We start from the raw sequence: 57,671 nt of genomic DNA on the forward strand, positions 1-57,671 counted from the left end.
CCAAGTAATGTACCCTGGGCTTTTCGGTTCAATACTTTTAGCCTGAATCCTGACGGTTCATTAAAAATGACTCCCGAGGCATTTGCCCGCCATCCTGCACAGTTATATGAAGCACTTTCATGCCTTGTTCTGTGTGGCTTGTTGTTTTATTTATGGAACCGTTTTAAAGAAAAAACACCACATGGATTGCTGCTGGGCATATTTCTGATATGGGTATTTACATTGCGTTTCCTTTACGAATTCCTGAAAGAAAACCAGGAGGCATTTGAAGACAAAATGACCTATAACATGGGGCAGATTCTGAGTATTCCGGCGGTGCTGCTGGGTATAGGTATTCTGATTTACTCATTAACCAAAGGAAAGAAAGATGCAGAGTATTACTCAACGCATACATTTGAAGCGAAAGAGAATAAAAAATAAAAAGAATGCCCCGCAAGATAGTTTCCTGCGGGGCATTTCAATATTTAAACAAATAAAAATGGTTTAACTGGCCATTAAAAACCCTTTGATAAACTCGTCTATCTCGCCATTTAAAACAGCTTCAGTGTTAGACGTCTGAATATTTGTCCGATGGTCTTTCACCCGGCGGTCATCCAATACGTAACTTCTAATCTGCGACCCCCACTCTATCTTCATTTTTCCGGCTTCTGTTTCTGCTTTGGCAGCATTACGTTTTTCAACCTCTAACTGATACAACTTAGACTTCAACATCTGCATGGCATGTTCGCGGTTGGCATGCTGGCTACGTTCTATCTGGCAGGTTATCACAATACCGGTTGGTTTATGGGTAAGCTGTACCTTTGTTTCAACCTTGTTTACGTTCTGCCCTCCGGCACCACCCGAGCGGGAAGTCTGGATTTCAATATCTGCATCTTTTATCTCAATATTTATTGAGTCATCCACTAAAGGATAGGCATAAACCGATGCAAATGACGTATGACGGCGCGCGTTGGAATCGAAAGGTGAAACCCGGACAAGCCGATGCACCCCGTTTTCTGATTTCAGGAATCCATAAGCCATAGGACCTTCAATCTGCAATGAAACTGATTTAACCCCAGCCGTATCACCATCCTGATAGTCGAGCTCCGATACTTTGTAGCCTTTTTTGTTGGCCCACATCATATACATCCGCATCAGCATGCTGGTCCAGTCCTGGCTTTCTGTTCCACCGGCACCTGCATTTATCTCCAATACAGCGCTAAACTGGTCTTCTTCATTAGAGAGCATTTTTTTGAGCTCTAATTCTTCCAGTATTTCATTAAATTTCTTGCCCTCTTCGTCTACTTCTTCTTCTGTGGCTTCGCCCATAGTGTAGAACTCAAACAGGGTTTCCAGGTCACCCAGAGCGCTTTCAGCCTTTTCATAGCCGCCTGTCCAGCCTTTCAGGGCGCGTACCTGTTTCATTACGTTTTCGGCCTTTTCGGCATCTAACCAGAACTCCGGCTGGGCGGTCTGGTTCTCGAGGTCATCTAGTTGTTCTTTCTTGCTATCGTAGTCAAAGATACCCCCTTAAAGCCGCTACTCTGGCTTTTAACTCCTTCAATTGTTCGGTAGTCATATTTGTGTTTGAGATTATTTATCGCTGGTAAAGACTGCTTACTTTAAGTTACAGCCTGCAAAACTACTTAATTTTATTCATTATCCTTAACTTGCGCTTTCAGATATTATTCTATTCTGATTTTTTTTAAACAACTTTTTTGTTTTGGTGTTATATCTTTACCTGAAAACGCATACTGACATCAGATGTACTGATTTATGGCTCATCTGAAAGGGATATTACCCGAACACACATTAACCTAAGTTAAGAAAATTTATAACATAATGAGTAACTACTCCATACGAGATTTAGAGCATTTATCCGGAATAAAAGCTCATACCCTAAGAATCTGGGAGCAACGTTATAATATTATAACCCCTAAACGTAGCGATACTAATATCAGAATTTATGATGATGAAGATCTGAAATTGGTGCTGAATATAGCGCTCCTGAAAGACCACGAGTACAAGATTTCTGAAATTGCAAAGCTCTCTGCCGATCAGCTGTCAAAAGAGGTTATTGAAATTTCTGAGAAAAAAAACAGCTATCCGGAGCAAATACATGCGCTTACCATTGCCATGATTGACCTGGACGAAGCCCAGTTTGAACGAATAATGCATATCAATAACAATAGGTTTGGTTTTGAGGATATGATGATAAACATCATTTACCCTTTCCTGAGCCGAATTGGTATTTTATGGGTAACAGGTTCTATTGGCCCGGCGCAAGAGCATTTCATATCTAACCTCATACGCCAGAAACTTATTGTGGCCATAGATAGCAAAAGCCCTTCTTTTACTGAAGAGTCGAAAAAATTTGTGTTGTTTTTACCGGAAGGCGAGCTGCACGAACTTTCTTTGCTTTTTGCCAATTTTGTACTCCGAGCCCGCAACCATAAAGTTATCTATCTGGGGCAAACCCTTCCGTTTGATGAACTCGTATATGTTTGTGAGTCTCAGAAACCCGACTATATTTTCTCTGCAATTACCACTACGCCATCTCAAAAAGACGCGCAGGCTTATGTAACGCGCCTGGAAAATAAATTTCCGGACACTCAGATTCTGCTCACCGGCTATCAGGTTATCGGGCAAGGTATAGAAACCGGCACCCATACGCGCATTATAACTCATATTAACCAGTTAATTGAAATTGCAGAGCAAAAAGCCTGACACCATATATAGCATCTGAAAGCAAAACGCCCTGACTTAACACAAGCCAGGGCGTTTGTTTTTATTTTAAAGAAGCAATTATGCTTTTTTAGATTTTTTGCTTTCTGCGGCTACAGGTGTTGCTGCGGCCAGTTTCTCAGCTTCCTTGCGCATGTCGCGTTGCATACCGTCAACAACGATAGGCGTTGCAACAAACAACGAAGAGTAAGTACCCACGATTACCCCGATAAACATAGCGAATACGAAGCCACGGATGGTTTCACCACCAAAAATCAATAATACCAATAGTACAAGCAAGGTAGAGAACCCTGTTACGGCTGTTCTACTCAAAGTACTGTTCAAGGCATTGTTGATAACGGTAGGAATATCTTCTTTCACATCGCGTTTTTCGGATAAGTACTCACGCACACGGTCAAATACGACCACGGTGTCGTTCATTGAGTAACCCATAATGGTTAGCACAGCACCTACAAAAGCCTGGTCAACATCAAGCGAGAATGGCAAGAAACCACGAAGAATAGAGAATACCCCAAGGATAATCAGGACGTCGTGCAACAATGCCACCAATGAGCCGTAACCAAAAGCCAGCTTACGGAACCGGATATAAATATAGGCGAATACCAATATGATTGAAATTAAAACGGCTTTTATTGCACCCCAGATGGCATCATTCGCAATGGTTGGCCCTACTTTTGAAGAGCTCACTACTTTTCCGGAGTTGCCATTTACATTTGCCAGAACTTTGTTTACGCTAGCCTGAATGTCTTTTTCAACTTCTGTATTGGTGTTTTCAATTTTATAAGGGGTGGTGATTTTCACCTGGTCGAAACCTCCGAAAGTTTTAACCTCAATGGCCTGGCCCTCAAATGTAGGTTTCAGCGCTTTCTCAATATCCTCGGTATTAACAGTCTGGCTGAACTTGGCAATGTAAGTACGGCCACCCAGGAAGTCTACACCAAGACCAAATCCTTTAATTGCAATTGAAATAATACCTGCAATAATAATGGCACTTGAAATAGTGTAATACAACTTGCGTTTGGATACAAAATCGAATTTCGAATCTTTAAATAGTTTCTCTGACCACTTAGTAACAAACGAAACCGATTTACCTTTACTAATGTAGTATTCAAAGAGTAATCTTGAAACAAAAATAGCTGAGAACAATGACGTGAAGATACCAATCAACAACGTAGTAGCAAAACCAAGAATAAGGCCGGAACCAAAAACAAAAAGTACAACCCCAGTGATAAGCGTGGTTACGTTGGAGTCAATGATTGACGACATTGCATTTTTGAAACCATCTCTTACGGCATCTTTAAAGGTTTTACCCAGCGCCAACTCTTCTTTGATACGCTCGTAGATAAGTACGTTAGCATCGACAGACACCCCTACTGACAATACCATACCAGCAATACCCGGCAAGGTAAGTGTAGCGCCAAAAGAGGCCATTACACCTAGCAGCAGGAACAAGTTTACAATAAGGGCAATATCGGCAATGACACCGGCTTTGTTGTAGTAAATTAACACAAAGCCCAAAACTATCAACAAACCAACTAATGAAGAGATAATACCCGCCTGAGCAGCCTCTGAACCTACCGTAGCACCTACGATGTCTTCAGAGATGATGTTGGTTGGTGCTGGCAATTTACCGGCTTTCAACACATTGGCTAAGTCTTGTGCTTCTTCTACAGTAAAGTTACCGGCAATACTTGAGCGGCCTCCGCCAATTTCGCCGTTTACGTTTGGCGCAGAATACACATAGTTATCAAGAATAATAGCTATCGGGCGGCCAATGTTTGCACCTGTTAAGGCTTTCCATTTTCTGGCGCCTTCTGCATTCATCTGCATTTCAACGGCAGGTTTTCCGCGTTCATCGTAATCCTGGCTGGCGTTGGTTACTACGTCACCTTCCAAAGGCGCCTTGCCCAGGTCTTTCACAAAATACATATCCACAATTTCTTCGCTGGTGTTGGTACCGTTCGCACGAGGCTTGATATCAAATACGTAGCTGGCGTTTGCCGGGAACAAAGCACGCACATCTGAACGATCCATTACTTCTTTTACGCGGGCAATGTCTTTGGTTCTAACAGCCAGACCATAGCCTGTTGGTATGAAAAGGTTGCTGAAAGCATTGTTCTGGCGTTGAGCCAAAGCAGTTGAGTCTCCTTTAGTTGAATCACCCTTGGCACCACCGGCCAACTGGGCACTCAGGCTGTTTTTAGAGCTGTCTTTTGGCGTGCTGGCAGTAGTGGTTTCAGCTGCTGCCGGAGCTTTCTTTCTTGCCTCAATATCCATCTGCAATAAAATACCTGCAAGACCATCAATTGCCGGGGCAATTTCCTGCATTGTATACACTTCGCAGAATTCAAGTTTTGCTGCACCAGATAACAACTTGCGCACGCGGTCAGGGTTATCAACACCCGGTAACTCTACCTGAATGCGGTTAGTACCAGACAAACGTTGAAGGTTAGGGTTTGCCACACCGAATTTATCAACACGGGTCTGGATAATTCTGAAGGCACGGTCAAAAGCGCCATCTACTTCTTTTTTAATGTAGTTTACAACCTGGCTGTCTGACGACTCAAGGCTAAGTGTACCGCGGTTTGAGCTATTAGAAAAAACCGAAGCCAGTTTTGTGTCTGGTGCCAGCTTTTTGTACTCCTGTGCAAACAGGTCTACAAAGTTTGTGCTGGTAGAAACGGCTCTTTTCTGAGCGTTTTCAATAGCGGTCGCTACTTTAGGGTCTCTTGCGCTGGCTGCAAGCGAACGAAGGATTTCGGCAGGAGAAACCTCAAGAATTACACTCATACCTCCTTGAAGGTCAAGGCCAAGGCCTAATTCCTGTTTGGTAAGGTCTTCAGTTGTTGTACCTAAAAACACTGGTTTTTTCCACAGCGAGTCCAGATATCTTTGTTTTTTGGCGTAATCAATTTTTCCTGATTTGTCGGTAGCAAAAGCCTCTGCATCTTTTCTGATGTCGTTGGCTTTCCAGGTACGCAATAAAAAGTAAGCACTGATTGACAGGAAGGCAACCAAAAGCGCTATAATTCCACCTTTGTTGTTCATTAGAGGGTATATTTAAGAAATAAAATTGAATTTGAATTGAAGCATCATGACGGACTCATGATTGAAAAGAAGGATGGCACAGACCGTGCCGGACTAAAATACTATGGGGCGTTGGGTGCAATGTGGTGTTCGTACAGTTTTTCGAAGTATGATAGTCTGTACAAAGGCTTGGTAATGGTTTTAACCGAGGTTTCAACTACCACATAAATAATCTGCGGAAGCGGAACGAGGATAGCATAATGGCCAAAATCAAAAGCATGGCTTGGTACTACTACTTCAAGCGATACCTCTCTTACAACCGTTTGTTCTTTTGAATTATCTTTTTTGTTTGCCTTCTCAGCCTTAGTCTTCTCAACGGCAACAGGTGCTTCCGGCGAATGCTTGTGGTAAATCTGTTTACCCAAAACACTCGTCAGCACAACCATGACGAACATTAAAAGCCCGAAAGAACGCGATATGTAAGAGTTTTTTGCCATTAAGGGTGACAAAGCTACAAGTTTTTCACGAAATAAGTCAAATAAGCCGCTAAAAATTTAAAACTAATAAACAAAAAGCGTGCCCTGAATACTGCACTTGCAGCATATTAAGGCACGCTTCATACAAAAAACGGTATGTTTATCTGAAAACCACTACACCTGATGCTTTTAGCTTTTCAGCCTCTTTGGCAGGGAGTGTCCAGTCATTGTTAAATCTTCCTCCGGCTATTACGTTATTAACGGTACCTTTAAAGAGTACAAAGTCCTGAAATCTGGCTATGTTATTCATAGGCATCGGGGAGTTCTGGCGAGACATGGCATTCTGGTTTTCGGTTAGAGTCCACCACGGTAAACCTGAGTTAACCAACACATAGCGCGCTCCTACCGGAAACACATAAGCCAGGCCATAATCTGTAGCAGATGCTTTCAGTTGTACCGGCAGTTTATCACTGAATTTATCAATCAGGCTATTGGTCTCTTTCGTACCGAAAAGAATCAGATTTGAACTTTCTATATCGCTCGGGCGCACTTCTTTATCGCTCAACAGGCGCGGAAACACCATTACTCTGCCAATGAAATCTCCTCTGTAAACCGACCACTCCATGGCTTTCTGTGCCTCGGTGCGTCTTCTGTTCAGTTCGTCGGCAGATGGGCTCCCACCTGTGCCATATACATATATATGGCGGTCGGCAAGGGCTTCTGCCATTGGGCCTTCGGCACCGGGTTTCTTAGCTGATGCGAAGGCACCCGAAGTATTAACTGCCCATGTGTTATTATTTTGGGTAAGTGTTACGCCAGAGCCCGTTTCTGCCTTAATTGCCTGCCCGTTAATAACTAACTCTAAAGGCAATTTTGATTTAAAAGACGGGTGCCCATCCAGCTTTAATGTAAAAGATAGCAGGCCTTTGGTGGTAATCTCAAGTTTATTTTTGGCAGTAAATTGGGCATCAATTGATGCGGTAGTACCCGGCGTAAACTCATCAAAAACTACCCAGTAAGCTTTATTGTGTTTATATTGGCTGGTGGCAAAACGAACGCGTTCGGGGAAAGGGTTTCTTTTGAATTGAGAGAACCAGCTGAAAATAAACTCGTCTTTGTAGGCGTTTTCCCAGCTGTTGTGTTTCACACCCGGATATTCGGTATATTCTACCTGCGCCCCGGCATCTTTAAACCGTTGCACCCATTTACGGGTTGAGTCAACTTTTACGGCCGGGTCCTGGTCGCCCTGAAAAAAATAAACCGGGTAATTCAATGCATTGGGTACCATTTCGAGGGTTCCGGCCGGAGGCGCCGGGCAAACCGGCGCAATGGCAGCCCAAATATCAGGGTAACTCAGGCCTATCCACATGGTTCCGCCGCCACCCATTGACAACCCCGTAAGGTAGGTACGGTTTTCATCTATTGAGAAACGCTTCTTTGCATCGGCAAGCATATCCATTACGTCTTTTTCAGCCACACCCTGATACCCCATTGTACCACGGGCATAAGCGCTGATAACAATGTAGTTTACATCTTTCCATTCAGGAAAATAACGGCTGGCTTCTACGTCAGACTCTCCCTCTGCATTGCTTTTGCCAAATACACGGCGCAAAGCCAAACGGTGATTAGACCCTGCCCCATGTAACATAACCACAAGAGGATATTTCTTTTTGGGATTATAGTTTTTAGGCAGATACAAGCCATAAGGCTGCTCGGTGTCGTCAACGTCAGAATGGAAAGTAAGCACCTGCGGCCCCGGTGCCAGTTTTTGCCCAAAGGTAAGGAGGTGAAATCCTGACAGCACAAAGGCCGTCAGGATTGTTCTTAAGATTAAAGTTTTCATAGTTTTTTATAGTTAAGTTGGTGCTTATTAATTTGCTCCGCTTTTAAAATCAATGCCCAATACCTGCATCATGATTTGCGTAGGCAGGGTTTTCTGATTTTTAAATACGAAATAAACATCATGCACACCCCCAGATGAAATTTTAACAGGAGCCATTACGGTTCCTCTTCTTACGGCCATCTGCATGTCTTGTCTTACACCAGGAATTGGCGGCGGCGCTTGCTGTGCTCCGTTATTAGCCTGCGGGCGGAAGGCCGCCGGTTCTTTCACCTCTATCATCTCGGTTTTGCCTGCCAGTGGGCCGGTTGGTGAATCTAATCGGATTTCAATAACGCCTCCGGCTGCTCCTACACGGGTAGTTGCCTGCACGTAGAAGTCAATCTGGTCTATGTTGGTTAAATCTATTTTGTTGTAGGCAATGTAAGAGTCGGTACCAACAATAAAGAACGACTTAGACGGGGTCATTACCTTTTGTGTTCCTTTGGCTTTATCGGCCAGCTCAGGGTCAAGGAATGAGTTTCTCAACACAATGGTTTCTTCCGATTGCAGCGCAGGCATCAGTTTGGTGCCTCTGTCTTTGTAAGAAGCTCTCAGCACAAATGAGCCGTTCTCTTTTTGCCCGGCTGGTATAGCAGTAGTGTAGCTGCCTTTGGCAGGATACGACTGCACCGCTTTTTTCTCGCCTATGCTCAGGATATATTCTACCATCGATGTGGCATCAGTAACCGAAAGCTGCGGGTGGGCACTCATGGCGTGGTCTCCCCAAACGCCCATACCACCGCTGATTACTTTCTTGGCCAACTGCTCTTTTATGCCGGCATTACCTCTGTATTTATTGGCAATATCGGTATAGCTTGGCCCCACCGATTTTTTGTCAATCACGTGGCAGGCTTTACAGTCGCTGGCTTCAATCAGTCTTTGGCCGGTTGAGGCAAAAGCGGCGGCATCTGCACCCCGGTGGTTTTGCGAAACCTCTATTTTATCATAGCCTATTGGCATGTAATCTATATTAACTGCTACCTGCTCTGGTTTAATTTTACCGTTGCTCAGGCTTCCGTCTTCTTTGTCTGTTACTTTTACCTCGTATTCAAGTGGTTTATTAGGGAAGTAGAACGTTCTGTTTCCTTTCAAAATATCAAATACAACGGTTGGAGGTTCGTTGCCTACTTTAATATCCAGCGATTTACTGTTTTTAGCACCTTTCGCATCTGTAACCGTTAAAGTTGCTTTATAAATGCCGGGTTTATCGAAACTTACAGCAGGATTTGCTGTTTTAAAGGTTCTTGTGCCAGCAGTTTTGTTGCTTACAGTCCATTGATACTTAAGGGCGTCGCCGTCGGCATCAGTTGTACCTGCAGAAGAGAAATTAACTTTGAGAGGAATTGCCCCACCTGACTTATCGGCTGCAATCTGAACTTCCGGTTTGCGGTTACCTGCATTATATTCAACTTTTACCAGTCGTGCGTTGTCGTTACCTCTGAACCAGGCCGTGCCGTATTCAAGCACGTACAGGTCGCCGTCAGGTGCAAAGTCAATATCTATGGCGCTGCCAAAGTCTGTATTAGGCATAAAACGCTCCATTGATTTATAATTGCCGTTTTCGTCCATCGTTACGCTCATAATCCAGCCACGCATAAACTCTACAATCAGCCATTTGCCTTCATAATAATTAGGGAAAGGGCGTTTAGCCAACGGGAAATCTGAGCGATGATACACGGGCCCTCCGGTTGCGCTTCTGCCCGAGCTACCCACCAGCGGGAACTCTTCAGAAATAGCATAAGGATACCAGATAAATGCTTTTTGTGCAGGCGGCAACTCTCTTAAACCTGTGTTATTGGGTGAATCGTTGATAGGTTTGGCGGGGTCAAACTTCGAATCGGCTTTGATTTTGTTGGTTGTAAAATCCCAGTCGGCATACACTTTATTGTCGCCGATGAAATACGGCCAGCCATAATAACCAGGGCCTTTGGCCTGGTTGAACTCATCATAACCACGCGGGCCACGCTCTGAATCCTTAGAGGCATCGGGGCCTACTTCTCCCCAATACAAATATCCTGTTTTGGTGTCAATACTTGGTCTCCAGGGGTTACGATGACCCATGGTATAAATTTCAGGACGGGTTTTGGGAGTACCCACCGGAAACAAGTTTCCTTTAGGTATAGAATACGTTCCGTTGGCTTCTGGTTTAATTCTCAGAATCTTTCCGCGCAGGTCGTTCGTGTTAGAGGCCCCCCGCTGGTCGTCCCAGTTTTCCTGATTCGGACGCTCATCAATAGGAGCATATCCATCAGAGTTACTGTTACTGGTGTTATTTCCAACTGTCAGATACAGATTACCCGACTTATCGAAAACCATACCCCCGCCTGTGTGGCAACATTCTTGTCTTTGGGTTGGCACTTCCAGAAGTATTTTCTTAGACGCCTCCACGAGTTCTTCTCCTTTCAGCTCCCAGCGTGCCAGTATGTGTTTCGGCACGGCGGGGTCTGCATAATACATGTAAATCCAATGGTTTTTTTCAAAATCAGGGTCTTGCACCAGCCCCATTAAACCTTCTTCCGCTTCGCGCTTTACCCCCTCACGGTTTGTGTATTTAGTATTAACCGGAATAGTGGCAAGCGTTTTTATTTCTTTAGTTGCGGGGTTATACTGTTTCAAGGCGCCTTTACGCTCCACAAGCAATACCCGACCGTCTTTCAGCAAGGCCATTTCCATGGGTTCGTCCAGCTTTTCGGCCAGCACAACTTTAGTAAATCTGTTTTCTTCAGGAATCTGGGCCAGGCCTTGAAAGGCAAAAAAAAGCCCCGTTACAAAGAGACTTGTAAACTTCTTGTATTGCATCATTGATAAAAAAGGTAAACGGGTTTATTTTGAATAGTTTAATAGTTTCAGTAATTCATCAATGCTTGATTCACTCACCGGAATCTCATGTGCCCCGATTCTGATTCTTTGTCCCCTGATTGATTCAATTTTATCAGTATTCACAATAAAAGATTTATGAATACGCATAAATTGTCTGGGTGGCAATTTTTCTTCTATGGCCTTCATCGTCGACTTGGTAAGAACGGGCTTGGTTTGGGTTGTGAGAAAAATTTTGATGTAATCTTTCAGCCCCTCAATATGGGTTATATCTCTGATGGTAATTTTTACCAGCGAATACTCGACATTTATGAAAAAAAATTCGGGAAATTCTTCTGGTTTAGGCTGGGCAGGGTCGGCTGCGGTTGCAGCAACCGCCGGCGCAGGAGGCATTGTGTTTTTACGATGAAGTTCGAGCGCTTTATAGGCTGCTTTTGTAAAGCGGTCAAGGCTTACGGGTTTCATCAGGTAGTCTATTACATCTAAATCATAGCTTTCAACCGCATAGTTAGCATAGGCCGTTACAAAAATAACCATGGGTTTTTCTCTTAAGCTCTGCAGAAACTTTGTTCCGAGCATACCCGGCATCTGAATATCCAGAAACATCAGGTCTATTTTTTCTTCCTGCAAAGCCTGCATGGCTTCAAACGGATTTTTGCAGGTACGTACCAATTCCAGAAAAGGTATCTGTTTGATGTTCTCTTCCAGGAGCTTGCGCCCCATACTTTCGTCGTCAACGGCAATACATCTGAGTGTCATGAGCCAATTGTTTTTAGTTGCAAAAACAGAGAAACAATAAACCAGTTGTTCTCTTTTTTTATGTCTAGTCTATGTTTATCGGCATATAGCAGTTCTAACCTGCGTCTGACGTTCTTCAGGCCTATGCCCGAGCTGCTGTCTTTGTCTTCAGGAAGCTCAGGGGCTATTTTGTTTTTTACTTCATAAAACAGCTCACTACCGCTACATCTTACCAGAACATCAATCACCGGCGAGTCTATCATGCCCACTCCATGTTTAAATGCATTTTCTACAAAAGGAATCAGCAGCATAGGTTCTATAATCTGTGAGCCAATGTTTCCTTCTGCCTTCATGTTTATTTCAACGTCTTCTTCAAACCTTACTCTTTGCAATTCTATGTAGTTATTCAGGTAATTGATTTCTTTGTCCAGAGACACCTGCACGTCGTCGGCTTCGTATAACATATAGCGCATCAGTTCAGATAACTGAATAGTAACAGCCTCTGCAGCTGCCGACTTGGTGCGTATCAGATACACAATGCTGTTCAGCACATTAAAAATAAAGTGCGGGCTTATCTGAGACCGCAGGAACGACAACTCGGCCTGCAGTTTTTCCTGTTTTTCTTCCTGTTTGGTTTTTTCCTGGTCGGCCATGTAAATAATTAAACCGTAAACAGTACTGATGGCACTTACAAAAAGAATAGGGAAAATAGTCTTTAGTTCAAAGATAACAATTTTATGCCCACTCATGTCAACCGGGTTTTCCCAAAGCCAGAGTTTCAGAAAATACTGAACAAACATAAAAATAATACTCATTACAAGTACTGAAAACACATAAGAACCTACCCCTCTTTTCCTGAGAAAATAAGGCATCAGAATTAAAGTGTTAATAAAAAACTGAGGGATATGCGTAACAGACAGCGGAACGATGTGTGTCAGATACCAATGGTCTCTGTCCGTACCGTTCATTAAGGCGTTAATGATTGGCCAAATAGACCAGACTCCCCAAAAGAAGATATGAAATAAAACCCTGAACAGGTGTTGATAAGATATTTTTCTATTAAATATAGCCATTAAGTATGAAAGAGTTTTTATAAATAATTGCACTTTTTATTTTTCCTTACACACAAAACCAAGGGGGTTTCTAAAGTACAAAGCCTAAACAAATCTATATTAATAAAATAACTCAATGTACACCAAACAGACCAAAGTGTTAAGTCTGACGACAAAACTGCTCAAAATGCAATCAAAACCTGATTTATGGCCTGTTCTGTACCTTTTTTGCACTTTATAAGCTACATTTTATCTTTCATCTTCACTCTTCAAGATTTCATCTATTTACTGAAAAAGTACCGGAAACACCTGTTTATTTTGTTGAAGTTAAAAGACAATCAAGCGAAAAAAATTATAAAAAATAAGACAATGAATAAGTTTATCAGTATCCTAAGTTTGGCAGCCCTTGTTGGTTTCTCTGCTGCAGCGCAATTTCCGGGCGGACCCGGCGGAATGGGCGGCCAGAGAGGAGACGGCAATGGCAGACCCAATAATGCCCAGCAAACACCCCAACTTAACCTTGATGGAAACGCTCCGAAAGGAAACTCGAAAATATCCGGCTTTGTAGTTGATGAGGCCGTAACAACCGCGGTAGAGTTTGCTAACGTAGCCCTTTATAACAAGGCAACCAACAAAGTGGTAGACGGAACAATGGCCGACGAAAAAGGAAAATTTTCTTTAACCAGAGTAGCCGCCGGCGAGTATAAGCTGGTTATCAGTTTTATTGGTTATGCTGACAAGGTAATTGATAATATAAAAGTTGAAAAAGGAAAAGATATTGACCTGGGCGTAATTAAATTATCTACCAGTGCCAAACAATTGGACGAGGTGACGGTAACCGCCGAAAAATCAATGATTGAAGAGAAAGTTGACCGCCTTGTGTATAATGCAGAAAAAGATATAACATCTAAAGGTGGTGACGCAGCCGATGTATTAAGAAAAGTACCTTTGCTGACGGTAGACCTTGACGGTAACGTTTCGCTACGTGGTACGTCTAATATCAGAGTATTAATCAACAATAAGCCTTCAACCATTATAGCCAGCAGTATTGCAGATGCGCTTAAAATGATTCCGTCAGACCTCATCAAGTCGGTTGAAGTGATTACCTCACCTTCGGCCAAATATGATGCTGAGGGCTCAGGTGGTATCATTAACATTATTACAAAAAAGAGTTCTATTGAAGGGTTAACTTTAAACCTGGACTCGGGTGTAGGCGTAAGGGGCTCTAATCTGGGCCTGAACGGCAATATCCGTAAAGGTAAACTGGGTATCTCAATGGGTGGCGGTGGCCGGGCTTTTTATAATAAGGCGGCTACTTCGCTAGACCAGAGTACTTTAAGAGGCGGCAATACGGTATTGACAAAACAAACTGCTGATGCCTTTGACAACGGCTTGTTTGGAAGATATAATCTTGGTTTTGACTATGACATTGCCAAGAACCAGTCGCTTACCGCGGGCATTAATCTGGGTACACGTAATTTTATCAGAACGCAAGACTACACCACCAGTCTTTATACCAATAATGTTTTTAATTCTACGGCATACAGAAATGTAGACAGCAAAGATCTTTCAAGCTCAATTGATGTAAACCTTGATTACATTCGTACTTTCAAACCATCGCAAGAGTGGTCGGTTTCAACACAATACAGTAAGAGTAATCTTAAAAATAACTTTCTGGCAGACTTACTGAACGAATCAGGAGGCCTTACAAGCCGCCAGAAAAACCTGAACGGTAATACTAATCAGGAGTTTACGTTGCAGACTGACTTCCAGACCCCGATAAAACAGAATCAGGTATTTGAAGTAGGCGTGAAAGGCATTTTCAGACAGGTAAACAGCGATTTCAGCTATCTTTTTGCCGGCCCGACAGGCGACTTTGCCACTGATGCCAGAAACCCATCCGGCTTGCTAGACTACTCGCAGAACATAGCCTCAGGCTATATGTCATATACCTACTCAACCAAAAACAAGTATGTGTTTAAAGTGGGTGCCCGTTACGAATACACAACTATTGAGGCAAAAGATCAGGTAAAAGATATTAATATACCTTCTTATGGTAATCTGGTGCCGAGTGTAAACGTTTCAAAAACTATTGGTGCTACTACCTTAAAGGCAGCATATAACAAGCGTATTCAGCGCCCGGGCTTGCAACAGTTAAACCCTAACTTTAATGCAGCCAACCCGCAGAACATTACCATTGGTAACCCGAGCCTTCGTCCGGAAATAACTGACAATTTCGAACTAAGCGCCAGTGCAAACATCAAAAAGGTTTATCTGAACGCCTCAGTGTTCGGCCGCCAGACCAACAATTCTATCTTGCGCCTGAGCGCACCTTCTGACACCCTGGCCGGTGCAATTGTTACCACATTTGAGAACATAGGTAAACAACAGATGTACGGTACGAACATATTCGGAAACCTGAACATTACTCCAAAATGGTCGGTAAATGCAGGTATTGACCTATACTACAGCTATCTGGAAGGTATGGCGCAGGGCTCAGACGGGGTGTCGTCACTTATCAGTAACGACGGTGTGGTTATAGGTGGCCGTCTGCAAACGCAGATTCAGCTGAAAAACGGCTGGGGTATACAAGGCTTTAGCTTTTTCAGAGGTAACCAGATACAGTTGCAGGGTACCCAGGGTAGCTTCTATATGTACTCGCTTGGTTTCAGAAAAGATTTCAAAAACAAAAAAGGAAGCCTGGGCTTAGCTACCGAGAACTTTCTGGGCGGTATAAAAGTAAAAACAACATTAAACTCGGCGCAGTTTAATCAGGTAAGTGTTAATAATATTTACAACCAGAACGTAAGGCTGACATTCAGTTACAAAATAGGAAATATGAGAATGGTAGAGAAGAAAACCAAATCGGTTAAGAACGATGACGTGAAGGCAGGAGAAAGTAATAATATGAACAACTAAGGATTTTCAAAATTAGGTTTTTTATAGTTTTGTTTTAGTTAAAGGAGCTATCTTTCATTGATAGCTCTCTTTCTATTTTTTAGGCTTGATACTCTTGATAATGTCTGCTTTTCTCAGGATGATGCTCCAGACGGCAAAACCTGAATTATCGCTGAAACATAGTTTCCCAGCACCTTTTTCAGCTGCGATAGGAGCCGTGTAGATATAGAGGGAGTCGCCAACGCTTTGAATATTGCTGCTCAAAGTTTGTTTCTGAGCCGCAATATCTGCATAGGCTTCAAGCACTTCTTTTTCTTTGGCATACAGGGTTTTATTGCTGCCAATGTCTGGCTGGCCCAGTAAGCGCACCTTCAGGTTATACCTGTTTGCCACTGAATCAAGCAAGGGGATATTTTTAAGCTGGCATATTTCTTCAAGACGCGCCCCTGTTGCACCTTTCAGTTGTTTTTCCAGTTCGCCTGACAAATCAGTGCTTATCCGGCTACCCAACACTTCTACCTGCTCCATTATCTGGGCGGGCGACACCTTCTTTATTTTGTGTCCTTCCATTTCCTCTTTCACTTCGGTAGTATCCAGACGTTCCACGTTTGAGCAGGCAAACTGGGTCAGACACAAGCTTAGTATTAAAACACTATTCTTAGCCATGGTTTTCTGTTAAACAAACTCTTTACCTTTCGTTCCGGCCGTAGCCACAAACTCTTTAACTTTCTGCTCATCTTCCTTACGGCAAATCATAAGCACGTTATCGTATTCAGCTACTATATAACCATCAAGGCCATTTACAACCACCAGGCGGTCGGCAGGAGTTTTGATGATTGAATTACTGGTATTATACAACAAAGTGTTACCGTCTATTACGTTCTGGTTTTCGTCTTTGTCTGAAATCTCATACAATGATTTCCAGGTACCGAGGTCAGACCAGCCGATATCAGACAGCACCACAAACACGTTTTCCGCTTTCTCCATCACACCATTGTCAATTGAAATGCTTTTGCACTGCGGATACGCTTTTTTAAGTGCCTCGGCTTCACCGGCGGTGTAGAAGTCTTTCTTGATTTCTTCAAATGCTTCAGCCATTTCAGGTAAAAACATTTCGAAAGTCTTTTTGATAGTCTTCACATTCCAGATAAAGATACCGGCGTTCCAGACAAACTCTCCGCTTTCTACAAACTTAACAGCCCACTCAAGGTCTGGTTTTTCTGTAAAGGTTCTTACCCTTTTAATATCGCCTTCCGTCTCTGTGAACTGAATATATCCATAACCTGTATCAGGTCTGGTTGGTTTAATACCCAACGTTACCAAAACGTCGTTACTGGCCGAAAAATGCAAGGCAACGTTGATTCTCTTACGGAACTCTTCTTCTTTCAGAATGATGTGGTCTGCAGGAGCAACTACGATATTGGCATCCGGATTTTTAGAGGCTATTTTATAACAGGCATAACCGATACACGGTGCGGTATTTCTACGGTTCGGTTCTAGTAATATCTGGTCGTCAGACAGATACGGCAATTGTTGTTTTGTTATATGGTAGTACTCTTCGCTGGTAACAATGTAGATGTTTTCTTTTGGGCAAACACCTTCAAAACGTTCAACAGTTTGCTGAATCATTGTTTTACCGATTCCCAGTACATCATGAAACTGTTTTGGGTTGGTACTACGACTAAACGGCCAGAATCGTGTTCCGACTCCTCCGGCCATAATGATTACATAATTGTTTTCCATTAAAATCGCTAAGTGTTAATATAATATCAGAGTAAATAATCAAGGAATGTACAAAAGTTGAGAATACAATCTTATTGCTTACTTAGATGCTATTGAAGATTTGATAATTCTTTGGTTTTTTGAGAGTATTCTACTTTTGAGTTATAAGCTATTTCAAAATCAACTGCATGTAAAACTACATTTTCTTTAACATTCCACCAAAATTAAGTTTGTGTTAATCAGATTTACGACTTTATATCCAAAAATATCTATTTTTTATACAGTAAACACCCGGCTGTGCCTTCATTAAGGTGGCCGAATTTGTTTTGATGCTTACATGGCCGGCTCTCATAAACCCGACTTGCTCAGTGCACTGGTATTGTTGGCAGCTTTGCGGCTTTACACTAACAATAGGCAGCCATGCCGGGGAGTTGCCAATCAAAAACCAAAACGATAAGTAAAACAGTTAAATAGATAATATATGAGGCGTTGAGGGGTGGCTAGTCCCGAAAACTACAGCAAAAATTAAAAAACGATACCGAAAAGTAATATACCGGGGCTTATATAATTATTTTTTGGTAAAATTGTAAAATTTTTATAAAATCAAGCGATAGTATGCTTGCATATTACTTTTTTCTTTTCTATGTTTGACACAAATTTACGTTTTGTTAACTCACTAACCAATACCCCCATGTTCAAACTTTCCGTAAAAAAATTATTGTTCGGAATCTGTTACTTATTTATTACCCATATTGTATTTGCTCAAACCAAAGTTTCAGGTACTATAACAGATGCTGTTACTAAAGAGCCTTTGATTGGAGTAAGTGTGCAGGTAAAAGGTAAGGTAATTGGTACGATTACCGACACTAAAGGATACTTTTCTTTCAGTACGTCTACACCGCCGCCGTTTACGATAGTAATATCTTCGGTAGGTTATGAAAGCCAGGAAGTAAGTGTTTCAGGCAATAATGCTGCTATTACAATTGCATTGAAAGAGCAGTCCATATTAGGGCAGGAGGTTGTAGTGGCTGCCTCTCGTGTAGAAGAAACCGTGATGAAATCGCCGGTTGCTGTTGAAAAAATGGATATTCGTGCCATTCGTGAAGCAGCGGCTCCGTCTTTTTATGATGCCCTTGCAAGCATGAAAGGTGTAGACATGACCACCCAGGGCTTATTGTTCAAATCAATCAATATGCGTGGTTTTGGTGCAACCGGAAACCCCCGCACCGTACAGATGATTGACGGTATGGATAACCAGGCACCGGGGCTTAATTTCCCTGTTGACAATATTGTGGGTATGCCAGAACTTGACGTTGAAAGCGTAGAATTGCTTCCTGGTGCTGCATCGGCCCTTTATGGCCCCAATGCCATTAATGGTCTGATTCTGATGAACAGCAAAAGCCCGTTCCTGTATCAGGGTTTAAGCGCAACTGCCAAAAGCGGGGTGATGACGGCCTCAAACCGTACTACTGTTACTACGCCGTTCCACGATTTATCGCTTCGTTATGCAAAGGCATTTAATGATAAGCTTGCCTTCAAGGTAAACCTTTCTTATATAACGGCTAAAGACTGGCAGGCCAACAATTACACCAACCTTAACCTGGGCGGTGTACAGGATGGCTCACGCGGAGCAGGTGTAAAAACAGACTACGACGGTATGAATATATACGGCGATGAAGTACAGGCAAACATGACAACCGTAGCCAACAGCATGATTAACGCCGGTTTGCTTCCTTCAGCCGCAGCGGGGCTTATTCCGGCCAATACTAATGTAAGCCGCACCGGTTTTAAAGAGGTAGACATGATTGACTACAACACCAAAAGTTTTAAGACCAATGTTGCACTACACTATCGATTGAACGAAAAAGTGGAAGCCATTGCACAGGTTAACTATGGCTATGGTACCACTGCCTATACCGGCACTGGCCGTTATTCGTTAAGAAACTTTAACCTTACTCAAGCCAAGCTTGAGTTGAAAGGCGACAATTTCACGCTTCGTGCCTATACAACACAAGAGCGCTCGGGTCAGTCATATTTTACTGGCTTAACGGCCGTTTCAATGCTTAACTCTATCAAGCCGCATGAAACGTGGTTCGGGCAATATGTAGGAGCCTTCGTTCAGGCCAGAAGTGGCGGTTTGGCTGCAGACCAGGCCCACCTTGCAGCCCGTGCAGTAGCCGACCAGGGTATGCCTCAACCGGGCACAGCCGCTTACGATGGCTTGCTTGAAAAATACAGAGATTTACCAATTGCCAATGGTGGTGGTGCTTTTCTTGACAAAACCAACATGTACCATGCCGAAGGGGTGTATAACTTCAAAAATCAGATTAAATTTATTGACCTGCTGGCTGGCGCCAACTTCAGAAAATATGATTTACGGTCTGACGGAACTCTGTTTGCCGACAGAAAAGAAGGCAGAAACGGCAGCATCGGTATTAACGAATATGGCGCGTTCGTACAGGCTGCTAAAAGCCTGTTTAAAGACCACTTTAAAATTACCGGCTCTTTGAGATATGATAAAAACGAGAATTTTGAAGGACAGTTTACACCGCGTGTTTCAGGGGTTGCTTCTTTTGGTGAGCAGAATATCCGCGTATCGTACCAGACAGGTTTCAGAATTCCAACTACTCAGAATCAATATATTGACCTTAAAACACCGGCCGGAACACTGATTGGTGGTCTGCCTGAGTTTGTGAACAGATATAATCTGAACAATGGTATTGCCTTACCTGTGTTGAATGACTTCCAGGCTAACCCAACAAAATATATCACACAGACGGTTTTAGCACAGGCCCAAGCCTATGCTACGCAGGCGGTAAATGCACAGTTGCCAGCCATTAAAGCAGGTGTTACCGCAGCGGTGCAGGCTCAGGTAACCGCTGGCGTTACGGCTCAGGTAAATGCGGCTGTAGCAGCCGGACAAATACCTGCCGACCAGGCTCCTGCTGCCATTGCTGCCGGCGTTGCGCAAACAATGGCTTCGCCTGCCATACAAACAACCATTGCAAACAACGTTCAAAGCACTGTGGTTACTCAAATTACTGCCGTTACCACTCAGGTGGTTCCTGCTTATGCTTTGGCCTCACTGCCTAAGTACTCAGCTAAGACCCTGCAACCAGAGCGCATCCAGTCAGTTGAAATCGGTTACAAAGGCTTAATAGCTAAAAAACTATTTGTAGATGCTTATTACTATACCAGCACTTACAGAAACTTTATAGGTGGGGTGTCGGTGGTTGTGCCTACGAAAGCTGCCGGGCCGGGTCTGCCGATTGAGTCGGGCGTATCAAGCGCAAACACAAGATTGGGTTATTCAAGACCAGCCAATACGTCAGAAAAAATAAAAGTTGACGGCTGGGCAATTGGTCTGAATTACTCGCTCGTTAAGAGTTTCTACCTGAGCGGTAACATAGCCAATAACCGTTTGAAAAACTTTACGCCATCGGCCGAGCAACAATATGCAGGCTTTAATACACCAGAATACCGTTACAACCTGGGTTTTGGTAAAAGATTGGGCAGTGGCAACAAAATAGGCTTTAATATTAATTTCAAACATCAGAATTCGTTTGTTTGGGAAGCCAGCTTTAACCAGCCAACAACAACCGGCATCGGGTTCTTTTCAAACACAACTGTACCGGCCATTAATACCATAGATGCACAGGTAAGTCTTAAATTACCAAGCATTAAGTCTATCCTGAAAGTGGGTGGTACCAACATTGGTGGCAAGCCTTACATACAGGCTTACGGAAGTGCATCGGTAGGTTCTATGTATTATGTGTCGTTGTCGTTTGACGAACTTCTGAACAAATAAGATTTTATTAATTTTCATAATTTTCTTTGGTTTAAGTTAAAAAGAGCTTCCGTTTGGAGGCTCTTTTTTTATTGACTGGCAACAGAAAGTTTCATATAATTACGATTTTTCATATTCTGTTTATAACTTTACAACCGTAATTATTAATTAAACTCATTATCATGAATAAAATTAAAGTAGCTAATCCCGTTGTTGAGCTAGACGGTGACGAAATGACGCGAATCATCTGGCGTTTTATTAAAGAAAAATTGATTCTGCCTTATATTGATGTAGATATTAAATATTATGACCTTGGCGTTGAGTATCGCGATGAAACAAATGACCAGGTAACTATCGACGCAGCCAATGCTATTAAACAATATGGTGTGGGTATCAAATGTGCTACTATTACGCCTGACGAAGCCCGTGTAACAGAGTTTAATCTGAAACAAATGTGGAAATCGCCAAACGGCACAATCCGTAACATTCTGGATGGTACTGTTTTCCGTGAGCCTATCGTTTGTAAAAACGTGCCTCGCCTGGTTTCTAACTGGACCTCCCCCATCATCGTTGGTCGCCATGCATTCGGTGACCAATACCGCGCTACTGATTTCGTAGTTGATGGCCCTGGTAAATTAACCATGAAATTTGAAGGCGCTGACGGTACCGTAAAAGAGTTTGATGTATATAACTTTAAAGGAGGCGGAGTAGCCATGGGTATGTATAATACCGACGACTCTATCCGCGGTTTTGCGCACTCTTGTTTCAATGTGGCGCTTAACAAAAAATGGCCTTTGTACTTATCAACCAAAAACACCATCCTGAAAAAATATGATGGCCGTTTTAAAGATATTTTTGAGGAAATCTATCAGGCAGACTACAAAGCTAAATTTGAAGCTGCAGGTATTGTATATGAACACCGTCTGATTGATGACATGGTGGCATCTGCCTTGAAATGGAACGGTTCATTTGTTTGGGCTTGTAAAAACTACGATGGCGACGTGCAGTCTGACTCTGTAGCGCAAGGTTTTGGTTCATTAGGTTTAATGACTTCTGTATTGGTTACTCCTGACGGCGAAACCATGGAAGCAGAAGCAGCTCACGGAACGGTAACCCGCCACTATCGTGACCACCAGGCCGGAAAACCAACCTCAACTAACCCTATTGCTTCAATTTTTGCATGGACCCGTGGATTGGAGTTCCGTGGTAAAAAAGACGGCAACCAGGAGTTGATAGATTTCTGCCAGGCTTTGGAGCAGGTTTGCGTTGAAACGGTTGAGTCTGGTAAAATGACTAAAGACTTAGCGGTTTGTATCCACGGAAACAAAGTAACCCACGGTGAGCATTACTTATATACGGAAGAGTTTTTGGACGCATTAGACCAAAATCTGAAGATAAAATTAAGCAAATAATACATTTTTATTGCTTAACAGGCACCCTGGCTCCTACAGCCGGGGTGTTTTGTTTTCTGGCCAGGTAATACCAACGGCCGTTTTCATTTAAACAAAATGGCCGCTTAAACGTTTTTTGCTTATATTGGCAGGTATTCAAAAAAACCATATTCTTAAACCTGATGCCATACAAAGTTGGCTTCTGAAATAAATATATACAATGGCGAAAACAATACGGTGGGGAATTATCGGAATAGGGAAAATTGCAGAAAAATTTGCAGCCGACTTAGTGAACGTACCGGATACTGAGCTGTACGCGGTTGCTTCTACCTCTTCAGAGCGTGCTGAAAACTTTGCGAAGCAATTCAATGTGCCCCATTTTTATAGCTCTTATGAAGAAATCTTCAATGCCCCCGGCTTAGACGTGGTATATATTGCCACACCCCATACGGCTCATGCGTCGGCAGCTATTTTGTGCCTCAATAATAAGATACCTGTGCTCTGTGAAAAACCCTTTGCCATGAACCTGAAAGAGGTGCAGCAGATGGTAGAAGCAGCAAGGGCAAATGATACATTTCTGATGGAAGCCATGTGGACCAGGTTTATACCCGCTATAGAAAAAACCCTGGAACTGATTGCCGAAGACAGAATAGGGAAGGTGAAAACCATTCAGGCCGATTTTGGCTTTGTTGCGCCTCATATTCCGGAACGCCGCGTACTGAACCCGGCTTTGGGTGGTGGGGCCCTGCTCGACATTGGCATTTATCCGGCATATCTGGCGCTTTTGATATTAGGTTATCCTACTGATGTGCAGGCCTTTACCATTGCTGGCAAAACAGGGGTCGACGAAACAACAAGTTTTGTTTTCAGATATCCACAGGCTACTGCTATGCTAAACGCTACTTATGCCACAAGAACCCGAACAGAAGCGCTTATTTATGGAGAGAAAGGATATATTCATTTACCGGAGCGATTTCATGAAACAAAAACCCTGACGCTTTTTGAGACAGACAATGAGCCGGTTACGTTTTCGTTTGACAGAGAAACACGGGGATATAATTACGAAATTGAAGAAGTGAACAATTGCGTGCGCCACAACAAAAAAGAAAGTGTAAAAATGCCGCTTTCCATGAGCGTGAAACTGATAAGTTTGTTAGATGATATACGCCAGAAAGCCGGTATTTTTTATGAGGGTATTGATGGCTGACAAAAAAGGGCCTTGCTTTTTACGGCAAGGCCCTTCTCTTTATAGATACTATTAATATTGTTCGGTTACACCAAAGAAGAATGCACCTTCAATAGCAGCGTTTTCGTCTGAGTCTGAACCATGAATGGCGTTTTCACCCAGTGATTTAGCGTATTTCTTACGGATGGTTCCTTCTTCTGCATTAGCCGGATTCGTAGCTCCGATAAGGGTGCGGAAGTCGGCCACGGCGTTTTCTTTTTCCAGAATCATCGGTACAATCGGGCCCGACGACATCATCTCACAAAGCTCTCCGTAAAAACCTCTTTCTTTATGTACCTCGTAAAACTTACCCGCCAATGCCGGAGTCAGTTGTGTTTTTTTCATTGCTACAATTCTGAAGCCGGCGGCCTCAATCATAGCTATAATTCCACCAATATGATTATCCGCCACAGCATGTGGTTTAATCATCGTGAAGGTTCTGTTACCTGCCATATCTGTTTAATTTTTTAATAATTTCTGCAAAAATACTCAATTCAAGGCATTCAGTAAACTGTTTGATTAGAATTAAGTGTAAAATCTGATGGTTAATAAACAACAAGCCCATTTGTACTTACAGATAGCAAATGGGCCTGAGTAATACTTTAATTATCCTGAAATTTTGTATCAACCGTACCCACCACGAAACTTATAGGTGCTGGCTACTTTGTCTATAGCCACAATGTAGGCGGCCAGACGCATAGATACCTTATGTTTCTGCGATGTTTCAAATACGTTATCAAATGCATCTTTCATCATGCGGTCGCAACGACGGTTGATTCTGTCTAAGGCCCATTTGTACCCGATTCGGTTCTGTACCCATTCAAAATAAGAAACTGTTACCCCACCGGCATTCGCCAGGATATCAGGCACTACCATAATGCCCTTCTCATTGATAATTTCGTCGGCACTTGCAGAGGTGGGGCCATTGGCGCCTTCCACAATCAGTTTTGCCTGAATGCTGGCGGCGTTATCATGTGTAATTACGTCTTCTTTGGCAGCAGGCACCAGCACGTCTACATGAAGTGCCAGCAACTCTTCGTTACTAATCAACTCTGCTTCTTTGAAACCTTCCAGGGTACCCTTGTTGGCATTTCTGTAAGCAATTGCTTTTTCAATGTCTATTCCGCGGTCGTTATAATAAGCGCCCGAAATATCGCTGATACCACAAATGGTTACGCCTTTCTCATGCAATAGCTGAGCTGCATGAGAGCCCACATTACCAAAACCCTGCACCGCAGCCGTAGCACGATAAGGATTCAGGCGTAGCTTTTCCATTCCTGAAAGTGCCGATACCATTACGCCGCGCCCTGTGGCTTCCGTACGGCCAAGCGAACCACCCAAAACCAATGGCTTACCGGTTACAACGGCATTGACAGTCATACCCTTGGCTTTTGAATATTCATCCATCAACCAGGCCATTTCACGTGGGCCTGTACCCATATCAGGAGCCGGAATGTCTTTATCCGGCCCGAAGATATCAAGCATAGACAAAGTGTAGGCCCTCATCAATCGTTCCATTTCGCCGGCCGACATTTCACGCGGGTTGCAGGCTATTCCGCCTTTGGCTCCACCGTAAGGAATATCTACCACAGCACATTTCCAGGTCATCCAGGCTGCTAATGCCCGCACTTCATCAATGTTCACGGCAGGGTCAAAGCGGATACCGCCTTTACTTGGCCCCAATATGGTTGAATGAATAACTCTGTAACCTTCAAAGACTCTAATCTGCCCGTTGTCCATGGTTACGGGCAAGCCTACTGTTACCTGGCGTGCAGGTACTTTCAGGATGTAGTACATCTCTTCACTGATACCCAGAATTTTTACTGCAGCATCAAACCTTGACATCATTGACTCCAACGGATTTTCTTTATCCTTAATCGGAGCCGGTTCTATGTAATTCATAAACAGAAAGTTCTATTGTTGAAGTTTTTAGGGTGCAAACTTAGAAAAAAGATAGTATTTCTTAAAATTGTTAAATTTCACACAAACTTAACATTATATTCATTTTTAAAAATATACCCAATCCTAAACTGGCAATTCTGCGCAACACCAAATAATTTATCGCATTTGACAAATTACCATAAGATAAATTTTTTTGCCAATTGCCCAATATTTTGCACAGGGCATTGTTTAAGGGCTTAAAAAACGCTATCTTTGTGGCGTTTTTTAAGCATAGACCCATTTTTTAACAATTTACTGCATTACGATTATGGCTGTAGTTGAAGAAAAAACCCGCTATTCAGAAGAGGAGCTAAGGGAGTTTGAAGTAATTATTACCAACAAATTAGAAGCGACACGAAATGAGCTGAATTTTATTAAAGAAACGCTGAGTCGTAAGAATGATAATGGTACTGATTACACGTCGAGTAGTACAAAATTATTAGAAGATGGCGCAGATGTGAGCGAAAAAGAACAACTTAGCCAATCAGCAGGTCGTTTGCAAAAATTTGCACAACAGTTGGAAGCAGCGTTGATTCGCATCAAAAACGGAACTTACGGTATTTGCAAGGATACCGGCAAGCTGATTCCAAAAGAGCGTTTAAGAGCGGTACCACATACCCAGCAAACCATTGAAGCCAAACTAAGAGCTTCTAATTGATTGCCTTACAGTATTGCAAAACATATAAAATCCTTAAGTATTACCCTGCCGCATTGCATTGGCCGGAAAAACTTTAAGGTTTATAGATTCTTTGTCTATACAAAAAGCCTCTCTGTCAGAGGCTTTTTGTATTTTTAGGCAGAAAAGTGTTTAATTGCCTCCTAAACTACTCATCTGTTTCATGAAAAAAATACTACTCTTATTCTTCATCACCTTACAAATTAATTCTTTCGGGCAGGTGGCCGACAGCTATTACCTGCCACAAAATGTAAATTATAACCCCAAAATACCTACACCAAAGCAGTTTCTTGGTTATCAGGTTGGCGAGCAACACGTTACACCTTATGAGCAGTATGCTTATATGAAAGAACTGGCTCGGTTATCAGACCGGTTCAAGGTAGAGGTTTATGGCAAGACTTTCGAAAACCGTGAGCTATTGTTGCTGACGGTAACCTCGCCACAAAACCATGCGAAACTGGACCAGATAAAAGCAGAGCACCAGAAACTGGTGAACCCGGGGCAATCTGGCAGCCTGGATTTGAAAAAAATGCCTATTGTTGTCTGGATGGGCTACTCGGTGCATGGGAATGAAGCCAGCGGCACTAACTCTAACCTGATGTCGGCGTATTATCTGGCCGCGGCACAGGGTCCGGGAGTTGACTCCTTACTAAACGAGGCCATTATTCTGATTGACCCATGTATTAATGCCGACGGAGGCAACCGCTTTGCTACCTGGGTGAATATCAACCGAAGCAATAATCTGGTAAGTGATATCAACAGCCGGGAGTTCAGCGAAACCTGGCCGAACGGCCGTACTAATCATTACTGGTTTGATTTAAACCGCGACTGGCTGTACCAGCAAATGCCTGAAAGTAAAGGCCGGCTGGTGAAATTCTACGAATGGAGACCTAATATTCTGACTGACCACCATGAGATGGGAAGTGCGTCTACCTTCTTTTTTCAACCGGGTATCCCATCACGTACGCACCCGCTTACTCCCAAAAGCAATATTGAACTGACAGCCAAAATAGGAAAATATCACGCTCAGGGGCTAGACAGAATCAATTCTGCTTACTATACACAAGAGAACTACGACGACTTTTACTACGGAAAAGGCTCTACCCTACCCGATGTGAACGGGTCTATTGGTATACTTTTCGAACAAGCATCGTCTCGCGGGCATTTGCAGGAAACAGTTAACGGACTGCTGAGTTTTCCTTTCACTATCCGCAATCAGGTTTCTGCCACGTTTTCAACGCTGAAAGCAGCCCGCGAAATGCGGGTAGAACTGCTGGAACACATGCGCAATTTTTATAAAGAAGGCTCAAATGATGCCGTAAAAGCCTATGTATTTGGTGGAAGCAAAGATGCTGTAAAAACCTGGGAGATGGTAAATATGCTAAAAAGAAACCAGGTAGATGTTTATAAACTGGGTAAAGACGAAACCATAGACGGCAATGCGTTCGACAAGGCGACTTCTTTTGCGGTACCAATGAACCAGCCACAGCATCGCCTTATCAAATCAATGTTCGAGAAGAGAACCAAGTTTGAAGACAGCCTTTTCTATGACATTTCGGCGTGGTCGTTACAATATTGTATGAATGTGCCTACGGCTGAAGCTAAAGCAGCTGTTTCGCTGGGCGAGAAAGTGCATGTAAACGAGTTTCCGAAAGGGAAGGTTTATGGCAATAGTACTTATGCCTATTTCTTTGAATGGAACAGCTATTTTGCGCCAAGAACTGCCTATGAATTACTAGATAAAGGTTATACCCTTAAAGTAGCTATTGAACCCCTCACGGCTATTGTAGGCGGAAAAGAACAGAAGTTTGACTACGGCTCCATACAAATAATATGCAACGGTAACGACCCCGGCGCTTTGCTGCAAACACTTGCCGACCGTGACGGAGTTAATTTCTATGCTACTACCACCGGCCTTACACCTGCCGGAATTGACCTTGGAAGTGAGAAATTCCGCAAATTGAAATTGCCTAAGGTTTTGATGCTGGCGGGCCCGGGTGTAAATGCCAATGATGCCGGAGAAATTTGGCACCTGCTAGACCAACGCATCAACATACCTCTGACTTTTGCTGATATTGAAACAGCCAATAGGGTTAATCTGGACAAATACACGCATATTGTGCTTTCGGGTGGTAACTATAATAATTTATCGGACGAGAAAATCAGACGCTTCATACAAGGTGGTGGCGTGTTGGTTGCCATGACAGAAGCCGCCGAATGGGCAGCCAATAAAAAACTGGCTTCAATAACTGTAAAGCCAAGACCGGATAACAATGGCAGCGGAAAAAGACCTTATGTTTTGCAGGAGAAATACAGCGGAGCCATGGAAACGGCCGGAACCATATTTGAAACAAAAATAGACCCTACTCACCCAATTTGTTTCGGATACCCGCAGGAAAAACTGGCATTGTTTAAAGACAACAACATCTTCTTTGAAGACACCAAAAACCCTTATAATACGCCAATTATTTTCACAAGTAATCCATTAATTGCGGGCTATGTTCATCCAAAAAATGAAGCTTTAATTAAAAACTCACCCGCTGTTATTACACAGAATTTGGGTGCCGGGAAAATCATTCTGATGTCGGAGAACCCGAATTTCCGGGCATTCTGGTACGGAACCAACAAGTTGTTTCTGAATGCTCTTTTCTTTGGACACACCATTGGTGGTGGCCGTTTTGGTGGTGAAGAAGAGTAAATGCCCCCATTGCAGGCAAAAAGCCCTTTCAGGAATATGTACTGAAAGGGCTTTTTGTTTATTTATTAACGGCGCTTTCGTTTAGTGTAATGCTTCCTTTGGTTGCATCAATAGTAGCTTTAATACCAACAGGTACAGTAAATTTATCTTTTATATGGCCTATCATAGCGCCTGAGAATGCCGGGATGCTCAAGGGCCTGATATGGTCTTCAAAAATATCTTCCATAGTTAAAGAGCCATAGCCTCCTTTTGACGGCGGGCAGTCGGTACACTTACCAAATATAAAACCCGAAAGCTGGTTTAAAATACCTGCCAGTTTCAGTTGGGTAATCATCCTGTCCATACGGTAAATATCTTCCCCCACATCTTCCAGAAATAATATGTTGCCCTTAAAATCAGGCACATAAGGCGAACCAAGTATATGGCTCAATACAGTCAGGTTGCCACCAAGTAATGTGCCTGTAGCTACTCCGGGATTAATGATATTTATACGGTCATCTACCTGCACCAGATTATCCCCTTTTTTTACCGGATTGGTCATTTGCACGGCATTGGCTTCTATCAATACATTCTTAAAATTTTCAACAGAAAAGCTGTTCCAGGTTGAAGAACCTACCGGCCCATGAAAAGTAACAAGCCCTGTCTGGCTGTAAATGCCCAGCAACAAAGCGGTTATGTCGCTGTAGCCAATAAAAACTTTAGGGTTTTGCTGAATGGTTTTATAATCAAGCAAAGGTAGAATTCTGGCACAACCCCAGCCGCCATGCATGGCCATTATGCCGTTAATGCTTTTATCGGCAAACATTTTATTGATGTCGGCGGCTCTGTCGGCATCTGTTCCTGCCAGATACCCGTATCGGTCAAACATGTGGTCGCCCTTTTTCACTTTAAAACCCAATGTTTCCAGGCTTTCAATGGTTATCTGCACTTCTTCTTTTAAAAATGCCGAATAGGCCGGGCAAACCAGCCCGATGGTATCGCCCGGTTTCAGCGCCGCCGGTTTTAAAGTTTTAAGCTGGTTATCAGGAAAAGAAAAATTCAGATTGGCCAGCCCTATACCAGCCAGCAGGCTTGAACTGAGAAAATGTCGACGATCAGGCATTTTTTCGATGAAGTAGGTGTGATTAATAAATTTCTATCTGCTAAACTACAAAAAAAAGGGAGTTTATGAACAGATTCACAAACTCCCTTATCAGAATCGACAGGCCTGTTTTTCAGGAAACAGCAACCTCTTTCATCAACAATACCAGGTCTTTATCATTTACTTCCTTAATTCTGTCGGCAAGCTCAAGGAAGCGACTATACGTATAATCAATTTCGGGTTTATCAAGATTATAACCCAGTTTTTCCAAACGGTGTTTTAAAGCATGGCGGCCGCTTCTGGCAGTAAGCACAATAGACGACTTATCTACGCCAACCTCTTGCGGGCTGATAATCTCGTAGTTTTCGGTATGTTTCAGGAAGCCATCCTGATGAATACCCGACGAGTGCGCAAAGGCATTACGGCCCACAATGGCTTTATTGGCCTGCACAGGCATACGCATGGTATCAGAAACCAAATTACTGATAGGCGCAAGCATGGTGCTTTCAATATTGGTATGATAACCAAGCGATTTGTGCACTTTCAGAATCATGGCTACTTCTTCCAGCGAAGTATTACCAGCGCGCTCACCAATACCGTTGATGGTTACTTCTACCTGTCTTGCTCCGGCTTGAATACCCGCAATGGTATTGGCAGTAGCCAGACCTAAATCGTTATGGTTGTGCATGGAAATAATGGCTTTGTCTACATTTGGCACATTATTCATGATATATGAAATACGCTGATACATTTCATGTGGCAGCACATATCCTGTTGTATCGGGCAGGTTTACTACTGTAGCGCCTGCTTTGATAACCTCGTCGGTCAGTTTTGACAAAAACTCAAGATCGGCACGACCAGAGTCTTCAGCATAAAACTCTACGTCTTCAACAAACTTTTTAGCATGCTTCACTGCTGAAATGGCCTGTTCAATAATCTGTTCGCGAGTACTGTTAAATTTATGTTTGATGTGAATATCAGAAGCCCCAATACCGGTATGTATACGCGGCCGTTTGGCATATTTCAGGGCTTCAGCAGCAGACTCAATGTCACCCTTGATTGCTCTTGAAAGGGCACAAACCGTTGGTTCTGTAACGGCTTTAGAAACCGCTACAACAGAGTTGAAATCGCCGGGACTTGAAATCGGGAAACCTGCTTCAATAATATCGACACCCAGCTTTTCCAGCTGCTTGGCAATCATAACCTTTTCGTCGGTTGTTAACTGGCAACCGGGCACTTGTTCTCCATCTCGTAAGGTGGTGTCGAAAACATAAATTTTCTGGCTCATTGCTTAATGAGGTGTTTAGTTATTTTTACTACTTCTTTTTTCTCGCAAAAAAGCCCTTTCTCACCATGTGCAAGAAAGGGCTTTTGATTTATACAAAGTCTCCGTTTCTCACACTGAAAAGCTGAGCAGAAGGAGAAGTGAAATTGCGATTACGTTTTGTTTCAATTGCTTTTTGAAATTACTAAGGACACAAATTTAACACATTATTTTTTTCCGGCAAAAACTTCTTTTTATTTTTTTCAAACCGGGCTTACTGCTTTTTTAACTACTGTAAGGGTTTCCGGTTTCAGGGTTATATACTGTGTTTTGGCAGGTTCAGGCTATCAATAGAGGATATTTCAACCACCTTCAGGATAGGGCACCTGCTTTTTTATTATCATTTAATAAATATTTAAACGACTGAATATTAGGCACTTATATATTAGGTCATTTTTGACACAAATAGGCTTGCCGTATAAATCAACAGGGTTTATTCGGTAATTCTCATAAATAGTTATTATTTTTGCGACGTTCTCAGGGTTAAGAAATATTTTATTTTAAATATGCACAGAAAAACCAAAATTGTAGCCACAGTCGGACCAGCTTCTGAAAGTGAAGAAATGCTATTGGCACTGGCTAAAGCCGGTGTAAATGTTTTCCGTTTAAATTTCTCTCACGGAACCCACGAAGACCACCAGATGCGTATTAGCCGTATCAGGAAAATAAACGCTGAACATGGTTTTAAATGCGCTATTCTGCAGGATTTACAAGGCCCGAAAATCAGAATAGGCCAGATGGAAACAGGTAATGAGGGTGTTGAAATTTTTGCTGGCGACAAACTGGTATTTACTAACGAAGATGTAATCGGAAACGGTCAGCGTGTGAGCACCCCTTATAAGGGTATGTATCAGGACGTGAAGCTGGGTGAAAGAATATTGATGGACGACGGCAAGCTGGAAGTAAAAGTAACCGGCGTTGACGGAATGGACGTTATTACAGAAGTAGTATATGGCGGCCTTTTAAAACAAAAGAAAGGTGTAAACCTGCCTAATACCAATATTTCTCAGCCATCGGTTACAGAAAAAGACTGGGAAGACCTGAAATTTGGTTTATTGAATGATGTAGACTGGATAGCCCTTTCTTTTGTAAGAACAGCAGACGAAATAAAGGATATACAGAATTACATAAAAGCGCAGGGAAAAGAGGCAAAGGTTATTGCCAAGATAGAAAAGCCGGAAGCGGTTGACAACATGGACTCTATCATTGCCGCAACAGATGGTATTATGGTAGCCCGTGGAGACCTCGGTGTGGAGATTCCGTCAGAAGACGTGCCATTGATTCAGAAAGCTTTGGTTGAAAAATCTAATCTGGCTGCCAAACCTGTAATTGTGGCAACACAAATGCTTGAAAGCATGATTGACAGCCCCCGCCCAACCCGTGCAGAGGTTGGTGATGTGGCCAATGCTGTATTAGATGGTGCAGATGCCGTAATGCTAAGTGCAGAAAGCGCCTCTGGTAAATATCCTATTCTTGCGGTTGAAACAATGGTAAAAACCATTGAAAAAGTAGAGAACGAAGCCGACTGGAAGAAATTATATTACCGCCACCATGCCCGTGTTACGGAAGACTCTTATAAGTCTGAAGAAAAAGAAAACGATAACGTGGTAATGAACGCCTGCCGCCTGGCACGTGACCTGAAAGTAAAAGCCATCATTGGCATTACTACCTCTGGTTATACGGCTGTTCGTTTATCGCATCACCGCCCTAAGGCCAATACATTTATCTTCACCGGAAACGAAAAGCTTTTAACCCAGTTGAGTTTGTATTCGGGCATTACTGCTTTTAAATACAATCACCTGAAAGATAAAAGTGTAGAAGAAGTAGTGGCTAACATCAGAGATACCCTGGTTGAAAAAGGAGAGCTTGCTGCCGGAGATTTGTTTGTAAATACCCTAAGTATGCCTCTTCATGAAAACCACCGGACCAACACTATCAAATTAAGCCGGGTTGAATAATACTAATCTGAACCATATAGAAAAGAGCTCGTCGTTATGATGAGCTCTTTTCGTTAGAAGTCAATCGTTAGCTGCCTTCCGGCCATTTCTTCTTCAAAAGCCAGATTTGATAAATAAATACCCAGTAACCGAACACCCTTGGGCATTGGTAAAAGGGCATGCAGCAACTCATAAGATATTTTTGCCAGCAATGTTTCTTCAAGTACCGGTAATTGTGAAGTGCGGCTACGGGTGATGCTCTCAAAGTCGGCGAATTTTATCTTCAATGTAATGGTTTTACCATAGGCTTTTATGCGGGTCATGCGGCGCCAGAGTTGTTCCAGTATATCGTCCATTTCTCTGTAAAGGTCTTCCGGCTCTGTAAAGTCTTTGTCAAAGGTATTCTCTACTCCTACCGATTTCCGTATGCTATCGGGGTTAACCGGGCGGTTATCTACCCCATGGGCAATATCAAAATAATAGCCCCCCATTTTACCAAAATGATTTGTGAGAAACTCAACACTTTTGGCTTTCAGGTCTTTACCGGTAAAAATGCCCATTTTGTTCATTTTTTCGGCTGTTACTCTGCCAATTCCATGAAATTTGCCAATCTCTAATACTTCTACAAATTTTTCGGCCTGTGAGGGTTTAATAACAAACAATCCGTCGGGCTTTCTGTAGTCTGAGGCAATTTTGGCAAGGAATTTATTGATTGAAACCCCGGCAGAGGCAGTGAGTCCGGTTTTCTGTTTAATTCGCTCTTTTATTTCCTGCGCTATTTGTGTGGCGGTTTCTATTCCTTTCAGGTTTTCGGTTACATCAAGATATGCTTCATCGAGCGATAGCGGCTCAACCAAAGGCGTATATTCAAGAAAAATCTCTCTGATTTCTACTGATACCTGTTTGTAGACTTCAAAGCGCGGCTTTACGAAGATTAATTGCGGACATTTCTGCCTGGCTATTCTGGACGACATGGCCGAGCGCACACCAAATTTGCGGGCCTCGTAGCTGGCAGCAGCTACCACACCCCGCTCACGGCTTCCACCTACGGCAATGGGTTTGCCCCGCAAATCGGCAAAGTCTCGCTGCTCTACCGATGCGTAGAAAGCATCCATGTCAATATGAATAATTTTACGGCTTGCCACCCCTAAAACCCCTAATATGATATAAGTACTTGTTTAAACAAAGTTATTAATATTTATACTTATAACATAAAGATAAAATTTCTGACAAAGAATCAACAGTCCAGGCTTGTGCTTATCTCATTTATGCATCAGGGCTTGTGTTCCTTTGAATTTAGGTTTAGTTTTCAGACATTTGCCTCCGATTCAATAAAAATGTTTGAACACTTGCACTTTTATCTTCCTGCGAGAAGCTAAATTTAATAAAACTGATGAAACTAAGCGTTGTTATTCCTGCCTATAACGAACAAGAGAGTATTCCGGAAACCCTGCGCACTTTATATACAACCTTAAAAAAGCACGATATTCCTCACGAAATATGGGTTACTAACGATAACTCTAAAGACCAGACACTGGCTGTTCTTGAATCGCTTTCCGGAGAAATTCCGACACTTGTTTTTGAAACCAATAAAGGCCCGAATGGATTTGGCTACGCTGTACGGTATGGCCTGGAACGTTTCACAGGCGATTGCGTGGCTGTATTTATGGCTGACATGTCTGACGACCCCGAAGACCTTGTGAAGTATTATAAAACCATGCTTGAGAAAAACGTAGATGCGGTTTATGGCAGCCGTTGGATAAAAGGTGGAAAAGTGATTGATTATCCGCCCCTCAAGAAGTTTATTAACCGCATTGCCAATTTCATTATTAAAAACATGATGGGTATCAAATATAATGATACCACCAATGCATTCAAGCTATATAAAAGAGAAACCATTGAGGGCATTAAGCCGTTCTTATCTCCGCATTTCAATCTCACAGTCGAACTCCCCTTAAAAGCAATTGTGCGCGGATACACGTATGCCGTTGTACCCAACAGCTGGACCAACCGCAAGTATGGCGAATCTAAGCTGAAAATTAAAGAAATGGGCAGCCGTTATCTTTTCATTTTGATGTATTGCTGGATTGAAAAGCATTTCTCAAGAGGAGATTATTTTAAAAAATAACAAAAAGGCGGTATAGAAGAAACTATATCGCCTTTTTAGTACCTGTCAGTTATTTGGTAGAACCCTGAACCTTTGCAGCCTTTTTTTGCGGAATGCCAGGTTGAGTTATCTCAAAGTCTTCTTTCGCTTTGGCGTCAGCTACAATCTTGCGCACATCGGCCAGTAGTTTTTTGGCGTCGTATACCACACCATCTTTTACGGTGTATTTTACCCCTCCTACTCTTACTACCTCGTTTTTATCATTAACCCTTATAGCGCCCGTACCATACAGGGTTTTGAGGTTAGCCAGCGGATTTTCTTCTGTTATTACGAAATCGGCGAATTTTCCTACTTCTACCGAGCCTATCTGGTCGGCCATTCCCAGCGCCTCAGCCCCTTTTAATGTAGCAGCTCTTATTACCTCTAATGGGTGGAAACCCGCCTCACGTAGCAACTCAAGCTCTCTGATGTAAGCAAAGCCATATAACTGATAGATGTATCCGGAATCTGAACCTGTGGTTACGCGGCCGCCGCGGTTTTTATACTCATTCACAAAGCGCATCCAGATACGGTAGTTCTCTTTCCAGGCTACCTCCTGCTCGGTTCCCCAGTTGAGCCAGTAAGACCCGTGAGAGATACGACTGGGCCCATAGAAACGCCATACCGATGGCAGGGTGTATTCATCATGCCACTCGGCTCTGCGTGCCAGCATCAGTTCGCGGTTGGCTTCGTAGATGTTAAAGGTGGGGTCAAGTGTAAAATCCAGTTTCAGGAGTTCGTCCATTACCTGATACCATTTGGCTGAGCCCGGCTCAGCGGCCTGTTTCCAGAGTTTGCCTGCTTCTTCAAAACGGTCTTGCTCATTATTGTAATTATAATCCGGCGGGTAGTTTTGCAAGGTTCTTTCGTCAAACAGCGCTTCGGGCAGGCCGTACCAGTGTTCCATGGTTGTTAGCCCCGCTTTAGCTGTTGCCAGCACGTTCATACGGCCTACTTCCAGTTGTGCATGATGGCATGCCGAACGCAGACCAATCTTTTTGTTTTCTTCTAAAGCAGCACGGAAAATATCCGGAGCAGCCCCAAAGAATTTGATTCCATCTGCCCCTTTAGCGGCATTGGCTCTTACCCACTGGCGGGCTTCTTCAGGTGTGGTGATGGGCTTATCAGCCCCCATCCCAAACGCAGTGTAGGCTTTAATGCGCGGAGCAGTTATTTCATTGTTTTCACTTTTCTTTTTGTGTTCCAGGGTCCAGTCGAGCCCGTTTCCTGCTGATGGGTCTCTGATAGTGGTAATACCATGCGCCAGCCAGAGTTTAAATACGTATTCGGCCGGGGTTCCCTGGGCTTTCCCTCCAATGTGGCCGTGCATATCTACAAAACCGGGCATGAGGTACATACCGGTGCAGTTCAGTTCTTTATCGCCGGTGTTCAATTTGGGCCGGCTTTTTTCTTCAATAGGCACACCCGGGTAACCCACCTGGCGTATCTGCACAATTTTGTTTTTTTCAACTACAATATCAACGGGGCCTACGGGTGGTGCTCCGGTGCTGTTGATAAGGGTAACGCCTCTGATTATTAATCGATTGGCGTATTCGCCCTCTGCCCTGGGCGGAGCCTTTTCAATCTGGGCAAACAAGGTAGAAGTAACGCAACTCAGAAGAAGTGTAATTTTCTTATACATACGATGTTGGTAGGTTTTTAACAAAAATAATCAGGATTCAGGATAATTTAAGTGCCTCGGGGTTTTTTTATGCCCCTTACCGTAAAATAGTATATCTACCGAATTGGTATATTTGAAAAATACAATGTTTAAAACCATTAACCGACATAATTTCTTTAAATTGCACCATTTCTGAAAAGTACGGTTAATTAAACCCTCTTCTACTTTTCATTTATATTCTATGGAAATAGTAGGTTTTGGTCTGGCGTTTTTGATTGGTATTACTCTGGGGCTTATCGGTGCCGGAGGCTCTATACTAACCGTTACCGTATTAGTATATGTAATGGGGGTTAGCCCTTCCACAGCCACTACCTATTCGCTTTTTATAGTAGGCATTACCTCGCTGGTTGGTTCGGTTGATTATTTCAGAAAAGGGCTGGTTGACATCAGAAAAGGGCTTTTCTTTTCATTTCCGGCTTTTATTATGGTTTTTATTATGCGTAAGTATGTGATGCATCGCATTCCGGAAATCATCTATCAGTCAGACCATTTTACGCTCAGTAAAAACCTGATGGTAATGCTTCTTTTTGGTTTGCTGATGATTGGCGCTTCGTACTCAACCATAAAAAGCCGGAAAAAAGACAATGAAATTGTAAAAACCAAAGTGAGTTATTGGGTGATATTTCTGGAGGGTATTCTGGTTGGTATATTAACCGGGCTTGTAGGCGCAGGCGGCGGGTTTATGATTATTCCGGCACTGGTTATTTTTGCACAGCTACCCATGAAAGAGGCAGTGGGCACATCGCTGCTCATTATAACCATTAACTCAATATTTGGCGCTATAGGCGATTTTTCGGCCGGTGTTGTATTGGATTACAGGTTTATTTCAGAATTTGTACTTTGCACTGTAGCAGGTGTATTGGTTGGCAGTTATTTGTCGAAAAGAATAGACGGCGAGAAACTTAAACCGGCATTTGGCTGGTTTATTCTTATTATAGGCTGTTGGATAATCGTTAAAGAAACACTACTAAAATAATTATATCATGAACAAAATACAAGCTGCCATAAAAATGAAATGCCCGCGTTGCCAGGAAGGCGAGGTTTTTTTGAACCGCAATCCGTACGCGCTAAAGCAGCTAACTGCCATGCACAAACATTGCCCCAAATGTGGCCTGAAATACGAAAGAGAAATTGGCTTTTTTTACGGCGCCATGTATGTAAGCTATATGTTTAACATAGCTTTGTTTGTGATTGCCACGGTTGCTTATTACCTGTTTTTTGAAGAGCGTGTTGACTGGCTTTGGTATATTCTGGGCTATCTGGGCTTAACGTTTTTGTTGTTTCCGCTCATCTATCGTTTATCACGTTCTATATGGTTGCAGGCTTTTAACAAATACGATCCCGGCAGCGCTACTCATAAACACTGACGTTTTCTGTTAAATCTATTTGATTTTTTTTAAATCACACCTGGGGTCTGCTGATAACCCCTTTACTATCTTCGGCAATTTAAAAGCGCAATGTTTATTTAGAATTATTTTAAATAAACATTGCGCTTTTGTATTCTGTTATTAATTTTGCACCACTATTTAGAATTAGTCTAAAGCAAAATAGCATGCAGAATCTATACACTACTTTTTTACTCTTTTTAATCTCCACCTCAACCTTATATGCACAAAACGGACAGTTAACGGGGCAAGTCGTTAACGCCGATGGCCAGCCCGTCAGTTTTGCCAGCGTTGCGGTAAAAAAAACCAAAGCAGGAACAATAGCGAACGAAAAGGGAGAATTTAGCCTTAAAAACATCACAACAGGCAAACATACTATACTGGTAACGATGGTTGGCTACGAGGCTGCCAGCCAGGAAATAGAAATTATTGACGGACACCCAACCGAAGCTAAGATTCAGCTACATGAAACGGCCAACACATTGCAGGAAATAAACGTGGTAGGCAATATTGGTATTACCAAAGTAAAACCACAAACCATTCAGTATGCCAGCAAAGACCTGATATCACAAAATGGCGGTACTGCCGGCGACATCCTGAAAGCCATGCCTAGCGTTGCTATGGGCGGAAGCCCTAATCATAACCGAGACATCCGTTTCAGAGGTTTGGGGAATGGATACACGCAGGTTCTGATTAACGGCCAACCCATAGGTGTAAGCGGAAACAACCGCGAAACCGTTCTGGATCTGATACCTGCTAACCAGATTGAAAGAATTGAAATACTAGCTAACCCAACCGCTGATGTGGTTTCTGCCGGTGTAAACGGCGTTGTAAACATTATTCTTAAAAAGGGTGTACCGGCAACAAAACTATATGAAACCATTGGCAGAGCCAGTTTTACTGCAGACCACCAGGGAGGCTACAATGGTGGGCTTTCATTAAACGGCCGAGCCAGAAACCTTACTGCCGGGGCAAATTTTGACCGTTTATACAGAATTGTTGAAAACAAAAGTACGGGTGAAATACTGAAACTGAATAATGCAGGCGAAAAAACTGAGGTTCAGAACCAGAAAAAAAACGAAAACAAGAAGTTTACCAATAACTCGGCCAAAGGATTTTTAGGCTACAATACCAAGGGTTGGGATTTTTACACAGAATACTTGTACGGAGACCAGACCGAGGATAAATCGAAAGAAGAACGAACCTCCATATTTGATGCCACCAATAAGTTTAAGAGTGGTAAATTTGTGTTGTCTCCTGAGTTACGAAAGGTTTATTTCCACAGCCCATCTGCCCGAATTACTAAAAACCTGGGCAAGCATGAATTTCAATTGTCTTATAACTATAACAAGTCTGGCGAAAACAAAACCCAGAACCAGAACGAATATGCATTACTGGAAACCAATGAACCGGTATTGAACAAAACGCCTAAAATGCAAAAAGTAGAAGACCGGATTTCGTTGAACACCCATTTGCCTGGCTTGTACTGGTTGTCATCAATTGTAAAAAATACAACCCTTAAAGTTGGATATCAGGGCTTTTATACAACAAGAACCATAGCCAGAACTACCGATGCCTATGATGAGAAAAGTAATACTTGGAAACCTAAAGATGAGGGAAAGAACAACTTTGAAGCAAATGAATCTGTAAACGCCATCTATGCTACTTTTCAATGGAATACCGAAAAGCTGAAAACCAATTTTGGGTATCGCCATGAAATAGCCGATATAAGAACCAAAGCCAGCTCTCAGACCAACTACAGCAACGGCCATTATTCCACCGCTTTGCCTTCTGTACATGTGCAGTATTTTCTTTCTTCAAAAACGTATCTGGCATCATCTGTGGGTAGAAGAATACGCCGCCCCGGTTTTAATGACCTGAACCCCTACGTTGAAATAAAAAGCACCACTGAACAAAAAGTAGGAAACCCCGATTTACGCCCTGAACGCGCCTGGGCTTACGAAATGGGTGTATTTACACAGATAAAAGACTTTAACATAGGCGCAAACCTTTTTCTGCGTGATATCCGCGATTTAATTCAAAAAAACATTACCGAAGAAAATGGCATATTTACTGAAAAACAAATTAACCTGCGAGGCGCTAAAACCAGTGGTATTGAATTGGTATCGGCAGCAAAAATAGGCGGGTGGCTCAATGTTAACGGTAATTACTCAAGGTTCTGGTCGAAAATCAGCTCAGATGACATCAATAATGGTGACCAACTGAAAGACCAGTTTGCCTGGACAGCCAAAGTTCTTGCTGATTTCAGCCTGCCTTCAAAAATAAACGCTCAGATTATAAGCAACTGGGTAGGGCCAAAAAATACAGTACAGGAAGGGGAAGGGAAAGTACATTTTGTGGATATCGGTATTCAGAAAACCTTCGGCAAAAACAATGCTTTGTTTTTACGTGCTACTGATATCTTCGATAACCTTAAAAAGCATAAGTACACTAATACCGCTACGCAGGTATCTAATACTTATGAACACACCCAGGGCAGAATATTTAGTGTAGGTGCATCGGTGAACTTCTGATTTGAGACCATTCAGATATGAATAGTACTTAAAATTACAGATGGTAATTTTTAATAATTATAAATCTAAAATTGTTTTGCATAAATAACTTCTTTTTACTCATGGCAAAGAAAAACAACGGTATAAAATATTGGCTGGGGAGGGTCCATCTCTGGGGTGGGCTTATTAGCGGTATTGTAGTATTTATTGTTTCTATTACCGGATGCTTATTTGTTTTTGAAGAAGAGATTCGTGACCTAACCCTGAGAAAATATCGGTTTGTTGAACCGTCAAAATCGGCCAGGGTATCGCTGGCTACTATTGAGGCAGAGGCAAAGAGAGTTTTCCCCGATAAAAAAATTGAGCAGGTCAGGGTTTTCTCAGATGCAACACGTTCTGTTATTGTAAAATTAGCAGATGCTAAAGCAAAGCCCGCCAAAGGCAATAAAGAAGAAAAAGAATACCGAAAAGAAGCCTATGGATTCAACCCGTATACGGGCGCCTTACTTGGCCGCTATAATCTGGAGCACGATTTTATGCATCTGGTAGAAGACACTCACAAAAGCCTTCTTCTGGGAGAAACCGGCAAATGGATTATTAAAATAAATGTGGTGGTTTTTCTTGTAATGCTGCTTTCGGGTCTGTATTTGTGGTGGCCACGTAAGAGAAACCAACGCAGGTTTGCATTTACTGTTAATTTTAAGAGCAAGTTTCAGGTACTCAATTACAGCCTTCATAATGTGCTGGGTTTTTATTTTCTGCTACCTCTGTTTGTAATAACCATGACGGGCATCTGGTGGGCCATTAAACCGGTACAGAAAATTACCTATGCTGCTTTAGGACAAAAAATGCCAGAACAAAAAAAGGCCACGTCTATCTACCAACCTGGCAAGGTTTTTAGCCCTGATGATGCGCTTTCAAGCGTGGCTCTGGCCTACGGAGGCTGGAAAGAGGCACATATTAATTTTGCCAAAAATGATAAAGAAACTATAAAGGTAAATCTTAAATATCCATACCAGATTTACAAAAAAAGCAATGTTTTTGAGTTTGATCAGTACTCTGGTGCGGTACTTAAAACCGAACTCTTTAAAGACTACTCTACGGCAGATAAGCTGAAACACGCCAACAGAGATTTACACACCGGCCAGAACTTTGGTTTTGCAGGTAAGCTGCTTGCTTTTATTGCAAGCCTGTTTGCCGCCTCTTTGCCTGTTACAGGCTTTCTGATATGGTATCAGCGTAAATATAAAAAGGTTAGAAAAAAGGTGTCATCAGCTAAAAAAACCCAATTGGCTATGGCCTAATTACAGCCAAAGGTTTATTAAAGCCGACTTACCAACAAAGGGTGTGGCATGTGCCGAGTCGCTTAACACAATGGTTGAACCATCAGCGCCTAAATTCCAGAGTTTTCCCTGAAGAAAAACATTGATTCCTTTTTTTATTCCGGCCTCTTCTTTGGCGCGGGTAGCCATGGCATATTTAACCCAGGCCTCTCCTAACGATATTTTCCCTACATCAGCCTTCGCCTTTTCAGGTGTTTTTGCGCCGGAGTACCCGCTCCAGGGCTGTTGCCAATAGCCATAACCATTAGAGTACGACGGCGTTATCACAAAATCGGCGCTTTTGCTCTTTAATGTCTGGTAAGCCTCAGAAAACCACGCGTCTGCACAAATCAAAACACCCATTTTACCAGCACCTGTATTGAATACAGGAATGGCCTCTGGTTTTACCGGACAAATAAACCCTAATTCATCGGCTGTTGGAAAGGCCTTTTTAATTAATTGCGGATTAATAGTGCCATCGGTCTCAAAAACTACTGATGTGTTATACAATAGCCCCCCTCTTGTTTTCAGCAAGCCATTCTCAACCACGGGGTCAGGTAATAAAACAGACCCACCCACAATGGTAACCTTGTATTCTTTAGCCAAAGAAGCAAATGTATCCTGATAAACCCTGGCTATAACTTCCGCCTTCATGGCAAAGACGCTGTATTTCAACTTATCCTGTACGTTTGGGGGGCATTTCAAGAAGGTTGCAAGAAACCTGCCTGCATTCCGCAGCACCATTGTCTGCATACCCTCTTCTATTTCAGGCGTGCTGTAAATACGCTCTTTTTCCTGTAAGGCTACCAGCCAAGTACCAAAGTACTCAGGAAAAACCACAATCGATTTATTGGGTATCAGCCAGTTTTTCTTTTTGGCTTCTTCCATATAAAACCTTATTTTTCTTCTAAAATTCGCTTCAGAGGCATAATCAACCGGCTCTACAAACGCCTGTATGCCAACCACATTCCCTTTGTTGCTTGAGTCTCCGTAAGAGGCAGTGGCATCAATCTTCAAGCTTTGTTTTGTTTCAGAACCCAGGCCTGTATTGGCCCATACCAGATAAAAAGTTAATAATGATACCAAGACACTGCCTGCAGAAAGAAGTATTTTTCTAGTGGTTTTCATTCGGGTAGGAATACTAAATGTGATGCGGTTGAATATCTACCAGCAATTTCTGAAAAATATTAGGCTGAATGCTATAGATTTTTCATAATTTTGCGTAAAATTTCTTATTTACTAAAAATAAAACAATCCCCTGGCTCGCTTTCGGGATTTTAAATTATGAAATTCGGCGTAGTAGTATTTCCCGGCTCCAATTGTGAAGACGATACCGTTTTTACCTTAAGACACAATCTTGGACAAGAGATTGTTAAAATCTGGCACAAAGACCATGACCTGCAAGGTTGTGATTTTATTATATTACCGGGTGGATTCTCTTATGGAGACTATCTCCGTTCGGGAGCCATTGCCCGGTTTTCGCCTGTTATGAACGAGGTTATCGCTCATGCCAACAGGGGTGGGTATGTAATGGGTATTTGCAATGGTTTTCAGGTAATAGCAGAGGCCGGGCTGGTACCGGGTGTTTTATTAAAAAACATTGCTCAAAAGTATATCTGCCGCAATGTTTATCTGAAACCACAAAGTAGCACTGCGCTTTTGACGGCCGGCCTGGAAGACAGAGCGTTTAAAATACCGATAGCCCATGGCGATGGCCGCTATTTTGCTGATGAAGACACCTTGAAAAGACTTAACGACAACGACCAGGTGTTGTTCCGCTATTGTGATGAAGCAGGCAATATTGTTGCTGAGGCAAACCCTAATGGCAGCATTGAAAATATTGCAGGCGTAACAAATGCCGGAAAAAATGTATTTGGCATGATGCCGCACCCTGAGCGCGCCTCTGACGAAGCACTGGGCAATATTGACGGTCGATTTATACTGGAACAAGTTATACAAGTACTGGCTTAAGCATGAATCCATATATTGTTGGTATTACAGGTGGGAGCGCTTCCGGAAAGACGTATTTTCTGCATCAGTTGTTAAGTGCATTTTCGGCTCAGGATATCTGTCTTATTTCTCAGGACAACTATTACCGTCCGCAGGCTTTAGTGCCTAAAGACCTGAACAACATTGAGAACTACGACTTACCCGAGGCCATAGATTTTGGATTATATGCCCAGCATGTAGAAGACCTGAAAAACGGAAAGGTGGTTCAGCAGAAAGAATATACCTTTAATAACCCGAGTATTGTTCCTAAAATTCTGACCTTCAATCCGGCGCCTATCATTGTAGTTGAAGGAATCTTTGTTTTTCATTCAGTAGAAGTATCGCGCCTGCTAGACCTGAAAGTGTTTATTGACGCACGCGAACACGTAAAGATTAAACGAAGGATTATACGCGACGGAAACGAGCGTGGCTACGACTTAACAGATGTGCTGTACCGCTGGGAAAACCACGTGGCACCCACTTATGAGAAGTTTATAGAACCCACCAAGTATGACGCAGATATTATCATCAATAATAATACACATTTTGAGAAAGGCCTGGAAATTCTGACCGCATTTTTAAAGACAAAACTATAAATCCAGGAGCCCTCTGCCGAGGGCTTTTTCTGTCTAACGGGGCTTGTGTAAGCCATTTGATTTAAAACCAAACCCCAGACATTAGCATCAAACTTTTTAATAATCCTCATGCAAAATATAATCTTCTGGTTCAGAAACGATTTAAGGCTTCATGACAACGAGGCATTTTTAGAGGCCTCTAAAGCAGGCAATGTGATTCCGGTTTATGTTTTTGATGACCGATACTTCGACAAAAACTTTCTGGGCTTTAAAAGAACAGGGGCGTTCAGAACTAAATTTCTGCTGGAAGCCGTTGAGAATCTTCGGAAAAACCTTCAGGAAAAAGGCTCTGATTTAATAATACGAAGGGGTATATCGGAAGATATAATAGCAAAAATAGCTAAAGACACTGACGCTGCCGCAGTTTATGCAAGCAAAGAAGTAACGCAGGACGAAACCACCATAGAAGCTTCTTTATCTAAAGTACTGAAGCCGATGAATATCGAGATAGAGCTGATCTGGTCGGCCACGCTTTTTCATGCCCGCGACCTGCCCTTTCAGATAAACTTTATACCGGCAACTTTTGCCGAATTCAAGAAAAAAATTGAAAGGGCAACACCGGTACGCCAAACATTTCAATCACCCGGGCAATTGCCCGTTGTTGACTGTATTGAACCCGGTAACCTGCCTACCTATCAGGAGCTGGGTTTTGAAACAGCCCCGGTAGCCGATACCCGGGCAGCATTTCAGTTTGCAGGTGGTGAAACCGAAGGACTGGCCAGGCTTAATGAGTATATATGGGAAAAAGACCTGCTGAGAACCTTTAAAGAAACAAGAGACGGTCTGTTAGGTGCCGATTTTTCTACAAAACTGTCGGGCTGGTTAAGCCTCGGTTGCATTTCGGCGCGCACGGTTTATGAAGAAGTTAAACGTTTTGAAGCCGAGACAGCAAACAAAGAGTCTGCTTATTGGTTAATAATACTGTTACTCAAAAGAGATTTCTATCACTTTTCGGCATTAAAACATGGCACACGCATGTTTAAGGCCAGTGGTATAAAAAACGACCTGATGAAACCCTGGAAACGCCACCGCCCAACGTTTGATACCTGGGTAAAAGGAGAAACCGGCATACCATTTGTTGATGCTAACATGAAAGAAGTGAGTCTGACAGGATACATGTCTGAAATGGGCAGAAAAGCGGTTGCCAAGCATTTGATACAAGAGCTGGGCATAGACTGGACCTGGGGAGCCACCTACTTTGAGAGTGTGCTGACCGATTATGATGTTTGCAGCAACTGGGGTAACTGGAATCTCATAGCAGACACAGGCAGAGATTTATTGGATGAAGAAAATTCAGAATTGGGCAATCTGGCCGATACTACAGAATTGCAACAGGCATACATACAATTGTGGATGGGTTAAAACGTCCGTTTATAACGGTTTTAATCCACTTGTTATATGTAATTCTTGCATATCATGTTCTAATTATTACATTTGAATCAAATTTCAGTAAACAAACAAAATTTCGAAAAAATGAAAAAAAGCACCTTAATTATAATTGGTATTATTTTACTTTTAAGCGTTTATGGTTGCTCGTCATATAATGGCCTTTTAGAAAAAGATCAGGAAGTGAAACGTAAATGGTCTAATGTACAAACGCAATACCAACGCCGTTCAGATCTGATACCTAATCTGGTAAGCACAGTAAAGGGAGCAGCAGACTTTGAAAAAACCACGCTTACACAAGTAATAGAAGCCCGTGCTAAAGCCACTTCTATGCAAATAAACCCTGAGAACCTTACACCTGAAAACATTCAGAAGTTTCAGGCAGCGCAAGACCAGTTAAGCGGGGCTTTGAGCCGTTTGCTTGTAAGTGTTGAGCAGTATCCGCAACTGAAGGCCAACGAGAATTTCCTGGAGCTACAGTCCCAACTGGAGGGTACAGAAAACAGAATTGGCGTGGCGCGTAATGAGTTTAACGGAGCCGTACAAACCTACAATACTGCTGCATTACGTTTCCCGGCTGTAATTTTTGCAAAAATATTCGGATTTAGCGAGAAAGGCTTCTTCCAGGCATCAGACGCTGCCCAGGCTGCACCAACCGTTAAGTTCTGATTTTAAAGAAGTATTTTCAGACACATACAGGCTTTAGTAAAGCCTGTATGTGCTGTTTTGTTTCTCAGCACATCTTATCTCATACAATCATGTTTCTGACGGAAATCGCTAAAGAAAGAATTGTGAAGGCAATTAAAGATGCCGAACTGAACACTTCTGGCGAAATAAAAGTGCATGTTGAGGAAATATGCCCTACAGAAGACCCCACTGAAAGGGCCAGACAGGTGTTTCAGTTTCTTTGCCTTGAAAGAACCGCCCAACGCAACGGGGTTTTGTTTTATCTGGCTTACGGAAGCCATAAGTTTGCCGTTTGGGGAGACGAAGGCATTGATAAGGTGGTACCCACTAACTTCTGGGATGGTATAAGAGACAGCATGAGACAATACTTTTTACTGGAAGATTTTGCCGGAGGCCTGCAGATGGGAATCCGGGAAACGGGAAATCAATTAAAGAAGTTTTTTCCGTATCGTTCTGACGATATCAACGAATTATCTGATGATATCTCAACCGACCCTATACCTTAGCCTGTAAATGTTTACCTGTGTGTAAACAACCACTAGAAAATGTTCAAAAAACTGCTCATATTATTTTTTTTGTTGCAAAGCCTGGCCTTTGCGCAGGATATACCGGAAAAGCCGAACCCTGCCCGATTTGTCAATGACTTTGTGGGTGGCCTTCTGAGCCCAGACCAGACCGCACAACTGGAAGCGAAGCTAAAGGGTTATTATGATACCACCTCTACGCAAATTACGATTGTAATAGTAAAGACCGTTCAGCCATACGATATCAGCGAATATGCCTTTAAACTTGGTAAAGCATGGGGTATAGGCGAAAAAGGCAAAAATAACGGTATTGTTGTTTTATGGGCTCCCGGCGACAGAAAAGTATTTATTGCCACCGGTTATGGCATGGAGGGCACTATAACTGACGCTTACAGTAAACGTATCATTGAGAAAGACATAAAGCCGAGATTTAAAGAAGCCCGATATTATGAAGGGCTTGATGTGGCTACTGATAAAATTATTAATTATGCCAAAGGCGAATTTAAGGATGATAAGGAAGATGATGGCGACGGTAGTTGGTTAGGATTCGTGGTGGTTATCATCATCATTTTTGTTATTATTGCCATCCTTAGCCGGGGTAAAGGCGGAAACCACGGTAATCGCGGTGGTGGTGGCTGGATACCCTATACCACTTTCACAGGCTGGGGAAGCTCTTCAGGTGGCTGGTCAGGCGGCGGAGATAGCGGTGGTTTCGGAGGCTTTGGCGGAGGAGATTTTGGTGGCGGCGGCGCCGGAGGAGACTATTAATAGTCTCCTTTTATTTTGGCATCAACAGAGAAATACTTCCTGCTACCAATAAACAATTGCTGATACCCTGCAATACGATAACTTTTCAAATGGTTATTTTCAAAATCTGCACTCAGCTTTTTTTCAGACTCATACAGATAGTTTCTTGCGTAAATTTCGGCTTCAATCTGCTGTGGCAAGCCTTTGGTATCAAACCTGATCAACAAATGCTTTACGGGCATTTTTTCTCCTGTTTTTAGCTTATATGCTATTTCATTCTGTGTTTGATGTATGGTATAGGCAGATTGATACGACTGCTTGTTCAGGTCTGCCTGCAGAAATAAATCCAGTTCTTTGCGCCAGTCAATTTTGCCGGTTACAATTTTCTCTTGCTTATCTTTTATTAACACTGTTTTTTCTACCTGAGGCCTGCCAGATGCCAGACGATTGATGTGCGTGTTGAACAAACCTGCCAGATCATAATAAGCCTTTGATTGTATTTTGTTTTCGGTTTCGGTACAAGCCGTTAAAAAGAGCAATAGAAGTAATAAAACGCGCATCAGGTTGAAGTTTAGTTTATAACGCAAATAACGGGGTCAGATGTTCCGGAGTAAAACACAAACCCCTATAAAAAACTTAACCCCACCGCCAGAAGCAGTGGGGTAAGTGTCCATCTATTCAACCCTAACCTATTAAACTATGAAAAACTTAATTCTTTGCTAAGTTGAGCCTTAGCGACCTAACATTTCAACCACAACCGGGCTTACTGCGTTTTCTGGTTCAATTGGCTCAACGTTTGACTGGTAGTTCCACAGCACGTTAATAATCTTTGTAGTAGCTATTACCTTGTTTCTCCAGGCCTTTGCCTCTTCGCCACGTAGATTAGAAACTTTCGTTTCAATGTTAGCTGCTGCTTCGTTAAACGCTGCTTTCTGAGCTGAACTCAACGCCATAAATTTGGCAGGAGAGGCATTATACAGCTTTACAACATTTACAAATATACCCCAATCTTCGGTCTTTACAAATTTTTTCGCTTTTTTCGACATGAAGTTCGCGAAATCTACTTCAGCACCTTTTACCAACATCACTTCCTTCTTGGCTGAGTCACGGTCATTTGCTTTTACAATATTTGCAGAAATCAAGAATGACCCAAGTACAACTGCAAATATAACGGATTTAAATGAATTTTTCATTGTTTTGTTCTATTTTTATCTTGTGGATAACGATGCAAAACTACAGCGAAAATTAATATAATCCAAATATGCAATCGGTACAGGTGCCGAATATTGTTCTAAATATATTCTTACCTATGGGCTATTTTCAGAATTTTACATATTCAATAAACGAGAAAACAAAATTTTGTTCGTCTTAGAAAAATACAACTTATATAAAATTCCAAAATTGTCAAATATGAAAATTCTTTAAATAATACAATCATTCGTTGAAAAAATTCATTGTTCGTTCGGAGCCAATCGTACAAAAACTGGTAATTATGTCGTCGGCTCGGTCTAATCTTGCGACCAACTGGCTCATTTCATCTTCGCTAAAAGGCTCCAGAACGTAATTTACCTGCCTTCCGGAAGGGAAATCATTGCCGATTCCGAAGCGTAACCGATGATAATTCTGCGTTCCCAGCTTTTCTTCAATATTCCTTAAACCGTTCTGCCCACCGTGCGAGCCCTTGGTCTTCAGGCGCAGTTTACCAAAAGGCAGAGCCAGGTCATCGCATATCACCAACAGGTTTTCAACCGGTATTTTTAATGCCTGCAACCAGTAGTTTACGGCATTACCGCTCAGGTTCATATAAGTAGTGGGCTTGATACAGTATATCTGGCGGCCTTTGTGCTTAAATTCGGCTGTATAGGCCAGCCTTTCCATCTTAAAACTGAAGTTATTTTGTGCGGCCAGGCGGTCTAGCACCATAAAACCTACATTATGACGAGTGAAAGCATATTCAGGACCAATGTTTCCGAGCCCGGCAATCAGATATTTCATTTTTTTTAATGAGCGAATTAGTGAATGAGAAAATGAGTCGATAAATTTGTCGGCAAAGTTCCTAAAATTTGACGACAATCTTTAACAATAGACACCAATCACACAATTACAATTCCATTATTTATTAATTTTTGTATGAAACGACTTATTCTTACCAATCCGCTTCTTGACATCACTATTAACCGTTTATGTCAGCAACTGATTGAAAACCATAAAGATTTTTCTAATTCAGTAATACTGGGTCTGCAACCACGTGGTATATACCTGGCAGAGCGAATAACGCAAAAACTAAAGGAAGAAACTGGCGTTTCGATTAAATTGGGTTATCTGGATGCAACTTTTTACCGTGACGACTTCCGCCGGAGAGATTCGCCCCTTAAACCCAACGAAACCAAAGTGCCGTTTGTGATTGAAAACAAAAAAGTGATTCTGATAGATGACGTACTGGCAACCGGAAGAATGGTTCGGGCTGCTATTGATGCCATGCAGGCTTTTGGAAGACCCGAAAAAATAGAATTGCTATGCCTCATTAACCGCAGGTATGTGCGAGATTTGCCAATTCAGCCAGACTACACCGGCATGAAAGTAAACACACTAGACAGCCAGCGGGTGTTAGTAGAGTGGAAAGAACAAGGCCACGAAGAAGACAAAATATGGTTAATGGGCTGATGGCCTACTTCTCTGCAAATGCCCTGCACTTACCAGCCAGTAAATCTATTTGCTCTTCTGTATGCCAGGCGCTTATAACAATACGGGTATTAGGCTTGCCTGTTTTAATTGGGTAAGCAAAGCTGTAAATAAGTATGCCGTTTTTAAACAGGTAAGTATAGAGGTTATCATGGCTGGTGTAAAAAACCGGATAAGCTGGCTGAAACCCAAACAAAGACTGGGCTGATTGCAGTTGAGAAACAAACCGCCCTATATTCTTCTGCAAGCGCTTATAATTACGTTTGTAGATTTCATCTGCTCTCAGGTAGGCGTACAAATAAGCCGGAGCAATAGGAGAACAAGAGGCAAAATAGGCAGTATGCCTAAGGGCATTAATGGTTTGCTTGTCGCTAAAAACAACTCCACCCGGAATCCCCATTGCTTTATGTAATGACGAAACAACTATAAGGCCTACATTAGGCTTTACTTCTATCTGCTGAAAAATGCCCGCGCCATTGTTACCGGTAATACCCAACCCGTGAGAATCGTCTATAACCAGCGTAATGGCCTTGTTTGTGGGTAAAGTTTTAACCCAGCCAAATGGGTAGGCTGTTGCTCTTAAACCATCTGTTGAATTACATACAATAACCGAATGTGCTGCATTTGTATCATTTATTTGCTGTGCTATCTGCTCTGACCACTCCTGAAAACTCATGGCGGGCAACTGCACTTCAGGTTCGTGGAAGTTGGCCGCATGGCTCTGTGGTGCATAGAAAAAGGCCACCTGTTGCGTTTTCAGGTATTGCGCCACTACTTGCCCTGCCAGCATGCCGGACGACAGCGTCAGGGCCACCTCTGCCCCTACCCAGTCTGCAAGCTTGTTTTCGGCGGCTTCGTAAACTGCCAGCTGTACATTACCGTTACGGGAACTGCCGAATGACAAACCATATTGATGCAGGCCTTCTATCAGTAAATCTCTGAACGCTGCATCCTGATTCATACCCAGATACGACGTGCCACTAAAAAAGTGATATTCCTGCTCATTTAGTACTATCTTGTTTGCAGGCTGCTGATGTATAGTAAAGTGGTTGTGCATGGGTTATGTGCATTATCTGGCTGAAATAATAAATGCCTTGGCTAAATCAAGCAACATGCTGCCGGAAACAGAATTGAGATGCAGGTTATCGGGCGTAAGCAGATTACCATGTTTTGCACTGATGGAGTCCCAATCTTTACCCAGAATATAATGATTGATTAACGAAAGCATGAATAGTCTGGTGGTATCTTCAAACGTATAAATACCCTCATGCGGATTTGCCCCTAGATATTCTTTCTGTTTTTCTCTGAAAGGCACATACCCTATACCCTGTTCTATTGCCAGTTCTTTAACAAAAAGGCTGTAATCGTCTGCCTTGCGGTTGGCTTCATGTACCAGGTCTTCGCTCATTACCGGCAATGATACCAGCGCTATTTGAGCCCGGGTCTTTTGCTTTAACAACTTTACTATTTCGCGATAATTATTTTTGAACGAACCAAAGTCAGGAATAGTGTCTTTCGAAATCCTCCCAGACTGTTTATAACTATTCAGATTTGCCAAACCCATAGTTGCGTTTACGTCATTAGTGCCAACCAGAATAATCAGGTAATCCGGCTGGCTGCCAATTACGTCTTCTATCCTGTTCAGTATAGAAAAGGTAAGGTCAGAATTAATACCCGCGTTTAAAACCTGCATATCCGGCAGCGCTTCTGCCAGACCGTCAACCCAGTTATAACTTAAATTGCCCTGGGTAATGCTATCACCCAGGCACACCAGCGTTTTTCTGGTTGCATCTAGTTTTTTCCGATTCTCCGGCGACGGATAATTGTCTGGTTTACTGCGGGCGATTTTCTTCCAAAAAAACGCATAAACACAAGCAAGCCCCAATAGTATTGCAATTAATAAAAGCCAAAGCATTAGCGGTTCTGATAAATGTTAAAACTGTAAACCTAATGATAATATCTGATGTTAAAAAGTGTTAAATAAGACAAATTTTCATTTGTTTGGCGTTAATTTCGTGGATAAACTTTGTTTTATATAATGTATCAGGTTTGCGTTTAATGAGCCAGCAGATGAACTTCAGAAATATTATCATATTTATGCTTATTGCCATGATTGGGCTTATCACCTTTCAATGGTACTGGATAGAGAATGCCATTTCAGTACGGCAGGAGCAATTTGACCGCAACGTAAACGATGCTTTGCAGGAAACCGTCAAAAAAATAGAAAAGCAGGAGATTATTTTTCTGGCTAATCAGCAAATGAAAATTGAAGAGCAGAAAAGGCTACTGGCTATTACTCAGAAACAACAAGAGAAAAAACATGTGTCTAAACTTTCAAAACCTGAACAACCGGAAGATTTCGGCCTGATGTTTAACGCAGAGGCTCCTACTGTATCAAATTTTTCAAATGGCGCTGACAGGTTTAATCCGCATATAGCTACTGCCCCTGCAACCAGAATACGTAAGCAAGGTAATAATACGGTGGCTGCTACCGATGTTTTCGGCGGTGTGCAGTTGTTTGAAATACCCGTAAAGCAAATGGATTTGATAAAGGAAATGCTGGAAGAACAAAACCTGGTGGTAGAAGACATGAGCCAGCCAATGAAAAACAACCTTTTACGCCAGAAAACCGCCGAAGATTTAATACGGGAGTTTAACCGCCAGATGTTGTCGGTAAACAAGCATAGCCAGGAAGGCCACCAGATTAGCATTGGTGGCGACGACAGAACCAACAGCGTAATCAGTTTTGGATACTCTTATACTTTTCCATCTATTGACACCCTGAATCTGGCACTTGTGAAGCCCCCAAAACGGAAACCCGCCGAAAAACCCGAAGAGGTTTCAAAGGCAATTATTAATGACCAGGAAAATATTGAGCGCACCAAAAACAAAGCCGAACTGGTTAAAGATGTATTAACAGACGTGATTCATGGTTCGCGTGATATTCATGAGCGCCTTGACCGTATTTCGCTCGATACCTTATTGAAAAAGGCATTGAAAAGTAAGGGCATCATTATTCCTTATCAATATGTGGTTAAAGATAACTCTAATATGATTTTTGCATCTTTTGCCACCAACCCGAATTCTGATTTTGTAAAAGATGCTTATAAGGCGCAGTTGTTTCCAAGCGACCTGCAACCTCAAAACCACTATTTATATGTGCATTTTCCAGATACCCAGGGTTTTATTTTAAGTAATATGTGGACCGTTTTTGCTAGTTCTATTCTGTTAATTCTGATGATTGGCGGTATATTTTATACCTCCGTCAATACAATGCTGAAACAGAAAAAGCTGGCTACTATCAAGAACGACTTCATCAATAACATGACCCACGAGTTTAAAACGCCCATTTCAACGATATCGTTAGCTGTTGAGGTGATGAAAGACAATGAAGTGAAGAAAGATAATAGCAAGATGACCCGATATCTGAATATTATTCAGGATGAAAACCGCCGACTGGGTACACAGGTTGAAAAAGTTCTGCAAATGGCATTGCTTGACAAAGGGGATGTAAAACTAAAAATGGAGCGAGTAAATATTCATGAAACCATTGAGCAGGTGCTGCACAACCTGAGCGTGCAGATTGAACAGAAAAACGGAATGGTGCATCTGGAGCTGGATGCTGAGCATCCGGAAATTGAAGCAGATGATGTGCATCTGACCAATATTATCTTTAACTTGCTCGACAATGCCAACAAGTATTCTCCTGAAAACCCGGAAATTACCATTAAGACAGAAAACATTGACGATTACCTGAAAATAACTATTGCCGATAAAGGTATCGGGATGACTAAAGACCAGCTGAACAAGATTTTTGAACGTTTCTACAGGGTTCCCACAGGCAACCTGCACGATGTAAAAGGCTTTGGCCTGGGTTTAAGTTATGTGAAGAAAATGGTGGAGTCGCATCAGGGTATCATACAGGTTGACAGTAAACCTGGTGACGGCAGCCGCTTTGAGGTATATCTGCCTTTGAATACCAAAATTGCTTAGTATCTGACAAACAGTCTGAATTTATATTCAGAAGGTTTTTTAACCGCCACGCTCATATATACTATGAAAGTTTTATTGACAGAAGACGACCCAAACCTGGGCATGTTATTGCAAGAGTACCTGACCGCCAAAGGATTTACTACCGACCTGGCCAGAAATGGAGAAGAAGGTATTAAAATGTTTATTGAGCAGGGTAACTATGCCATGTGTATCTGCGATGTGATGATGCCTAAAAAAGACGGGTTTTCGTTGGCCAAAGAAATACGCATGAAAGATAAGGAGGTACCTATTATTTTTCTGACAGCGAAGTCAATGAAAGAAGATACCATTCAGGGCTTTAAAGTGGGGGCTGATGATTACATAACCAAGCCTTTCAGTATGGAAGAGCTGCTGATGCGGATGAAGGCCATCTTCAGGCGTATTAATAAGCAGGAGTCTGAAACACCTGCCACGGTTTTCAGAATAGGCGCTTATAGTTTTGATACCCAGACAAACACCCTGACATTAAACGAAACACAAAATAAATTAACAACGAAGGAGTCAGAACTGCTGAAACTACTTTGCCAGAACAAAAACCAGTCGGTAAGCCGTAGTTTTGCCTTAAAGCTCATCTGGGGAGACGACAGTTATTTCAATGCCCGCAGTATGGATGTTTATATCACGAAACTCCGCAAGCACCTGAAAGAAGACCCTGCCGTACAGATTATGAATATGCATGGCGAAGGGTTTAAATTGATAGTAGGATAAGATATATTGAAAAGGGGTCTGCGAATTATGTTTGCAGCCCCCTTTTAAGTTTGGCTGGTAATACCTTACAACTGCTTTCTTAGACGGGCTACCGGAATATTCAGTTGCTCACGGTATTTGGCTACTGTACGGCGCGCTATGTTATAACCCCGCTTGTTTAGTATTTTTTCAAGTTTATCGTCTGACAAAGGCGCATTTTTGGGCTCATTGTCAATCAGGTCTTTCAGAATATTCTTCACCTCTCTGCTGGAAGCATCCTCGCCCGAGTCTGTCGAAATACCCTCAGAAAAGAAGTATTTAAGCGGATAAATGCCAAAATCGGTTTGTACGGCTTTACTGTTAGCAACCCTCGAGACCGTTGAAATATCCATGTCAATTCTAATAGCAATATCTTTCAGAATCATAGGTCTTAGCTTAGACTCGTCTCCTTCCAGAAAAAAATCGTACTGATAATCTACTATGGCCTTCATGGTTTTAAGCAATGTTTGCTGCCGCTGCTTAATGGCGTCAATAAACCACTTGGCGGCATCCAGTTTTTGCTTCACGAAGGTTACGGTCTCTTTTATACTTTTATGCTGCGCCGAACCATTCTTGTCTGTTTTGTCATAAGTATCAAGCATGTCGGCAAAAGAACGGCTTACCCGTAATTCAGGCGCATTTTTTGAATTAAGAATAACATCCAGTTTACCATTATTATTGGTAACAATAAAATCGGCTAACAGATATGCCGCCGTGCTATCGCCATTGCCGGTGTTACCTGGTTTAGGGTTTAGCCTTGTTATAACCCTGATGGCATCTTTCAAAACCTCATCATCAATGTCGAGTCGGCGTTGAATTTTTTCATAATGCTTTTTTGTAAACTCATCAAAAAAATCAGTAATGATTCTGATTGCTACCTGAACTTCAAAATCTTCATGATTCTTACGTTCAAGCTGTAGCAAAAGGCATTCTCTTAAATCTCTGGCACCAATACCTGAAGGCTCAAAAGTTTGAATTTTTTTTAGAATCTCAGCCAGTTCTTCCTCATTAGTATAGATATTCTGAGTAAAGGCCATATCATTACTAATAGAACGCAACGGCCGGCGGATGTACCCATCTTCTTCTATACTGCCAATGAGTTGCTGACCTATGGCCTCCTGGCGTTCGTCCAGTTTCAGATACCCCAATTGCTGTATCAGCGACTCGGCCAGGGTGCTGGTTGCCACTATGGGCATTACGTCTTTGTCTTCTTCTCCCCATCCATCGCCATACATTTTATAACCGGCGTAATCGTCCTGATCCAGATATTGTTTTACATCCAGGCCTTCATAAGTTTCATACTCGTTATATTCATCGTAATCGTCGCTATAATCATCTTCATATTCATCTTTCACCCGGTCGTCCATATCCAGCCCCTCTTCAAGAGCCGGGTTAACCTCCAGCTCCTCTTCTATTCGTTGGTCCAGCTCGGCCGTAGGTATCTGCAACAGTTTAATAAACTGTATCTGCTGAGGAGACAGCCTTTGCTGAAGTGATTGATTAAGACTTAACTTTTGCATGTGAATTGTAGAATTTTTTCAATTGGAGTGGATTATGGCAACCCCCCTCCACATTTTTCGTGCCAAAAAGCCCGAGCAGTAATTAAAGGAATGGGTTTTTTATTGAATGAACAAATTTTTGAGACAAAAAATTGTAATTAAAAAACCTAAAAAAAGACAATTAATTGAAAATAAGCCAATTATGAAGCATTAAGAAAACTTTAATTCTATAAAAATACCCTACAAGAGTTTATGTCCTGTAGGGTATGTAATAAACCTGCCACATGTTGAAATTGGCTTTTAGACCATTGATTCGGCGGC

Annotated in this window: 46 protein-coding genes (2 of these 46 running past the window's edge); 23 read left to right on the forward strand and 23 right to left on the reverse strand. The window is 42.4% G+C overall.

Annotated elements, in window-relative coordinates:
* Nucleotides 1-420 carry the final stretch of a prolipoprotein diacylglyceryl transferase gene (gene lgt / locus MB380_RS21455; protein ID WP_253531656.1) on the forward strand. Its footprint begins 471 nt before the window's first position, so only the last 420 of its 891 coding nucleotides appear in the window; the start codon falls outside the window, past its left edge; it ends in the stop codon at nucleotides 418-420.
* A gap of 63 nt (nucleotides 421-483) precedes the next feature.
* Here lgt and prfB read toward each other — a convergent pair.
* Nucleotides 484-1,558, reverse strand: a protein-coding gene (gene prfB, locus MB380_RS21460; protein WP_101724834.1) for a peptide chain release factor 2 whose coding sequence is annotated in 2 segments (ribosomal slippage) — nucleotides 484-1,497 and nucleotides 1,499-1,558 — 1,074 coding nt in all. Because the reading frame shifts where the segments join, the coding sequence is not laid out codon by codon here.
* Between the two features lie 263 nt (nucleotides 1,559-1,821).
* Between prfB and MB380_RS21465 the strand changes: the two genes are divergently transcribed.
* On the forward strand, nucleotides 1,822-2,706 hold the full coding sequence (locus tag MB380_RS21465) for a MerR family transcriptional regulator (protein WP_253531658.1): 885 nt from the start codon (nucleotides 1,822-1,824) through the stop codon (nucleotides 2,704-2,706).
* A 78-nt stretch (nucleotides 2,707-2,784) separates the two neighbouring features.
* On the opposite strand, the gene secDF is transcribed toward MB380_RS21465, so the two are convergent.
* The 6 genes from secDF to MB380_RS21495 all read right to left on the reverse strand — a co-directional run bounded on the left by secDF (nucleotide 2,785) and on the right by MB380_RS21495 (nucleotide 12,632).
* A complete protein-coding gene (secDF, locus tag MB380_RS21470) occupies nucleotides 2,785-5,772 on the reverse strand; it encodes a protein translocase subunit SecDF (protein ID WP_253531660.1) in 2,988 nt (995 codons plus the stop codon).
* Between the two features lie 101 nt (nucleotides 5,773-5,873).
* Entirely contained in the window at nucleotides 5,874-6,248 is a 375-nt protein-coding gene (locus MB380_RS21475; protein WP_253531662.1) for a hypothetical protein, read from the reverse strand.
* A gap of 139 nt (nucleotides 6,249-6,387) precedes the next feature.
* A complete protein-coding gene (locus tag MB380_RS21480; RefSeq protein WP_253531664.1) occupies nucleotides 6,388-8,070 on the reverse strand; it encodes an alpha/beta hydrolase-fold protein in 1,683 nt (560 codons plus the stop codon).
* Between the two features lie 27 nt (nucleotides 8,071-8,097).
* Nucleotides 8,098-10,911 (reverse strand): PQQ-dependent sugar dehydrogenase, encoded by a 2,814-nt coding sequence (locus tag MB380_RS21485; RefSeq protein ID WP_253531666.1) that lies wholly within the window; start codon nucleotides 10,909-10,911, stop codon nucleotides 8,098-8,100.
* 21 nt (nucleotides 10,912-10,932) lie between these two features.
* Nucleotides 10,933-11,685 carry a LytTR family DNA-binding domain-containing protein gene (locus MB380_RS21490; RefSeq protein WP_253531668.1) on the reverse strand — a complete coding sequence of 251 codons (753 nt, stop codon included), beginning with the start codon at nucleotides 11,683-11,685 and terminating at the stop codon, nucleotides 10,933-10,935.
* Nucleotides 11,682-12,632 (reverse strand): sensor histidine kinase, encoded by a 951-nt coding sequence (locus MB380_RS21495; RefSeq protein WP_253531670.1) that lies wholly within the window; start codon nucleotides 12,630-12,632, stop codon nucleotides 11,682-11,684. Before MB380_RS21495 ends, MB380_RS21490 begins: the two co-directional genes overlap by 4 nt.
* A gap of 453 nt (nucleotides 12,633-13,085) precedes the next feature.
* On the opposite strand from MB380_RS21495, the gene MB380_RS21500 reads away from it, so the two are divergent.
* A complete protein-coding gene (locus MB380_RS21500; protein WP_253531672.1) occupies nucleotides 13,086-15,635 on the forward strand; it encodes an outer membrane beta-barrel family protein in 2,550 nt (849 codons plus the stop codon).
* Nucleotides 15,636-15,707: 72 nt separating this feature from the next.
* Here MB380_RS21500 and MB380_RS21505 read toward each other — a convergent pair whose 3' ends face one another.
* Both MB380_RS21505 and MB380_RS21510 read right to left on the reverse strand, forming a co-directional pair.
* On the reverse strand, nucleotides 15,708-16,280 hold the full coding sequence (locus MB380_RS21505) for a hypothetical protein (protein ID WP_253531674.1): 573 nt from the start codon (nucleotides 16,278-16,280) through the stop codon (nucleotides 15,708-15,710).
* Between the two features lie 9 nt (nucleotides 16,281-16,289).
* Complete coding sequence (locus tag MB380_RS21510; RefSeq protein WP_253531675.1) at nucleotides 16,290-17,357, reverse strand: mannose-1-phosphate guanylyltransferase; 1,068 nt, start codon at nucleotides 17,355-17,357, stop codon at nucleotides 16,290-16,292.
* A 670-nt stretch (nucleotides 17,358-18,027) separates the two neighbouring features.
* Here MB380_RS21510 and MB380_RS21515 point away from each other — a divergent pair.
* From MB380_RS21515 to MB380_RS21525, 3 genes are all read left to right on the forward strand, one after another.
* Nucleotides 18,028-21,144 (forward strand): carboxypeptidase-like regulatory domain-containing protein, encoded by a 3,117-nt coding sequence (locus MB380_RS21515; protein ID WP_253531677.1) that lies wholly within the window; start codon nucleotides 18,028-18,030, stop codon nucleotides 21,142-21,144.
* 161 nt (nucleotides 21,145-21,305) lie between these two features.
* Nucleotides 21,306-22,535, forward strand: coding sequence for an isocitrate dehydrogenase (NADP(+)) (locus MB380_RS21520; protein WP_253531679.1), 1,230 nt, complete (start codon nucleotides 21,306-21,308; stop codon nucleotides 22,533-22,535).
* 199 nt (nucleotides 22,536-22,734) lie between these two features.
* Nucleotides 22,735-23,721, forward strand: coding sequence for a Gfo/Idh/MocA family protein (locus tag MB380_RS21525; protein WP_253531681.1), 987 nt, complete (start codon nucleotides 22,735-22,737; stop codon nucleotides 23,719-23,721).
* Between the two features lie 51 nt (nucleotides 23,722-23,772).
* On the opposite strand, the gene MB380_RS21530 is transcribed toward MB380_RS21525, so the two are convergent.
* Nucleotides 23,773-24,192, reverse strand: coding sequence for a nucleoside-diphosphate kinase (locus MB380_RS21530; protein WP_101724847.1), 420 nt, complete (start codon nucleotides 24,190-24,192; stop codon nucleotides 23,773-23,775).
* A gap of 171 nt (nucleotides 24,193-24,363) precedes the next feature.
* On the reverse strand, nucleotides 24,364-25,641 hold the full coding sequence (locus MB380_RS21535; RefSeq protein WP_101724848.1) for a Glu/Leu/Phe/Val dehydrogenase: 1,278 nt from the start codon (nucleotides 25,639-25,641) through the stop codon (nucleotides 24,364-24,366).
* A gap of 307 nt (nucleotides 25,642-25,948) precedes the next feature.
* On the opposite strand from MB380_RS21535, the gene MB380_RS21540 reads away from it, so the two are divergent.
* Nucleotides 25,949-26,338 (forward strand): TraR/DksA C4-type zinc finger protein, encoded by a 390-nt coding sequence (locus tag MB380_RS21540; protein ID WP_101724850.1) that lies wholly within the window; start codon nucleotides 25,949-25,951, stop codon nucleotides 26,336-26,338.
* Between the two features lie 181 nt (nucleotides 26,339-26,519).
* Nucleotides 26,520-29,054, forward strand: coding sequence for a M14 family zinc carboxypeptidase (locus MB380_RS21545; protein ID WP_253531683.1), 2,535 nt, complete (start codon nucleotides 26,520-26,522; stop codon nucleotides 29,052-29,054).
* Between the two features lie 58 nt (nucleotides 29,055-29,112).
* Here MB380_RS21545 and MB380_RS21550 read toward each other — a convergent pair whose 3' ends face one another.
* Together MB380_RS21550 and MB380_RS21555 are read right to left on the reverse strand one after the other, a co-directional pair.
* A complete protein-coding gene (locus MB380_RS21550; protein WP_253531685.1) occupies nucleotides 29,113-30,156 on the reverse strand; it encodes an LD-carboxypeptidase in 1,044 nt (347 codons plus the stop codon).
* Between the two features lie 112 nt (nucleotides 30,157-30,268).
* Complete coding sequence (locus tag MB380_RS21555; RefSeq protein WP_253531686.1) at nucleotides 30,269-31,423, reverse strand: 2-isopropylmalate synthase; 1,155 nt, start codon at nucleotides 31,421-31,423, stop codon at nucleotides 30,269-30,271.
* A gap of 542 nt (nucleotides 31,424-31,965) precedes the next feature.
* Here MB380_RS21555 and pyk point away from each other — a divergent pair.
* On the forward strand, nucleotides 31,966-33,417 hold the full coding sequence (gene pyk, locus MB380_RS21560) for a pyruvate kinase (protein WP_253531688.1): 1,452 nt from the start codon (nucleotides 31,966-31,968) through the stop codon (nucleotides 33,415-33,417).
* A 53-nt stretch (nucleotides 33,418-33,470) separates the two neighbouring features.
* Here the strand turns inward: pyk and dinB are convergent, their stop codons facing one another.
* Entirely contained in the window at nucleotides 33,471-34,511 is a 1,041-nt protein-coding gene (dinB, locus tag MB380_RS21565; protein ID WP_253531690.1) for a DNA polymerase IV, read from the reverse strand.
* A gap of 278 nt (nucleotides 34,512-34,789) precedes the next feature.
* Here dinB and MB380_RS21570 point away from each other — a divergent pair, with 278 nt between their 5' ends.
* Complete coding sequence (locus MB380_RS21570) at nucleotides 34,790-35,524, forward strand: glycosyltransferase family 2 protein (protein ID WP_253531692.1); 735 nt, start codon at nucleotides 34,790-34,792, stop codon at nucleotides 35,522-35,524.
* A 49-nt stretch (nucleotides 35,525-35,573) separates the two neighbouring features.
* On the opposite strand, the gene MB380_RS21575 is transcribed toward MB380_RS21570, so the two are convergent.
* Complete coding sequence (locus tag MB380_RS21575; protein ID WP_253531694.1) at nucleotides 35,574-37,184, reverse strand: amidohydrolase family protein; 1,611 nt, start codon at nucleotides 37,182-37,184, stop codon at nucleotides 35,574-35,576.
* 220 nt (nucleotides 37,185-37,404) lie between these two features.
* Here MB380_RS21575 and MB380_RS21580 point away from each other — a divergent pair, with 220 nt between their 5' ends.
* From MB380_RS21580 to MB380_RS21595, 4 genes are all read left to right on the forward strand, one after another.
* Complete coding sequence (locus MB380_RS21580) at nucleotides 37,405-38,199, forward strand: sulfite exporter TauE/SafE family protein (RefSeq protein WP_253531696.1); 795 nt, start codon at nucleotides 37,405-37,407, stop codon at nucleotides 38,197-38,199.
* A gap of 7 nt (nucleotides 38,200-38,206) precedes the next feature.
* Nucleotides 38,207-38,590: a DUF983 domain-containing protein gene (locus MB380_RS21585; protein ID WP_253531698.1), complete on the forward strand. Its 384-nt coding sequence runs from the start codon at nucleotides 38,207-38,209 to the stop codon at nucleotides 38,588-38,590.
* A 185-nt stretch (nucleotides 38,591-38,775) separates the two neighbouring features.
* Entirely contained in the window at nucleotides 38,776-41,142 is a 2,367-nt protein-coding gene (locus tag MB380_RS21590) for a TonB-dependent receptor domain-containing protein (protein WP_253531700.1), read from the forward strand.
* Between the two features lie 101 nt (nucleotides 41,143-41,243).
* Complete coding sequence (locus tag MB380_RS21595; protein WP_253531702.1) at nucleotides 41,244-42,425, forward strand: PepSY domain-containing protein; 1,182 nt, start codon at nucleotides 41,244-41,246, stop codon at nucleotides 42,423-42,425.
* Here the strand turns inward: MB380_RS21595 and MB380_RS21600 are convergent, their stop codons facing one another.
* The gene (locus MB380_RS21600; RefSeq protein WP_253531703.1) at nucleotides 42,426-43,571 is read right to left on the reverse strand and encodes a carbon-nitrogen hydrolase family protein; all 1,146 of its coding nucleotides are present in this window, start codon (nucleotides 43,569-43,571) and stop codon (nucleotides 42,426-42,428) included.
* A 156-nt stretch (nucleotides 43,572-43,727) separates the two neighbouring features.
* Here MB380_RS21600 and purQ point away from each other — a divergent pair, with 156 nt between their 5' ends.
* The 6 genes from purQ (at nucleotide 43,728) to MB380_RS21630 (ending at nucleotide 48,432) form a co-directional block, all read left to right on the forward strand.
* Nucleotides 43,728-44,414 (forward strand): phosphoribosylformylglycinamidine synthase subunit PurQ, encoded by a 687-nt coding sequence (purQ, locus tag MB380_RS21605; RefSeq protein ID WP_101724864.1) that lies wholly within the window; start codon nucleotides 43,728-43,730, stop codon nucleotides 44,412-44,414.
* 2 nt (nucleotides 44,415-44,416) lie between these two features.
* Complete coding sequence (udk, locus tag MB380_RS21610; protein ID WP_253531705.1) at nucleotides 44,417-45,028, forward strand: uridine kinase; 612 nt, start codon at nucleotides 44,417-44,419, stop codon at nucleotides 45,026-45,028.
* A gap of 108 nt (nucleotides 45,029-45,136) precedes the next feature.
* Nucleotides 45,137-46,429, forward strand: a complete 1,293-nt coding sequence (locus tag MB380_RS21615) for a DASH family cryptochrome (RefSeq protein ID WP_253531707.1) — start codon at nucleotides 45,137-45,139, stop codon at nucleotides 46,427-46,429.
* Nucleotides 46,430-46,540: 111 nt separating this feature from the next.
* A complete protein-coding gene (locus tag MB380_RS21620; protein ID WP_253531709.1) occupies nucleotides 46,541-47,122 on the forward strand; it encodes a LemA family protein in 582 nt (193 codons plus the stop codon).
* Between the two features lie 89 nt (nucleotides 47,123-47,211).
* A complete protein-coding gene (locus MB380_RS21625) occupies nucleotides 47,212-47,646 on the forward strand; it encodes a TPM domain-containing protein (RefSeq protein ID WP_253531711.1) in 435 nt (144 codons plus the stop codon).
* Nucleotides 47,647-47,685: 39 nt separating this feature from the next.
* Nucleotides 47,686-48,432 (forward strand): YgcG family protein, encoded by a 747-nt coding sequence (locus MB380_RS21630; RefSeq protein WP_253531713.1) that lies wholly within the window; start codon nucleotides 47,686-47,688, stop codon nucleotides 48,430-48,432.
* Here the strand turns inward: MB380_RS21630 and MB380_RS21635 are convergent.
* From MB380_RS21635 to pth, 3 genes are all read right to left on the reverse strand, one after another.
* Complete coding sequence (locus MB380_RS21635) at nucleotides 48,429-48,971, reverse strand: hypothetical protein (protein WP_253531715.1); 543 nt, start codon at nucleotides 48,969-48,971, stop codon at nucleotides 48,429-48,431. The two genes, MB380_RS21630 and MB380_RS21635, sit on opposite strands and share 4 nt — an antisense overlap.
* A gap of 171 nt (nucleotides 48,972-49,142) precedes the next feature.
* Nucleotides 49,143-49,604 (reverse strand): hypothetical protein, encoded by a 462-nt coding sequence (locus tag MB380_RS21640; RefSeq protein ID WP_253531716.1) that lies wholly within the window; start codon nucleotides 49,602-49,604, stop codon nucleotides 49,143-49,145.
* Nucleotides 49,605-49,845: 241 nt separating this feature from the next.
* Nucleotides 49,846-50,406 (reverse strand): aminoacyl-tRNA hydrolase, encoded by a 561-nt coding sequence (gene pth / locus MB380_RS21645; RefSeq protein WP_101724872.1) that lies wholly within the window; start codon nucleotides 50,404-50,406, stop codon nucleotides 49,846-49,848.
* A gap of 135 nt (nucleotides 50,407-50,541) precedes the next feature.
* Between pth and pyrR the strand changes: the two genes are divergently transcribed.
* Nucleotides 50,542-51,075: a bifunctional pyr operon transcriptional regulator/uracil phosphoribosyltransferase PyrR gene (gene pyrR, locus MB380_RS21650; RefSeq protein ID WP_101724873.1), complete on the forward strand. Its 534-nt coding sequence runs from the start codon at nucleotides 50,542-50,544 to the stop codon at nucleotides 51,073-51,075.
* 4 nt (nucleotides 51,076-51,079) lie between these two features.
* Here the strand turns inward: pyrR and MB380_RS21655 are convergent, their stop codons facing one another.
* A complete protein-coding gene (locus tag MB380_RS21655; protein ID WP_253531718.1) occupies nucleotides 51,080-52,150 on the reverse strand; it encodes an aminotransferase class I/II-fold pyridoxal phosphate-dependent enzyme in 1,071 nt (356 codons plus the stop codon).
* 12 nt (nucleotides 52,151-52,162) lie between these two features.
* Nucleotides 52,163-53,008 (reverse strand): GDSL-type esterase/lipase family protein, encoded by an 846-nt coding sequence (locus MB380_RS21660; protein WP_253531720.1) that lies wholly within the window; start codon nucleotides 53,006-53,008, stop codon nucleotides 52,163-52,165.
* Between the two features lie 155 nt (nucleotides 53,009-53,163).
* On the opposite strand from MB380_RS21660, the gene MB380_RS21665 reads away from it, so the two are divergent.
* Nucleotides 53,164-55,086: a sensor histidine kinase KdpD gene (locus MB380_RS21665; RefSeq protein WP_253531722.1), complete on the forward strand. Its 1,923-nt coding sequence runs from the start codon at nucleotides 53,164-53,166 to the stop codon at nucleotides 55,084-55,086.
* A 63-nt stretch (nucleotides 55,087-55,149) separates the two neighbouring features.
* On the forward strand, nucleotides 55,150-55,833 hold the full coding sequence (locus MB380_RS21670; RefSeq protein ID WP_253531724.1) for a response regulator transcription factor: 684 nt from the start codon (nucleotides 55,150-55,152) through the stop codon (nucleotides 55,831-55,833).
* Nucleotides 55,834-55,898: 65 nt separating this feature from the next.
* Here the strand turns inward: MB380_RS21670 and rpoN are convergent, their stop codons facing one another.
* Both rpoN and MB380_RS21680 read right to left on the reverse strand, forming a co-directional pair.
* Entirely contained in the window at nucleotides 55,899-57,371 is a 1,473-nt protein-coding gene (gene rpoN, locus MB380_RS21675) for an RNA polymerase factor sigma-54 (protein ID WP_253531726.1), read from the reverse strand.
* A gap of 279 nt (nucleotides 57,372-57,650) precedes the next feature.
* Nucleotides 57,651-57,671: the end of an efflux RND transporter permease subunit gene (locus MB380_RS21680; RefSeq protein WP_409014637.1), read on the reverse strand. It continues 3,417 nt past the right edge of the window; only the last 21 of its 3,438 coding nucleotides appear in the window; its start codon lies off the right edge, out of view; the stop codon is at nucleotides 57,651-57,653.

Source organism: Emticicia sp. 21SJ11W-3, from assembly GCF_024138715.1.
Lineage (GTDB): Bacteria > Bacteroidota > Bacteroidia > Cytophagales > Spirosomataceae > Emticicia > Emticicia fluvialis.

Bases quoted from the DNA above. Each gene is read 5' to 3' on its own strand.
- MB380_RS21465 (WP_253531658.1), top strand. From the start codon at position 1,822: ATGAGTAACTACTCCATACGAGATTTAGAGCATTTATCCGGAATAAAA.
- secDF (WP_253531660.1), bottom strand. From the start codon at position 5,772: ATGAACAACAAAGGTGGAATTATAGCGCTTTTGGTTGCCTTCCTGTCA.
- MB380_RS21475 (WP_253531662.1), bottom strand. From the start codon at position 6,248: ATGGCAAAAAACTCTTACATATCGCGTTCTTTCGGGCTTTTAATGTTC.
- MB380_RS21480 (WP_253531664.1), bottom strand. From the start codon at position 8,070: ATGAAAACTTTAATCTTAAGAACAATCCTGACGGCCTTTGTGCTGTCA.
- MB380_RS21485 (WP_253531666.1), bottom strand. From the start codon at position 10,911: ATGATGCAATACAAGAAGTTTACAAGTCTCTTTGTAACGGGGCTTTTT.
- MB380_RS21490 (WP_253531668.1), bottom strand. From the start codon at position 11,685: ATGACACTCAGATGTATTGCCGTTGACGACGAAAGTATGGGGCGCAAG.
- MB380_RS21495 (WP_253531670.1), bottom strand. From the start codon at position 12,632: ATGAACGGTACGGACAGAGACCATTGGTATCTGACACACATCGTTCCG.
- MB380_RS21500 (WP_253531672.1), top strand. From the start codon at position 13,086: ATGAATAAGTTTATCAGTATCCTAAGTTTGGCAGCCCTTGTTGGTTTC.
- MB380_RS21505 (WP_253531674.1), bottom strand. From the start codon at position 16,280: ATGGCTAAGAATAGTGTTTTAATACTAAGCTTGTGTCTGACCCAGTTT.
- MB380_RS21510 (WP_253531675.1), bottom strand. From the start codon at position 17,357: ATGGAAAACAATTATGTAATCATTATGGCCGGAGGAGTCGGAACACGA.
- MB380_RS21515 (WP_253531677.1), top strand. From the start codon at position 18,028: ATGTTCAAACTTTCCGTAAAAAAATTATTGTTCGGAATCTGTTACTTA.
- MB380_RS21520 (WP_253531679.1), top strand. From the start codon at position 21,306: ATGAATAAAATTAAAGTAGCTAATCCCGTTGTTGAGCTAGACGGTGAC.
- MB380_RS21525 (WP_253531681.1), top strand. From the start codon at position 22,735: ATGGCGAAAACAATACGGTGGGGAATTATCGGAATAGGGAAAATTGCA.
- MB380_RS21530 (WP_101724847.1), bottom strand. From the start codon at position 24,192: ATGGCAGGTAACAGAACCTTCACGATGATTAAACCACATGCTGTGGCG.
- MB380_RS21535 (WP_101724848.1), bottom strand. From the start codon at position 25,641: ATGAATTACATAGAACCGGCTCCGATTAAGGATAAAGAAAATCCGTTG.
- MB380_RS21540 (WP_101724850.1), top strand. From the start codon at position 25,949: ATGGCTGTAGTTGAAGAAAAAACCCGCTATTCAGAAGAGGAGCTAAGG.
- MB380_RS21545 (WP_253531683.1), top strand. From the start codon at position 26,520: ATGAAAAAAATACTACTCTTATTCTTCATCACCTTACAAATTAATTCT.
- MB380_RS21550 (WP_253531685.1), bottom strand. From the start codon at position 30,156: ATGCCTGATCGTCGACATTTTCTCAGTTCAAGCCTGCTGGCTGGTATA.
- MB380_RS21555 (WP_253531686.1), bottom strand. From the start codon at position 31,423: ATGAGCCAGAAAATTTATGTTTTCGACACCACCTTACGAGATGGAGAA.
- pyk (WP_253531688.1), top strand. From the start codon at position 31,966: ATGCACAGAAAAACCAAAATTGTAGCCACAGTCGGACCAGCTTCTGAA.
- dinB (WP_253531690.1), bottom strand. From the start codon at position 34,511: ATGGATGCTTTCTACGCATCGGTAGAGCAGCGAGACTTTGCCGATTTG.
- MB380_RS21570 (WP_253531692.1), top strand. From the start codon at position 34,790: ATGAAACTAAGCGTTGTTATTCCTGCCTATAACGAACAAGAGAGTATT.
- MB380_RS21575 (WP_253531694.1), bottom strand. From the start codon at position 37,184: ATGTATAAGAAAATTACACTTCTTCTGAGTTGCGTTACTTCTACCTTG.
- MB380_RS21580 (WP_253531696.1), top strand. From the start codon at position 37,405: ATGGAAATAGTAGGTTTTGGTCTGGCGTTTTTGATTGGTATTACTCTG.
- MB380_RS21585 (WP_253531698.1), top strand. From the start codon at position 38,207: ATGAACAAAATACAAGCTGCCATAAAAATGAAATGCCCGCGTTGCCAG.
- MB380_RS21590 (WP_253531700.1), top strand. From the start codon at position 38,776: ATGCAGAATCTATACACTACTTTTTTACTCTTTTTAATCTCCACCTCA.
- MB380_RS21595 (WP_253531702.1), top strand. From the start codon at position 41,244: ATGGCAAAGAAAAACAACGGTATAAAATATTGGCTGGGGAGGGTCCAT.
- MB380_RS21600 (WP_253531703.1), bottom strand. From the start codon at position 43,571: ATGAAAACCACTAGAAAAATACTTCTTTCTGCAGGCAGTGTCTTGGTA.
- purQ (WP_101724864.1), top strand. From the start codon at position 43,728: ATGAAATTCGGCGTAGTAGTATTTCCCGGCTCCAATTGTGAAGACGAT.
- udk (WP_253531705.1), top strand. From the start codon at position 44,417: ATGAATCCATATATTGTTGGTATTACAGGTGGGAGCGCTTCCGGAAAG.
- MB380_RS21615 (WP_253531707.1), top strand. From the start codon at position 45,137: ATGCAAAATATAATCTTCTGGTTCAGAAACGATTTAAGGCTTCATGAC.
- MB380_RS21620 (WP_253531709.1), top strand. From the start codon at position 46,541: ATGAAAAAAAGCACCTTAATTATAATTGGTATTATTTTACTTTTAAGC.
- MB380_RS21625 (WP_253531711.1), top strand. From the start codon at position 47,212: ATGTTTCTGACGGAAATCGCTAAAGAAAGAATTGTGAAGGCAATTAAA.
- MB380_RS21630 (WP_253531713.1), top strand. From the start codon at position 47,686: ATGTTCAAAAAACTGCTCATATTATTTTTTTTGTTGCAAAGCCTGGCC.
- MB380_RS21635 (WP_253531715.1), bottom strand. From the start codon at position 48,971: ATGCGCGTTTTATTACTTCTATTGCTCTTTTTAACGGCTTGTACCGAA.
- MB380_RS21640 (WP_253531716.1), bottom strand. From the start codon at position 49,604: ATGAAAAATTCATTTAAATCCGTTATATTTGCAGTTGTACTTGGGTCA.
- pth (WP_101724872.1), bottom strand. From the start codon at position 50,406: ATGAAATATCTGATTGCCGGGCTCGGAAACATTGGTCCTGAATATGCT.
- pyrR (WP_101724873.1), top strand. From the start codon at position 50,542: ATGAAACGACTTATTCTTACCAATCCGCTTCTTGACATCACTATTAAC.
- MB380_RS21655 (WP_253531718.1), bottom strand. From the start codon at position 52,150: ATGCACAACCACTTTACTATACATCAGCAGCCTGCAAACAAGATAGTA.
- MB380_RS21660 (WP_253531720.1), bottom strand. From the start codon at position 53,008: ATGCTTTGGCTTTTATTAATTGCAATACTATTGGGGCTTGCTTGTGTT.
- MB380_RS21665 (WP_253531722.1), top strand. From the start codon at position 53,164: ATGAACTTCAGAAATATTATCATATTTATGCTTATTGCCATGATTGGG.
- MB380_RS21670 (WP_253531724.1), top strand. From the start codon at position 55,150: ATGAAAGTTTTATTGACAGAAGACGACCCAAACCTGGGCATGTTATTG.
- rpoN (WP_253531726.1), bottom strand. From the start codon at position 57,371: ATGCAAAAGTTAAGTCTTAATCAATCACTTCAGCAAAGGCTGTCTCCT.